Raw genomic sequence first — 57,671 nt, forward strand, 5'->3', positions numbered from 1 at the left:
GAGCTACGCTATGACAAATCAATGGTTCAATGAACTTGGTTTAGTCAATATTGAACATGTTGTGACAGGGCATGTGTTCAGCACTTACGCTGAATGGAAATGTACATGAGCCGTATACGAGGTCCGTACGTACGGTTCTGTGAGAGGGATGAGGCGGCGACGCCTCACCCTACTCGATGTGACATCTGCCGCATCATTCGTCTATATCGAAAATTAACGCTAATTATTTTTCAAAATCCGTTCATTAGATAGTCATTAGAAACTTAATTAGAAAAGGATTTGTCAGATGGCTGTTGTGATTGGTGGTACAGGTTTAGGGAATTACGATGTGTTAGGCCAGGCTGGGATTAAATTATCTGGCACAACAAAAATTAGATGAGTCAATTTGGCGTTCAGTCACGCGCTACAGCACAAGGCACTTAACCCAAGTTAATTCCCGCACAGGGCATGCTCTAGTTCAAAGCGATCTTTCGACCAGCTATGAATATACCAATGGGATGATACGTGCCTCTTCAGGAAAAGTGAAAAGCACAGAAACACGGTTTGGTTATCTGAATGGGCAGTTAACTTCGCAGACTGTGTCAGAAAATAGTAACAAGAAGTTCGAAATCTCATTTGATTATCATTACTCTGGCCAGATGGCGACACAAATCACCAGTATTCTATCTGAAGATTGTGTTGATACGCTGCGCTACACCTATGACGCTAAAGACAGCTTCCGTAAAGTACAAACAACGGCAAGTAGCACCCGCAGGGGCTTTAAAACAGGCATTACTGACTTTACATACAATGCCGCCGGTCATTTGACGGAAGTGACAAGCAGTAAAGATGACGGTAACCGTAAAGTCTTTACCGATTTTAATGGACAAATAGCACTTCAACTTGCTGGTGACAAACTCAGTGCGGAACTCTCAGTCGGTGGAAACCCGCTAGCGCAAGTCAAAGACGGCAAACTCAATGCCGACTTACTGAGTGACAGTGCAGCTACAACCGGCTCTCAACCGGGGGCGTACACGGTTCAAACAAACGACAGTCTGCAACGTATATCGCAGATGGTGTATGGCGACAGCCGTTACTGGTACCTGATTGCCGATGCCAACGGCCTGTCACCAAACGACAAGCTGACAGCAGGCAAATCGCTGGTGATCCCAAACCAGCATACCCAAACCTACAATGGCGCAGAAAGCTTTAAGCCGTACAACGAAAGTGAGGTACTGGGCAACGTCAACCCAGACCCAATTGTACCACCGCCACCGAAGAAGAGCTGTAACCCGATAGCGATGATCGTAATGGCGGTGGTAGCGGTCGTGGTGACGGTGTATACCGCAGGGGCTGCGGCTCCAATGGTTGCTGGTGTTACGGGGGGTAGTGCTGCTACAGCTGCCACTACATTTGGTGTAGGTATGGCCACTATAACAGGAGGGGGAAGTCTAGGTGTCGCGATGGGGGCCGCTGCTATTGGTGGAGCTATGGGGTCAGCTGCATCCCAACTTGTTGGTATGGGAATGGGCGTCGTTGATGAGTTCTCGTGGGATCAAGTAGCTCTTGGTGGGTTAGCCTCCGCTGCAACTGCTGGTATGGGAGCTTTTGGAAATGGAGGCATGTTTGGTGCTGTGGACGGAGCATCAAACTTGGGGCTACGACACGCTGCAAATGGTATGGCAAGTAGTGCTGTTAACTACACCACAAATTACCTTGGGAACAAAGCACTTGGAAACGATGTATCTTTCAGCTGGAAAAATCTTGCTGCATCAGCCGCTGGGTCATTAGCAAGTCTAGGTGGTTCGAGCCTGACCAATGGAATGGGAATTGTCGGTGACACTCTAAGTGGCTTTGCGGGCGCAGCAACATCATCCGTGCTTCGAGGTGAGTCATTTGGCGATAATGCAGGGCAGATGATGACAGATGCATTTGGAAATGCATTGGGGAATGTTGCACGAGGTAAAATGCGTGCAGCTGAAAAAAGCGCAGTTTATGATCAAGTAGCAAGTTGGGAGATAAATTCACGTACAGCAAGTGTAACGGGGATGGGACAGAGTCAGTTTGACCCTGAGATCTACGATCAATATTTACAATATAAGCTCAACGATCTTATCAATGCAGACTTGTCACGAACTGAGTATTTTGAGGGTGCTTCGGCTCTTTATGGTGAAGCGGTAGATATGCTGTTTGCCGGAAATATGCTTGAGTCTGAACATGTAATGTCGTTGCATCGTATAGGGTTGCATGCAAGTGTCCTAGCTGATGACGCTATCTCTCAGCTTTCAATGAACAGCACCCAGCATTCATATACACCATTGGGAGAGTTAATAGGATATTTAGGTGAAGATGGGAATGTATATGACCGAATGGAAGCATTAGAGAAAGGTTACGGTACCTCTGATGTGTGGGAGAGTTCTGATGATGTTGGTCGAGCTAATATAGCCCTTCTAGATACAGTGCTCGGTGTTCAGTTGGAAATGAACAATGTTAGACCACCAGAATTGGCAGATATCTATTTAGGGATGATTGCTGGACCAGGACCTATGACTCGAACAGCTAGTAATGCCTTTCGAAGCAATGTATTAGCAGCGCGCTTGAAGCTCAACAGTAATACTGATAACGTTCAACATCATAATGTCAGTAAACGGGTTTTTGTAGGTCAGGAGGTAAATCAGGCCTTTGGGCAAGGTGGAGCGGTAATCAATGGTAAGACTGTTCGTAGCGTACCTAATGATGTGAGTGCTAGATTTCAAGGGATGGGCTATTTGGATCCATTAACCAATATATTTAAACCAGCACCTGTGAATAAAACCATGCCAGTCGATCATATCTTACCTTTGAAAGAAATACTGAATCTTCCAAAAATGAATAAACGTACAACCGAACAACAAATATCAATAATTCATGATAGAATTGGAGTTGGTAATTTCCAGCCGTTACCGAAATCTTTAAATTCATCAAAAGGTTCTAAGACTGACTGGTCCTTTTATAAAGGAAATGAAATTAATTCAGATTATCAACGGAATTTAGTTGAAACTCAAGCTGAAATAAGGAAGAATATTCAGCGACATATAAATGAAATGTATAAACAAAATAGAACAGGTAGATAAGTATGGAATTGTCATATCCGTATATTTGTTTTGATAAGTCTGATATTCCAGAAGAAGCTTTTAGGCATTTGGATAGACATATAATAGAAAGTGTTGGGGGTGGATTTTCTTCAATGTTTCCTAGTTTTTCCCTAGTGTTTGAAAACGCGAGTAGAGTGATTGAAAACGAGTGGGGGAACCCTAAGTTAGTTTTAAAGAAAGGATTACGAGAATGGTTGTGCTTCATAGTTGTTCAATCTGATCGTGGTAATTTATTTTTTAGTCTTCAGCCGGAATTTATGGATAAAGAAGGGGAGCTATTTGATGAAGACTATTTGATGTTGCCAACTAGTTGGAGAGAGCTATATAGATGGTTCAATTCATTTTGTGTTACTGAAGAAAGCTACTGTGTCATGGATTGGTGGAACACCCCATTTCGCTTTGAAGCCCGATTGGACCTCAATGAATATGCTAAGGGGGTTGGTGCTTCTAAAGAACAGGTTAATAAATGTACCCAGATAATGGGTTGTAAAAAAGAAATGTTTCGTTGTTGGTTACTTACAGAGAGTGAGGATGCTCTTTTTATTAACGAAGACGCTTGTGATGGAAAGGTATATTACATTAATGGTAAAGACCTAGATAATATAGTAGAGATTCATGATCCAAAGAAAAAAATAGATGAATATTTAGCTCATTATTTATCAGGGATGAGTCCTCAAAGTTTTCATTGGTTAGACTGTATTGATTAAATTAGAACACTGAAATTCAGAAAATTAAAAAGGGGTAATTACATAGACACCCACACTTTTGTACTTTCTTGTCCTGTGTTCTAGGCTTGATTTATCAAGGATGAATCGAGAGGCCGCCAAGTATGCCAAGGGCAAGAAAGACACAAGTGAGTTTAGTGGATACGCCGTACTACCATTGTGTATCACGGTGCGTACGAAGAAGTTTTTTGTGTGGCAAGGATCCGCTTACTGGCAAATGTTTTGAGCACCGTCGTGACTGGGTAGAGCAGCGGCTGCTGTTTCTCGCGAAGGTGTTTGCGATTGATATCTGTGCCTACGCGGTGATGAGTAATCATACCCATGTGGTACTGCATGTTGATAGCGACTATGCTAGAAGTTGGTCTCAGGAAGAAGTTATCACCCGCTGGCACCGATTGTGTAAAGGTAACTATCTTTCAAATACTTGGCTAGATAAAAACCAACGAAGCCAGATGGATAAGGCTCAGCTGTTAGCGGTAGAACGAATTGCAGAAGACTGGCGAAAGCGGTTATACAATATCAGTTGGTTTATACGTTTGCTAAACGAGCCGATTGCCCGTCAAGCGAATAAAGAAGATGGTTGTACAGGTCGCTTTTGGGAAGGGCGGTTCAAATCTCAAGCATTACTTGATGAAGCAGCACTGGTGGCCTGCATGGCTTATGTAGACCTTAACCCTGTTCGTGCAGGAATGGCGAAAACACCGGAAACGTCTGCCCACACCAGCATTAAAAAACGCGCCAATGCTGCAAAATCCACTCATCAACCGAAAGCATTACTTCCTTTTGTAGGGAACCCCCGAGCTAATATGCCCAAGGGGTTGCCGTTTGTATGTACTGATTATTTATTATTGGTGGATGAGACGGGGCGTGCTATTCGTGATGGAAAAAAAGGGCACATATCAGAAAATATGCTCAATATTGTTTCTCGTCTTGGGCTAAGTGAAGAAAACTGGCTGGAATTAGCGAGTCATTTAGAGAAAAACTTCACGGGTGCGATCGGTAAAGAATATCTGCTACGAGAATACCATCAGCACATCGGCCAACAACGAACCCCTGGGTTAAGCACCTGTCGGCGGTTGTTAAACGCGGCCTGATAAGTTCCTTATTAACTAACATTCATTCAGCTAGCCTGCTGATTAAATAAACACTACCTTGAAAAATCCACGTACATTTTTCCTTGATTGCCACTAGCTATGCCGTGTGATTCTATTAATGCCTTAAAGCGATGGTGCTCAGGGTGTTCAGGATTGTGAATCGCTTCATCATTGTATTGGTCATTTAACACATATGCAGACTCTTCCCACGGTTGAACTGGGTGAATAACGAGGTAATTCGCATTAAATGCTCTTCCCATTTCAATGAAGTCTGGGATTTCTAGGTAGTTGCTCTTACGGTAAACCATCATCAAAGTGATAGAGATAATCTCGCCTCTTCGTTGTAAACTTCAAGTTCTTCATCAGTGTCGAAAAACAGCCACCGCGCACTTTTTCATAGGTTTCGGGTGAAGTGGCGTCTACCGTGATACAAGCTGATATTTGTTTAGACCTGAAGTAGGGGTGTATGCGATACAGGTGCTGTAGTAGCCCATCGACTAGCGAGTATAAAAGCAGTGTCTCAAGGTGGGGCTATTGGAGCAGTTGTTGGTCCTGTTGGACGAGCAATTGAGTATAAGCTTGACGGCAAGTCAATTGTATCGAAAGAGTTTGCAATTGATGCTAGTTTGGACGCTGCAAAAGGAGCCGTTTCAGGTTCGGCGGCAGCGTATACTGGTGCTGTTACTGCTGGAGCAGTTACAGCTGTTGCTTCGGCTAAGTTTGGAGCAAGTGTAGGCACTGCCATTGCACCTGTAATTGGAACGGCGGTTGGAGCAGCGGTTGGGTTTGTTGTCGGTTGGGGAGTTTCCTATGCGATTGAAAGTGGTATTAACAATAGCTTCTGGAATCTTCGTGACTAATTGTTAAATAGATGTCTAAGTAGGCGATGTCTACTTAGATATTAATAGTTACTAGTAGGGTTAATGAGAAAGTCAAATTACGATGCAATAAATGATGAATTTAATAACGATGTTTTATCAACAGCTTTGTTATGTATACCTCTGATAGTTATTTCTATTTGGGGTGAAAATACTAGCTTAATAAATATGTTTTTTTTATTTTTGATTATTCAAGTTGCTATATGTATATTTATGAGTCGAGGTAAGTGGAGGTTTAAATTCCAAGTTTTTTATATGGCCTATAATACATTGGTCCATGTGTTTATCTATTGTTTTATATTTAAGTATGTGAATTTGTTTTTATTGGATGTGAGAGGATGGCCTTGGTTTGTTATCTCAATATGTATTGCATTCGTTTTTTCTTTTGTTTTTGAGTTCGCTGTATTAGGGCGTAAATTTGAGAATGCAATTGAATGTGGTAGGGTTATTGAAGGGGAGATGTTGTGCAGGGTTGAGAATAAATACTTTCCTAATAAAACGCTTTGGAAACCTATTGTTTACTTAATGCTGTTGTTGTTGATAGCATCATTCTTACTTTCTCTTTTTGCAACTTTTGAATCACATGGTGGAGTGTTGGAATACCTATTCATAATATCTATATGGATTATCTTCTCTTTTCATCTTAGTGTTATTTTTTATACTAATTTAACTAACTGGATATACACGTTTGTCGCGTTTTTAAAACCTATAATAACGCATAAGGATAAGATGTAGGGACTGAATAATAGTTAATTACCAAGACACCCACATTTTGTACTTTCTTGCCCTGTGTTCTAGGCTTGATTTATCAAGGATGAATCGAGAGGCCGCCAAGTATGGCAAGGGCAAGAAAGACACAAGTGAGTTTAGTGGATACACCGTACTACCATTGTGTATCACGGTGTGTAAGAAGAAGTTTTTTGTGCGGCAAGGATCCGCTTACTGGCAAATGTTTTGAGCACCGACGAGGTTGGGTAGAGCAGCGGCTGCTGTTTCTCGCGAAGGTGTTTGCGATTGATATCTGTGCCTACGCGGTGATGAGTAACCATACCCATGTTGTACTGCATGTTGATAAAACTCAAGCCGAGGCTTGGTCAGATGAAGAAGTGATCACCCGTTGGCACCGAGTGTGTAAAGGTAATTATCTTTCAAATGCTTGGATAGATGAAACTCGGCGAAGCCAGATGGATAAGGCTCAGCTGTTGGCGGTAGAACGAATTGCAGAAGACTGGCGAAAGCGGTTATACGATATCAGTTGGTTTATGCGTTTGCTAAACGAGCCGATTGCCCGTCAAGCGAATAAAGAAGATGGTTGTACAGGTCGCTTTTGGGAAGGGCGGTTCAAATCTCAAGCATTACTTGATGAAGCAGCACTGGTGGCCTGCATGGCTTATGTAGACCTTAACCCTGTTCGTGCAGGAATGGCGAAAACACCGGAAACGTCTGCCCACACCAGCATTAAAAGGCGCGTAAAAGCCGCGAAATCGAGTTGCCAGCCGAAAACGCTACTTCCATTTGTAGGAAATCCCCGCGCCAATATGCCCAAGGGGTTGCTTTTTGTTTTTACAGACTATTTACTGCTTGTCGATGAGACGGGGCGTGCTATTCGTGATGGTAAGAAAGGATATATATCAGAAAATGCACTCAATATTGTTTCCCGTATTGGCCTGAGTGACGAAAACTGGCTGGAATTAGCCCGCCATTTAGAGCAAAACTTCTCGGGTGCGATAGGTAAAGAATATCTGCTAAGGGAATATCACCAGCACATCGGTCAACAACGGACCTCAGGGCTAAGCACCTGTCGGCGGCTGTTAAACGCGGCCTGATAAGTCATTAACGAACTTCATTCAACTAGCCAGCTGATTAAATAAACACTACTTTGAAAAATCCACGTACATTTTTCCTTGATTGCCACTAGTTATGCCGTGAGACTCTATTAATGCTCTAAAGCGATGATGCTCAGGGTGTTCAGGATTGTGAATCGCTTCATCATTGTATTGGTCATTTAACACATATGCAGACTCTTTCCATGGTTGAACCGGGTGGATGACGAGGTAATTCGCATTAAATGCTCTTCCCATTTCAATGAATTCTGGAATTTCCAGGTAGTTGCTCTTACGGTAAACCATCACCAAAGTGATAGAGATAATCTCGCCTCTTTGTTGTAAAGTTTTAATAAACTTCAAGTTCTTCATCAGTGTCGAAAAACAGCCACCGCGCACTTTTTCATAGGTTTGGGTGAAATGGCGTCTACCGTGATACAAGCTGATATTTGTTTAGACCTGAAGTAGGGGTGTATGCGATACCAATTTTTTTCATTCCACAGTAAACCGTTTGAACGCAGAGTAATGGTTTGAAGGTTTGGAAAGTCTTCGACTGGGAAGTGCTTTAGAAATTTCTGATACCAGTTGCTTGCAAATACGTCGCCGGCTCCATCCAGTTCGAGATCTTGTATACCCGGAGTGATGCTTCTTAAGTTTGCATAAAGGGTATCAAGCCTCTCGTTTTTATTGTATTCAGAGATGAGTTTGTTACGACATGAGGGGCATTTTAAGTTGCAGCTTAAATCCATGCCAAGATACAAACGAGTAGGGTAGCTTTCTAATGTGCCATCAAATTTATCTGGATCGTAGCAGTATTCGGAAAAATTACTGTTAAATAGGTAAGGATCAGATTGTATTTCGTCAATGGTGTGTATCATATGACGCTTTTCTGGGTCATGTCTATTGGCGGCAGCAGAACATAAATTCTCTTTGCAATAGCGAAAGCTCCCGTCTGTGAATGACATTCGAAATGGTTTATAAATGTCGTTATTCCAAATGTTATAGGCATCTTGCTCTATAAAGAGGGGTGAGGCAGAAACGCCTCACCCTATATTCGATGTCTCTAGCGACGAGTTTTGCGTAGGCGTCCTAACATGGCTAGCGCTGCCAAAGTTAAGCCCCCTAAGCTACCACCGCCACCACTGCCGCCAGCAGAAGGACCGGTTTCTGGTTCGGGCTTCGGATCTGGATCGGGCTCAGGCGTGGTGGGTTGATCCGCCTTACAGTCTGTCTTGGGTTTACAGAGAGTAAAGGTGCTGGCCATACCAAAGGAACTGCTGGTGTCAATGATCGTTTTACCGCCTGCCGCACTGAGGGTTATTGCTTCTGACGGTGTCGCCAGTGCCCATTCACCTGCAAACTCTAGACGGTAATCCGCCGGTGTCGCTGCGGCAGTATCGTTTAGATACAGTTCTGGTGATGAAATACTGACCTCGAGCCTTTTTTGATGTGCCTGTACCAGAGTGATGGCGGTATTATTGACAAAACGCAGTGGCCCTTGTGCGTAACTCACCCCTTTATCACCATAAGTGGTGTAACCGTAAAGGTTATCTTTGGCGGCGAACAGAACTTGTTTGTTGGCATTGCTCTGTAGTGTGCGGAAATGCTCCCCGTTATCCATGCTTGTTTTTACGGCTGTCATTTTTGCCGGAGTCGCGTTCATGACCATGACGTATTCATACGCTTGGTTGACAGGGCTATCCCCGTGCGGCAACCAAGCGGTAGAGAAGTTGCCATGCGTGACTGCCTTGGTCTTGTTATGGCGAGATTCTTGTTCGCCACGGCGGATCTGCAGGGCAGGGCCATCCACAAGGTAGTAGCCTACGCCGTTGTCATCAATGATCCACTGGCCTTTTTTAAGGGTACCAGTGTAGTTTGTTGCGGAGACAGTCTTGCCATTGATGTTGAGGCTGGCGCCTGCCCGTTGGCTGATCTGGAACAGGGTTGTCTCGGTATCCGGGCTGCTGCTGGTGATGCTGTTGCCCACAAGATAGAGTTCATCGCCGCTGGCCATCACATATTTACGGGCGCGGAAGGTGTCGTCAAATCCTGTTAGCCCCCCTTCGGCATGTTCAACGTGATTGAAGCTGAATAGACCATAGCGATTGAGCAGCGAGGTCGAGCCACTGATCCCTTCTATAGATCGTACCATCACAGTTGATTGTTTCGGGCTTTCCAGTTCATTGACTGGCAGATGCAGGGTTGTAGTGCCTGGATTGCGGTTCCAGTCCCAACCTGCTTGGGTATGGCCCCAGTTTGCGAGTTTGCCATAAGGCATGACGTGAACACTGCCATGGCTCTGGTAGCGGCCATAACGGTTATCACTCGTGTAAATTTCCGATGACCAGACATCTTTGTTGTAGCCTTTGATCACCGCCATGCGATCGCTACTGCGGTGAATATTGAAAGCGCCGCCGTTGAAACTCCAGTTTCCTTCCGGCAAGTCAGCGGGTTTAATTCGCTGGCCGAAAATGGCCGTGCTCTCTGCCGCTGATTTACCTTTAACTTGCAGATACACGGAAGCAAGCTCGGTATCTAGCGAGGGGTAGCTGAGGGCAATTTCACGCATTCCCTCTGCGTAGGCTTGTACACCAAGAGTGGTAAATGGATGACGTCCAGCTAAGCCAAGAGGCACAACGGGATTGGAGTGGATCCAACCGGTCAGCATCGCTTTTTTGACCACGTCCAGCGCCTCGGTAGAGACGGAGAAGGGGGATTGCTTGAGGTGGAAAATGACGTTGGCAAGACCACTCATACCCGGGAAGCTGTAGCCCGGGTAATGGCCTTTATGGCGCCATGAAGTACCATCTGGGCGGAAACCGTCGTGATCGCTTGGTGGTACTTGGGTGATGGCCTCAGAGAGAAAAGCACCATAGCGGTTAAGCAGGGCGATGCGCTCTTTGTCGTCAGGGGTTAGCAGCAGCATCGCAAGATGCGGTCGCGCCAGGGTATTAAAGTAGTCCATGTTGGCACTCTCAGGGATCAGTGCCATGTTAAAGCTTTCATTAAACTCACGGGAAAACCATAGCAGGGCATCATAGATCTCCTGACGGATCTCCGCTTTGCTGAGCTCATCGGCCATGATCAGGGCTGATAAGTACCATTCGCGGCTGCTGTAACCCCAGTGGTGGGTGGTTACCAACGCTGATCCGTCGGTATATCCTTGATTAAGCAGGTGGCGGCTCATGAGCAGGTACATGTCTGCGAGTTCATCACGAGTTGCTGCGTTATCGGTGTGGAACCAGCTGCTGGCGATATCGAGCATCAGTCGACTATAGCCAGTGACTTTATTGCCGTCACTGTCGCTGTCACCGAGAAGGGCGTATTGGTCAAAATCGGCTTTATCCGCGGTATCCAGATATGCCGGTTGGTAGATAACCTGCTGTTTGTCAGTGATCACGTGACGCAGAATCGGCTCACTCCCTGCATGGCGGAGAGTGAAAGTGTCAAGACGGCGGCGCAGTTCGCTAAGCATCTGATTGCTAGTCGCAACGTCTTCGGTCAGTGCTTGTCGGATATCGGCTGCAGCCTGTAATTCCTCAGCAGAGGGGTGCGGCAGCGGTGAGGGTAGTTCGACCTGCACTCTGCTTGGCTTGCTGTAGCGGGTAGTTACCTGATCATCTGACCACTGATAGCGATTGTCATCAACCGAGACCATGATGCGGTCGATAATCACCTTGCCGCTGGTCATGCCTTTGGGGGCTTGGAAGCGCAGCTGCTGGAAGTCTGTCGTGGCAGCATGGCTACCAGTGCCATTAAGGTTGAAGTCATGGTTGAGGGAGACGCCGACGGCACGCCAGCCAGTGAAGTTAAGATTCACCGGAAATTCATCGGTAAAGTCGCCAGTGGTACCGAGTTTGACCCGCAGATCTGCATTCACCGCCGTATCGTTATAGATCCAGAATGACAGCACCTGTGTGTAGCCGCTGTAAACGCCTTTTGCGGCATTGGCGGCTTGGTCACTCAGGCGCGGGAAATGACGACGGAGCGTGATGGATGCATCGGCTTTGCTCCATGTCCAGTTTAGCGCCTGCTCACCCATAATAGCTTGTTCTGTGTTGAGGGTGAGGCCTTGGCCACTGATGCCTGCTGGTAGGTTCGTTCCCTCAAAGCTTTCGATATGGGCTGTAAGGTCTGGGTTAGCCAATGCCATTGGTGTCCCGAGTATCGCCGCTACGCATAATGCGACAGTTTTGACCGTGCAAGGTTTAGCCGCAGATGGGTGGTATTTGGCTCGGGTGAGAAGAGATGACAAAAAAGGGGATGAGGATAAGTGTTCTTGGTGGTTCATTATTATTCTTCCTACGAGAAAGGGATGGCCGAAGCCATCCCTGTAAGCAGTGCTGATTATTGGATTGATGCTGCTCTGACGCAGGTCACGTAGCGACCGTTGCCAACAGAGTTATTACCAGATGAGCCATTGTCATAAAATTTCACGGAGTTTGCCTGTCCAGTATTCGCCGTTGGTTTGGAGGCTGCCCAGAATGGTGTCACGGTATATACCGCTTTATCAGCGTTATAGCTACCGTTGGTCACCCAGCCGTAGAGCGGTGAGCCATTGCCGCTAAAGCTACCAACCAGACCTTTACCTGCTGCTTTGCTATTGTTGTTGAAGATATTGGTGAACCGGATCAATAGATCATTGTTATCTAATGGCGGTTGATTTCCATCTGCAGCATAGCCGTTTTGGGTATAGGCGCTATCTGTACTTGTACGGCTTGCCGGCAGGAACCATGTGCTGCTGTCATTAATGTCCGTTTTATAAAGGTTCAAACAGACGTCTAAGCCTGGTTTTGTACCATCATCGTGCTCTAGCTTGAAGCTGGCCCATTTGATCCCCATTGCAGTTTGACTGTAATGCGCTTTTGGCAGATGTGGACCAAAGTCACTGTTGCTTGCTGCCATGGTTTCCGCTTCAGTCAGCGGGCGATGGTAGACGGCATTGTTGAACGTGACTTCACGTACTGGTTCAATCGCACGTTTATCGGCAGCTTTTGCATCATAAATCAGACCACCTGTAATGGCAGGAATAGCGGATGCCTGTAAGCATTGCTCTGGCATATCAGTGGCAGACACACAGACTTCAATATCTTTACCAATGTAGTGAGCGGCATTGGTGGTGTCTGTTGTTACAATATTTGCTCTTAGTGCCTGATCCCAATCAGCATCGTCAATGATTTGATTGTTGTTACCTGTTGTGCTTTGAAACTCATCAGTGATGTGGTTAAGAACCTCTTGGCCAATGGTATATTCAGCGGCAGTACTTTGTACTGTTTTATTAAGATCGCCAGAAGGTCCGTCAGTATTGGAGATATCTACATTCCACGAATAGATTGGATTCTGGTAGCCAAAGACTTCTGCTTTCAGTGTTTGGCGGAACTCTAATTTACCGCTGAGACGAAGGCCATATGTCGTAAGGGCATCACTACAGACTTCTGTGCCTGCTTGGCTGTCTGTGGCTTTTGGCGTTACACAGTAGGTCAGTGCTTGGCCCAGATGTTGTTCCGCGACAGTCAGTTCACAAGCTTGACCAACAGTACAGTTAACACCATCAATCGCGACATTGTTGGCTTTCCAGACCGCGCGCGAGTCATCTACCGAGCCAGATGTTTGATAGACATAACTGCCACTTAGAATATCATCGACTTCTGGTAGCTTATCATTACCACTAATGTTTACTTCTTTTAGCGTGATAGTCGGTACACTGCCAGCCGGGTCGGTGACATCAGTAATCGGTGCAGAACAGACTTCTGTACCTGATGTCGGTAAGCCTGTTTGAGAAATTGGGGTAACGCAAAATGAAACTTCTGCTCCTTTGTCTGCCGCATTAAGGGTATAGGTTTTCGCGGTTTCAGAAGGTAGCGCTTGACCATCGCGTTTCCAGGCAAACGTTGACTGCCCCTCTAGATCCTTGTCGGTATCGTCAAAGGTATAGCTACCCGTTACCACAGAACCCACAGTGTGATCACCCGCCGTGCTCACTGCCGTGGCTGTGGGTGCGTTACCTGATTTAGGCGCTACAGCTGCCGTTTGCTCAGAACAGGCTTGATCGCCCGTCGCCGGGAAATTAGGTAGTGCATCTGGGTTTGCTGATACTGGTGTTACGCAGAACTGAATGCGTACGCCTTCTTCAGTTGCAGTCAGGGTAAAGCCCGCTTGGTTGGCACCCTCAATATCTTTGCCATTTTGTTTCCAAACAAAATGGCTGCCTTCTTCACTGTCACCGTCGTTATCGCCGTAGAGATAGCTGCCAGTGAGTGTCTCACCCACCGTTGGTGCCATGTTATCGATGGCAACATCAGTGGCTTGCGGCTTTTCACCACTGCCGGTTTCTACCATCACAGATGCTGAGCAGTTCTCTTCACCAACAATGCTGACATTACCTTCAGCAACTGGTGTAACACAGAAATAGACATTCTGGGCAAGTTCATTGTCTGTCAGTGTGAAGGCTTGCTCATTACCTAAGATTTTATCGTTTGAGGCATCGTCATCATTATCAGACTGGCGCCACTGGTATTGGCTTTCACCTTCTTTACGAGGGCTATAGTTAGGGTCTGTAAAGGTATATTTCCCGGATAAGGAAGAACCAACCAGCGCATCACCCACCAAGGTTATGTTTGATGCGATCGGCGCGTTGTAAGGCTGACCATTATTGCCTTGAGCTGGGTTTTCACTGTCTGAATTACAGCCAGATAAGATTGAAGCTACAACCAGTGCGCAATATCTGATTTTCATTATGCTATCCATGTGTGTTCACGTCGAAAATTATAGAAAAGAAAGTCTTTCGCTTTATTTGCTTTCGTTTTCTTTGCGTTTTAACCCAGTTTAAGGGGTAAATTACGCACAATGAAACCTTTCATTTCCTTTTGTTTTCAAATTGTGATTTAGATAGAATTTTGTCATTTAAGCAACTAGATGCATTTATTGGATTGTTTTAAGCCTTATCTATGCATTTTTTGAGAGTGAATAATGATTGATTTTATGTTGTAACGGTAAAAAGTATTTCGACTCTTCGATTTGAAAGATATTTTGTATTTTTGTTATAGAGTATCGAATATCTTTGTTTTCTTTCGTTTGTTTTCGTAATCTTGCGGCGCATCACAGTTGTTAATAAGGAATGATTGTATTATCGCCACCTTAAAATAAGGCATTTATATGCTATGGACAGCAGGCCGAACAAATAACTATAGATGGCTGCTGTATCGATAATTGAGTGAAGGGCATTGGCATCGTTATGAAAATGGGATTCATACCAACATCGCGAGTTTTACTGTGTGCAGGACTTGTTGCTGCTAGTTTTCCAATGGTTGCAAACGCAGCCAAGGTAAATGCAACGTTAAGCCATGAGTCAGGCGACTATGGCAGTGATTATGATTACGCAGGTCCAAGACTAGATTTGAACATCAACCCTGATGGGTCTAACTGGTATTTTGATTTGGGCTACCGTAATCGTACGCATGATAGTAAGCAGGTTTATTCGCGTGCGGAAATTCAGGCATCTTACCGTTTCCGTTTTGATGGTGGTTGGGTTCAGCCAAGCTTTAAAGTGCGTCAGGATTTGACCAACTATGACAGCGGCTCTCGTTTAACCAATGACATTTACAGTACCGAAACGAAGTACTATTTCGACTTAAGTGATAAATGGAGCCTATGGGGCGACGCTCAGTTTGGTATTGAGCGTCAGGAAGACAAAAACGTCACCAGCATGACTCGTAATAGTGATTACCTGACTTGGGAAATTGAACCGGGTATTCGCTATAACTTGACGCCTAAACAGCGTTTAAGCCTGTCTTACTATAACACCGGTAAGCGCAGTGATAAGGGTGAAACCTGGGATCTGACCGATAATACCAAGAACCAGCAAGCTCGCCTTTATTATTTCTGGGATACCCCTATTGGTCTGGTGATTTCACCGTATGTTCGTTATGCATTAGGTTACGGTGAAGCGTCTGCTTGGTATGACAGTGCGTATTACGATGAAACTAAGACACAAAGCCAAGTATCGCGCTATGCCCTTCAAGTGTCCTATCCACTAAACAGTTTCATCCGCTTGCAAGCGGAGTATTACCTTGAAGATATTAAGTACAAAGACGGCTATACATTGGGTAAAGAAGACTCTCAAGTCAAATACCTAAAACTCGGTGCCAGAGTGAGCTTTTAATTGTCATTTAAACCAAATAAAACAATTTCTTGAGAGTGTTTGATATGCAAATTATCCCTGTGTCTCAGCGAACAACGTTATCGCTGATTATTGCGTCATGCTTTATGTCTCCAGTTGTGGTTAATGCGGCAGAATGCCCGGCCAATACCGTGTGTGAAACGGTGATTAAAACGGATGGTGATACCAGCTATAGCGGTGGTGACATTGTTGTTGCTAACGGTAATGGTCTTGAATATCAAGGTGGAGGTAAAGCGTTTTCGAGCCTGTATTTGAAAAATAATATCCAGGTATCGGGTCAAGGTGCACATGCGATTTATCTTGATTCGAAAGCCCTGTTTACTGGCAACCTGAATATTGAAGGTGGCAATATTGTCAGTAAAAATGATACCGCGATCAAAATTGACGGGAATTTTCAACAAGGTAATCCAGTAAACCCGAATCTGGGTATTTATATCAAAAATGGCGGACTAATCAGTGGCGCTGAACATGCCATTGATTTTAGCGGCAGTACTAATTCAATGCGTATTGACGTACATGGTACGATCGATGGCAACATTATCGGTAATAATGCGACGGGCAATAAAATCAACTTTGCCTACGGTTCAGGTAAAGAAGCCACGTTTGATGGGCAGAAAATTACCGGGGTGGACAGAATTGAAAACCACGGTAACCTGACCATCATCGGCCAAAATCAGACTATCGTTTGGGAATCTGATTTTACCAATAAAAACAATGCATCAATGGATTTCAAAGTCGGTGAAAACAGCGATTTGAATAATCCGGTTTTGTTAGTGACAGGAAAAACCACATTTAATGATAACAGCACTGTTAAATTTTCCTACACTGGCAGCAATGTGAATGATCTACTCGGCAAAGACGTGATCTTGCTGGAATCAGAAGGTGGCATTACGGGTGGCGATAAAGTGACCGTCGGTGCTGGTGAAGGCTTTGATGTGGCCGGCACCTTTGACTCTTCGCCTTTACTGGCTGTCGATGAATCATGGCTTGAGCAGACGCCACCGGAAGTGAATGGCGGTGTCAGTGGTGACCAACTGATTGCGCGCTATGCCATTAACTATACCGGCGGCGATGAGTTTGTTGGATTAGTGTCTGAAGGCGGCGCGAAATCGGGTGATATCGTTGTTGCTGATTATATTGTGAACTACGCGCTTAAGCAGCATAGCCAAACAGGATCCGACGCATCCGGTGAACTTGTTGCCTTGTTGGCATCGTCTGGCGCAGATGCTGCGACCACCGCCAAGCTTGCTGATGAGTTAACCCCTGATGCAGAAGGTAGCGAAGTGCGTGCAGCGCTAATGGTTGTCGACAAAATGCGTAGTCAGGTTGATGACCGTACTAACGTATTACGTAATGAAAGCCATTTAGGCCAAGCCAGCACAGGTTGGAATGCATGGTCTAATTTGATTTTTGGTTATGGTAACCAGAGTAACGGTGATACACACGGCTATGATTTGAATACTTACGGTATCAATGTGGGTATTGATCGGGTGTTTGATAGTGAAAAACTGTTTGGCCTTTCATTTGCTTACGTGAACTCAACGTCTGATATCGATAACACAAGTAATAGCAATGATATCGATAGCTTGCAGGGCATGGTCTACGCGGGCTGGTTTAATGAGCGTTACTTTGTTGATGGTAATGTCAACATTGGTACGAATACCATTAACAGCAAACGTACTATCGGCGCGTCGACTGGCTATGAAGGAAATACCTCAGCCAACGCGGAATACGGCGCTAACCAACTGGGCTATCAACTGATGGCCGGCATGAAGTTTGACCTGGATATGGTGAAAGTTGAACCTCGTGTGGCATATAACTATCAGTGGCTGCGTGTTGATGACTATAGCGAAACAGGCTCTCCTGCAAGTCTTAAGTATGACCGTACTGCGTATTCTGTGAAGCATTTTGGTGCTGGCTTTACCGCTTACAACACTTACGACATTGCGTATGGCCAATTTACGCCGTTGTTCTCACTAATGGCGTATTTCGACATGAATGACGATGAACGTATTCGTGAAAGTGCGGCATTAACAATGGATACCTCAACGGATCGTTTTGTGATTTACGGCGATGCGGTTGGTGGGGATCTGATCGAAGCAAAATTCAATGCAAACCTCAATATGGGCAATGGGCTGAGTGCCGCGACAGGCCTGACTTATTATCAACGTGACGATTACAACGAAGCCTTCATGGCGCTTTCTGTCACTAAACGTTTTTAAGATTTGATTTGTGGGTGGCAACACCCACATTTGCTGATTATTGATAAAGGCTACGCAATGAATTCACTCCATAAATTAGGGCGGCTATCGCTGGTTATCTCGACCGTCCTTGGGCTAACAGCCTGTTCAGGTATGTCTCGTACTCAATCGGTGGAAATGCCTGCTGCTATACCCGTGATGCAGTCACAAATTATCGCGATGACTGAAGAAACGGTTCCCGATTATATTGAAGCCAGTGACGGCTCATCATTGTCGTTTACTAAAGCACGGTATGTGTTAGGACAACAGTCTCTGAAATGGGACTGGACGCCAAATAGTACCATGATCATTCGTCAGCCTATTCAGCAAGTGACTGATATGGAAGGCAGAAAGGCGTGGGGTCGTGCTGCGACACAAGTGTTGTCATTCTGGATCTACAATGAAACGCCAGTTGATGACTATATGGTTGTTGATTTAGGTCGCGGTTTGAAAGGCTCATCCAGTGCTGATGCCGGCTTTAATGTGTATATGAACTTCACCGGATGGCGAGCTATTGGTGTGTCGTTGCAAAATGATATTGAAGGTCGCGAAGTAGAAGGTTTAGGGATCACAGACAATGCATCTGGCGAAGGTCAGGGGATGAATAGCATGCCTGGTGGTCCACGCGGTGATATGGACAGTATCCGTTTTACTGCACCGTCAAGTGTTGAAAAAGGTACCTTCTATATCGACCGAGTCATGATTTCAGTCGATGATGCCCGTTACCAATGGTCTGATGATCAGGTTAAGACACGTTATGACATCCCTGAAATTGATTTTGGTTTGTCTAAGCAGCTACCTGTAGCAACTGACGTTGAAATCAGTGCCGCTGACAACATTCGCGACTCATTGGTTGATGTGTTTGTTGAAGCCCAGCGCCTGAAAGGGGTACAGACATTCAATAATCTAGACACCTTACGTGATCAATTCCAGTCACTGCGTATTGCACGCGATGAGAATGGTGTGTTGTCTGGTCGTCATATTATTACCGGCAAGCAAAAAATTCTGTATCAACCAGAATTTATGAAGGCTGAAGATAAGGCATTGTTTGCAGACTATGTCACCTTATCTGAATACTCTAATATTTTGTTTAATATCGGCCGTTTCTGGAATGCCACGGACGATCAAGCCGTGAAGCAAGAACTGGCAGATATGTATGTGTTAATGACACAGCATATTCTTGATCAGGGTTTTGTTGATGGCAGCTCATTAGTAACTACTCACCACTGGGGCTACAGCTCTCGCTGGTGGTATATCTCCGCGATGTTGATGTCAGATGTACTGACAGAGGCCGAGTTGCGTCAGCCTGTATTTGATGCTCTGTTGTGGTATTCGCGTGAATTTAAAGCCAACTTTGATATGGTTGCAGGACCACAAAGCTCGGATTTGGATTACTTCAACACGCTTTCTCGCCAGCATTTAGCGCTGCTGATGCTTGAGCCGAATATTGACCGTCGTATTGCTCTGCTGAAGAAGTTTGGCAGCTATATCAATATCGCGTTATCGCAAACACCTCCGGGTGGCTACGATGGGTTGCGTCCAGACGGTACGGCTTGGCGTCATGAAGGTAACTACCCGGGCTACTCATTCCCAGCCTTCAACAATGCAGCCCAGCTGGTATACATGCTAGATGGCACACCATTTAGCGTCAGTAGTGAAGGTCGATCAGCGCTGAAAAAGGCCATGCTATCCGCTTGGGTTTATAGTAATCCAGAAGTGGGATTGGGCTTGTCTGGCCGTCATCCATTTAATCCACCCGCTGTGACACATCTTGATGAGTCATACCGCTGGATGGCATTGACGGGTAATCCGGAAACCGGTGACAAGGTCGATAAGGAACTGGCGGCGGCTTATCTGCAGATCACAGGTAAATCAGTAGCCGATTCTGTCACGCTATTTGGTGAAGCGATTACACCCGCTGCGTTGCCCCAAGGTTACTGGGCATTTAATGGCGGTGCGTTTGGTATTCACCGTTTCCATGACAACATGGTTACCATGAAGGCGTACAACAGTAACGTTTGGTCATCGGAAATTTATTACCGTGATAACCGTTATGGCCGCTACCAGAGTCACGGTGCGGTGCAGGTTGTTCCATTTGGTAAGCAATCCAAGATCGGCTTTAATCAAGACGGCTGGGACTGGAACCGTAATCCGGGGACTACAACCATCCATTTGCCGTTAGAACAGCTTGATAGCCCTAACTCTCATACTCTGATGTTACGTGGTGATCAGCCATTCAGTGGTGCGTCATCGTTGGATGATCAGTTTGGTATGTTTGCATTTAAGTTCCACGCGCCATCAATGCCAAAATTTGACAGCAGCTTTACTGCGCGAAAATCCACTTTCTCGGTGGCTGATCGTATCGTGATGTTGGGCAGTGATATCAGCAGTTCGATGGATGAAAATCAGACCGAAACAACCTTGTTCCAGCATGGTATTACGCCTAAGGCCGCTTCCTTGTGGATCAATGGAGAGCAGATCACGCAGCAGCCATATCAGGCTCAGTTGGGTGAGGGGGATTGGCTCATCGATGGTCACGGAAATGGTTATCTGATCACCAGTGATGTTTCGGTTGAAGTCCGTCGTCAGCATCAAACCTCGGCAAATGATAAATCACGTAAGTCAACGGAAGGTAATTTCTCAGTCGCTTGGATTGATCACGGTACTGCACCGAAAGAGGCGGGTTATGAGTACTTGCTGATGTTGGATGCGACACCTGAGAAAATGGCATTGCTAGCGGCATCTTATCAGGCGGATGGCGAAAAACCTTACCAGATAGTCAAAGATGACAGCAGCGTTCACGTTATTCACGACAATAAGACTGGCGTGACGGGTTATGCCGCATTTGACAGTGTTAGCCTTGATAACGGCGTGGTGAGCAAATTAGCGCAGCCATCCATCGTGATGACACGTGAATTGGCGGATGGTCAGCTGCAGATCTCGGGTGTGACGCCAGATCTCAATATGACGCGCTATACCGAAGCGAAGCCGACAACGATCTCTGTGACTCTGCAAGGGGCATGGAAGGCTTCAGTGCCTAATGAGAAAGTGACGGTGACGGCAGGTGCCAATACCACTGAACTGATCTTTGAGATTTATTTCGGTATGCCTCAGGAAGTGACGTTACAAAAAACGCAATAAATGTATAGAAATATACATAGCCGGATAAAGTGAATTTATCCGGCTTTTTTTGTTAGTTAAGGGATGAATGATGAAACTGAATCAGTTTAGTTTTGGCAAACGGTTAGGGGCAGGTTTTGCCGTAATTATTTTTTTAATGGTTGTCGTGTTTGCGGAAGGGTTACGTGCTAGGAATGTTATCGATAATGGGATTCAGCAATTAAATGCAGCCAATATCGGTGTGCGAGAAGTCTTTGGTTTGCAGGTGTTAGAAAATAATTATTTAAATACGCGAGACCCCATTTATGCAGAACGATTTAAAAAATGGCATAAGGTTAATTTAGATAACTTTAAGCAATCCAGCGGTCTATTTAACTCGAACGAAAATCGTCCTTTAGTTAAGCAATTTGAGCTGTCGAGTGTCGCTTATGGTGAGGATTTCGATGTATTTAATCAGCAAATTGCTACCGTTCAGCAATTAAATAAGCAATTGCTGGATGTCGAAACCCGCTGGGCTCAACGTTATGCTGATGATGCGAGTCTACTGCTGTTATCAAAATTGCAGCAGTTGCGGAGTCAGAGTGAATTATCGTTGGACCCTGAGCATCTAGAACAGTGGTTACGCGTACTGACGACATGGAATACGCTTAATTCTGACGATCTGATAAAAGACTATCGTTCGTATTTCGATCAGATGTCAATTCAGATTCAGGCATCAGTACAAAGCCGTGCATCCATGCTAGCCGCCGCAACGGAAGTGCGTGACAGTGCAAAGTTTATCCTGGCGAATGTTGAAAAGCAGATGGCGAAGGATAAGCAGATTAGCTTCTATATCAGTATTGCCGTGTGTTGTGCTGCGTTAGCGATCTGTTTCTTGATTGGCTTAGTTCTGACACGCTCGGTAACACTGCCGATCAGAAAAATCATCGCGGCGGTTGAGCAATTGGCGAAAGGTGATCTCGACCAGCAACTGGTCACCGATGGCAATGATGAGCTGGCAAGCTTATCAATGGCTATCAATCAGATGACGATTTCCTTGCGCCACATGGTCGAGGATATCAATCAAACCGCGGGAATATTAAACACAGAAACACTCGATATGTCGCGAATTGCTGATGAAAATCATGCCGGTGCGAATAAGCAGGCAGCAGAATCCGAGTTGATTGCAGCAGCAATGAGCCAGATGACAGCGACCATGTCTGAGATTCAGAACAGCGTCAAAGAAGTTGCGTCCAGTTCAGAAAGCAGCTTAGATTTGATTGGTAATTGTACCCAAGTGACCCAAGTTGCCATTAATGATATGCAGCAACTTGAAACAACGGTTTCTGGTGCGGTTTCGGTGGTGAAACAATTAGCTGAAGGGGCCGGGAATATCGGTTCTGTGCTGGATGTGATTAACCAAATTTCCGAACAGACAAATCTATTGGCCTTGAATGCGGCCATTGAAGCAGCGCGAGCCGGCGAGCAAGGGCGTGGATTTGCCGTTGTCGCGGATGAAGTGCGTTTATTAGCTCAGAGAACCCAGTCTTCAACGCATGAAATCAAAACAATGATTGAATCACTCAACCACCACGCCAGCCAAGCGGTGACTGTGATGGCTGAAAGTCAGCAGTCGGCGATGTCTACTTGTCAGCAAGTCAATGAGATTGGTCATCATCTTCAGCAAGTGTCGGATCATGTCAATAATGTTGTCGCTCAGTCACTGAATTTATCGCAGGCCCTGGCCGAGCAGCATACTACAACCCAGTCATTGGATGTGAGCATGACGGTCATTGTTGAGGTTTCTCGCCATTCTGCTGATACAGCCAGCCAGTTGGCCCAAACAGCAAATCAGCTTACCCAGTGTAAGGATGAGATCACCCAGCATATGGCGCGTTTTCACTTGTCGTCCTCATTGCTTTGATTGACTAAGTCGGTGTGTCGGCACTGTGTTTACTCACGGTGCCGGCAGCCTGGATTTGCAACGTCAGCGTTCTAGTTTTCGTTTATTGCCCATTGGTTGTCTTTTGCTTTCTTTTTGTGCCGTAGTGTGATCTTGACCGTTTCGTGCAACGTGGTTTTGTCGTATATTCCTTTCGTTTACTTTCTTTTTGTTATTGTGCATGTATTTATGCCGGAGTTGAATTATGGCTACGTCTCGTTCGCATCAAGCCCGCTTCCATATGATGGCGAAGCCAGCCAGCTATCGCTGTAATCTAAAATGTGATTACTGCTTTTATCTGGAAAAAGAGCAGATGATGCAGCCGTCATCATCGACGGCGAAAACTGCAGAAGTTAAAGCCGCAAGTAGCCAAGATCAAATGTCTGATGCCATGCTCAAGCGCTATGTGCGTGACTATATCCGTTCTCAGCCTAGTGACGATATTGATTTTGCTTGGCAGGGCGGCGAACCCACTCTTGCGGGGCTGGATTTCTACCGCAATGCCGTTAAGTACCAGAAGCAGTATGCAAATGGTAAAACGATCACCAACAGCTTCCAGACAAACGCCGTAGCGATTAACCGCCAATGGGCGCAGTTTTTTGCGGAGAATAACTTCCTTATTGGGGTGTCGGTCGATGGTGCTGCAGAGGTGCATGATAAATACCGTATTTCGGTCAATGGCAAACCAACATTTGAGCGTGTGAAGCATGCGATTGCTTTATTGAAGGAATACAAGGTTGAGTTTAATACGCTGACCGTTATTAATGATCAGAACTGGAATAAGGCAAAAGAAACCTATCAAGCATTGAAAAATCTGGGCTCAGAGCACCTGCAGTTTATTCCTATTGTTGAAGTTGAAGCGCAATGCCAGCAAAGTACAACCGGGCATTATTCGCCAACCGCAGATGCATCATTAACCCCGTTTTCTGTCCCTGCCCATGGTTACGGTCAGTTCATGACCGAGATTTTCAATGAATGGGTGAAAAACGACATTGGCCGTATTTATGTCCGGATGTTTGACAGCATTTTAGCCACGTGGATGGGTTACCCGGCGTCGGTATGTGTACAGGCTAAAAACTGTGGTCAGGCGATGGTTATTGAAGCAAACGGGGATGTGTATTCCTGCGATCATTATGTCTATCCCGCGAATAAACTGGGCAATATTACTCAGACCGATATTGTCAAGCTGGCAACCAGCAAACAGCAGCAACGTTTTGGCAATGCTAAGTCTTCCCGCCTGACTGATCAATGTCAGCAGTGTGACGTGTATGGATTATGTCACGGTGGTTGCCCTAAACACCGAATTATTCCCGTGGCAGGTGAGAAGCATCGTCAGAATTATCTGTGCGCGTCCTATAAGCAAATTTTCAAGCACACCGCCCCAGCGATGCACCACATGGTGCAGGAAATACGTCGCGGCGGTATTGCAGCCAACGTTATGCCGGCAATGGCGACAATTTACACACAACAATAAAGTAATATTTAAACCAAGGAGTGAACAATGAAACTGTCCTCGAATAAGAAGACGGTATTGGCAGGGTTAGTGGCCGCAGCATGCGCTGTCGCACCTGTCGTGTCGATGGCAAGTGAGCAGGTAAAACCTAATGTCCTGTTGATTGTCATGGATGATCTGGGTACCGCACAGCTTGATTTTGCACTCGAGAATATCGACAAAAAAGCCTTGGCTGAACGCCCGTCTCCTGAGCGTTATGAGGGTGACTTTAACAAGCTTTACGATGCCGCCAAGCGCTCAATGCCTAACATTACCCAGCTCGCCAATGAAGGCGTGCGGATGACCAACGCTTATGTCGCGACTCCAGTTTGTGGTCCATCTCGTGCTGGCATGCTGACAGGTCGTTTCCCGCACAGCTTTGGTATTTACAGTAATGATGACGCACATTTTGGTGTGCCACTTGATGTCAAACTGTTACCTGCATTGATGAATGAAAATGGTTATGCGACCGCTAACATCGGTAAGTACCACAATGCCAAGGTAAGCAAGGCATTCATCGACGAAAGCATCCAGACCCGTGACTATCACGATAATCAAATTTCAGCACCTGAGCCGGGTTATGGGCCAGAAGAGCGTGGCTTTGATTACGCGTATAGCTATTTTGCATCAGGGGCGGCGCTGTATAACTCGCCAGCCATTTTCCGTAATGGTGAGAATGTGCCTGCACCGGGCTTTATTACCCATAACCTGACAAATGAAGCGCTGCAGTTCATTGATCAAGCTAATAAGCAAGATAAGCCATTTTTCATTAACTTAGCTTACAGTGTTCCGCATATTCCACTTGAGCAGCCAGCTCCGGCGAAGTACATGGATCGCTTTGATACGGGCAATGTTGAAGTCGACAAATACTATGCGCATGTCAATGCTTCAGATGAAGGGATCGGTCAAATCATTGCTAAATTGAAAGCAATGGGTGAGTACGAAAATACCCTGATTTTCTTCCTATCCGACAACGGTGCGGTGCAGGAATCACCGATGCCGATGAATGGTATGGATCGTGCGTTTAAAGGTCAGCGCTACCGCGGTGGTGTACATGTCCCGTTTATTGCGCACTGGAAAGGTGTACTGCCTGAGAATACTCAAAATGATACGCTGATTTCAGCAATGGATATTTTACCGACTGCGTTGGCGGCCGCGGGTATCACTATCCCTGCTGAGATGAAGGTCGATGGCAAAGATATTTTGCCGGTTATGCAAGGCGAGAAGCAGCAACCTCACCAGTATTTGTACTGGGCGGGCCCGCGTGCACTGCATTATGACTCAAGCAATGCTGATTTCTGGAACCACTACTGGAAGTGGATCAACTTCGAAGAGCAACAATTCATTCCAAGTAAGCACATTGAGAAGTTGTCTAAAGGGGAGTGGGCAATTAAAGATCAGCAATGGTCATTGCACTACTATGATGACGGCAAGCAAGAGTTTGAACTATACAATTATGCTCAAGATCCGGCCCAGTCAATTAACTTAGCGGCTAAATACCCGGAAAAAGTTAAAGAAATGAAAGCAGCGTTCTATGACTGGATCAAAACGAAGCCAGCGCCTATCGGTTGGGGGCAGGATCGCTACCAAATTCTAACTAAATCTGCACAATAAAAACATTTTGTAATTATTTGGGGCCTCGTTGAGGCCCTTTTCTATGGACAACACATCATGCAAAAAGAAATTACAGCAACGGAACGCCCGTTTATTGCTTATGAGCACCCAACGGGTGAGATGTACCTGAAACTGATGAAGGAAAACCTGATCCGGCTGCGCCATCGCAAAGCCCCTTACACCCGTCATGATGCGCACATTCAGGCGCAATTTGCGAATGGTGGCGATCTAGAGAAAGAATGTGAAAGCTTAGTGCGTTATGTCGCTGAAGCGTTTGAACACTATGCTGTTTGGGATTACAGCCATGCGTATTACCCAGGACGCCCAAGCCAACAAAGTGCCCGAACCGATGCGATGGAAGGCTGTAGCCGAGTGATCCCGACGCTGGCTGCTTGGCTTCATCAGCAGCAGGGAAAACGAACGGTCCTTGATGGCTTGAATGGCAAACCGATGGATATTGCCCAATGGTTGCGAAAGGCATTTTTGGCTGGGACGGATCCTGCTCATCCTGGCTATTGGGGCGTGTTACACGATTATGATCAGCGGATTTGTGAAAGTGCGGATTTAGCATTAGCGCTATGGTTAAGCCGTGACACCGTATGGGCCACTTTCAATGGCAGTCAGCAGCAGCAGATCATCGACTGGTTTAATCAGGTCAACCATTGCCAGACTGTGGATAATAACTGGCATTTGTTTCCATTAACGGTTCAGCTGGTGGTAAAAGCACTGACAGGTGAGGATCATGTTGAACATGCGCGTTATGCACGCACTAAAGAGTTCTATGTCGGTGATGGCTGGTTCCGCGATGGCGCAAAAGGAAATTATGATTATTACAATGCATGGGGCTTCTTTTATTCGCTGTACTGGTTAGATCAGATTGATCCTGATTTTGATCCTGAATTTATTCATACCAGCTTACAGGTATTTTCCGATTGCTTCCGTTACTTCTTTACGCCAGTAGGGTTACCGTTATTTGGCCGCAGTGCGTGTTATCGTCTGGCGGCATCAGCCCCTTTATTGGCGACAGCAGATCTTAATCATTCGAAAGGGGTGACTGACGGCTTGTCACTGGGAGAAGTCAAGCGTGCCTTCCGAACCAGTTTGGAGTACTTCATCACACATGGTGCGTTGAAGCACGGCGCTCCGACTCAGGGTGTGTTCGATGACGATCCGCGATTGATTGATAATTATAGCGGCCCAGCGAGTAGTTTCTGGTCATTACGCGCGCTCAATATTGCGTTGTTCTGCGGTGAGCGTATGGGTTTATGGCAAGCTGAAGAAAACTTGCTGGAAATTGAAAAAGGTGACTTTTCATTTACGGTACCGGCAATAGAAGCCAGTGTGATCGGGACTTTCAAAACGAAAGAGGTTGTCGTTATCTTTCAATCTGAGTATACCCAGGAGCAATCACCACTAACTCGCCGCCTTGAAAGGCAATCATTAGCGAAAAAAGTACAAGAAATGATAACAGGACGCGCAGAAAGACCCAAAAACAACTTATTGCGTAAGGGAATAACCTGTTATAGCTCGAAGATGTCGCATTTCTTTTAGTTTTAAATGCTTTCGATTCGAAAGTGTTTATGTGATCCAGATCTGTTATTTTTCTTTTGTTTTCGAATATCATAAACGAAAGCTAACGAAGGGTTGAGGTTTTTTAATATGTTTCTGGTTTCTTCACGTGAAATGCTCCACAAAGCACAGTTAGGTGGCTATGCGGTTCCGGCTTTCAATATCCATAATTTGGAGACGGTTCAAGTCATCGTTGATACTGCTGCGGAAATGCAGTCGCCTGTTATTCTTGCTGGTACGCCTGGTACCTTCTCTTATGCTGGTACAGATTATCTAGTCGGGATCTGTAAGGAAGCTGCGAAGCGTTACAAGATGCCAATCGCTCTTCATCTTGATCACCATGAGTCATTTGGTGATATCCGCAATAAGATTGAAGCAGGGATCAAATCAGCCATGATCGATGGTTCTCATCTAACGTTTGAGAACAATATTGAATTGGTTAAGCAGGTGGTTGAGTTCTGTCACCGTTGGGACTGTTCTGTTGAAGCTGAACTAGGTCGTCTTGGTGGTCAGGAAGATGATCTGATTGTTGATGCGAAAGATGCATTGTATACCGATCCTGATGCGGCTTTGGAATTTGTAACGAAAACGGGCATTGATTCACTGGCGATTGCCATTGGTACGGCTCACGGCATGTACAAAGAAGAACCGAAGCTAGACTTTGACCGTCTGGGTATCATTCGCAGCAAAACTGATGTGCCTTTGGTACTGCATGGTGCATCGGGTGTACCTGATGAAGATGTACGTCGCTGTATTGAACTGGGTATCACCAAGGTGAACGTTGCGACTGAGCTAAAAATCGCATTCTCAGATGCGGTTAAGCAATACTTTATTGAAAATCCGAAAGCCAATGATCCACGTCATTATATTATTCCTGGCAAAGAAGCTATGAAGAAAGTTGTGATGGAAAAAATTACAGTATGTGGTAGCGCAGGTAAGCTGTAATCGGAAAAGAAATTGCAAGCACACCCTCTGTGTTATTGCGCCTGGCTACAGCCGTGATGTTCCCCCCACTACAAGCACGGTGTAGCCATTTTCTGTATGCGTAATTGATAACAAATGAAATGGATAGCAAAGCGATGGTTTCGCCCTTGAAGTGTAAGCAAAAGAAAATCGCCATTATTGGTGAGTGCATGATTGAGTTAAGTGGTAAACCCTTCTCGACTCAAGAACAGCATTTTGGTGGTGATACATTAAATACTGCACTCTATTTATCCCGTTTAATGCCGGGACTGGCTCCTTATTATGTGACCGGGTTAGGGCTGGATGTTTATAGTCAGAATATGCTCGCTGCTTGGCAGAAAGAAGGTATTGATACATCGTTAACGGTGCAATTTGCTAATAAATTACCGGGTATGTATGCCATTGAAATTGATCCGCAAGGTGAGCGTAGTTTTCATTATTGGCGAAATGAATCGGCGGCAAAGGAATGGTGTCAGCACCCTGAGTTTGTGAATATTGTCGAAGCGTTAAAATCGTTTGATCTTATTTATCTTTCTGGTATTTCCCTGGCAATTTTGCCGGATCAGGATAAGCGTTCCTTGCTCGTGATTTTAGAGCAGCTAAAAAAGGAGCACGGGGTACGTATTGCGGTAGATTCCAATTATCGTCCGCGCTTATGGCGTAACGCCTCTGATGCCTGTGAATGGTTAGGTAAGCTGTATCAATTATGTGATATCGCACTGGTAACCGCTGAAGATGAAGATCTTTTGTTGGGAATGAAAGATTCGCCAGCAAGCATTATAGCAAAGCGGTTGCATTCGATGGGGGTCATGCAAGTTGTTGTGAAACTGGGCAGTGACGGGGCAATGTGGTCCGACTATGGTCAAAATGGCATTGCTCGTGGGAATAAGGTTGATAACGTGGTCGATACGACGGCGGCAGGTGATGCATTCAATGCCGGTTTCCTTGCGGCTTGGTCAAAGGACATGGTTATGAGCGATTGTTGCCACTGGGGCAATAAACTTGCTGCTCAGGTTATTCAGCACAAAGGCGCGATCATTCCTCAGGGCCAGACGCGTTATATTACAGAATTAATGAACATTTGATATTCGCTATATTGATGAACCGCGGAAGGTTGGTCATGGAATATTAAATATGGCGATTCATATTCATGAAGCGCAATAAAGAATAAGTGCCTAGGAGGCCAAATGAATGAAAAGCATGTAGCTGTCCTGCTAGCAGACGGTTTTGAAGAAGGCGAAGCGGTTGTCTTTATCGATATTATGCGTCGTCTAGATATTAAAGTTGACGTGTTGTCTTGCATGGAAACGACCGCACTAAATACGTATTTTGAAACCCGTATTACTGCGGATGATACGCTAAAAAATCGTTATGATCATACCTATGATGCGGTGATGATGCCGGGTGGCCCGAAAGGGACGGATAATCTGTCAGCGAATCCAATGGTAGTTGATTTTCTTAAGCGTCATATTGATCAAAACAAATTTATCTGTGCTTTGTGTTCTTCTGGTGCCAAAGTATTAGCTGCACATAACCTGCTGCAAGGCCGTGAATATACCACGGGCGATAAACTGGCTGAAAAATTTGATGATGGTAAATACGTGCAGCAGAAAGTGGTTGTGACCGATAATTTTATTACCGGTCGAGGACTTGGGGTGAGCTTTGAGTTCTCATTCACAGTCGCCAAAATGTTGTTGGCTGATAATCAAGAGAAAGTCGACTGGCAAGCGAATCATATTTATTTTGATCACTGGCCATTAGTGTAAGTTTATATCCATTCCTTTTCTGAGTGTTATTCTGAGCTTTATTGTAAGCAATGTTGTCTAGTTGTCGGGTATTAATTCCCTAAGTACCCTTTTGCCCCAATGCTGAACCCAGCCTTGGGGCTTTTTTTCGTCGGTACCCAAGGAAAACATTTGGCCAATAATTTATTAATATTGGTATAAAAAAGTTACTGATGTTTATTTTAAATAAAAAAAGCAGCGAGTGATTCGCTGCTTTTTATTGTTTAATTATTTCGGCTTATTTAGCCAACAATATTCGCGACATTTTTAACAAGCTCTGCTAGCTCATCCCAGCGCTCTTCGTCAACGAGGTTACCTGGGACCATCCAGGTGCCGCCACAGGCAAATACAGAGTTAAGCGCAAGGTAATCGTTCACATTGGCTGGACTTACACCGCCTGTTGGCATGAAGCTAACAGGGTAAACGGCAGACAGTGCTTTTAGCATATCCACGCCGCCTGAAGGTTCTGCTGGGAAAAACTTCAGCGTATTCAGGCCCATTTCCATTGCTTGTTCGACAAGGCTTGGGTTGTTGACGCCAGGAACAATTGGCATATCACGCTGTTGGCAATATTTAACTGTTGTTGGGTTAAAGCCAGGGCTAACAACGAAATCCACGCCGGCATCAATGGCTTCATCCACTTGTTTTGTAGTAAGTACCGTTCCTGCACCAATTAGCATGTCAGGGAAGGCTTCACGCATATTGCGAATAGCTTGCGCAGCAGCTTCTGTACGGAATGTGACTTCCGCGCACGGCAGGCCATTTTCAGATAGTACTTGTGCTAGTTTTGCTGCTTTGTTGGCATCTTTAATAGCAATCACAGGGATTACTTTCATTGCACTCATGCGTGATTTTAACGTGTTCATTGTGTCAGTCCTCGATAAATAAACGTATTCAGTTAGCAGCCAGTCTGGCATTTAATTTGGCATTGAAGCGAGGGGAATAATGGCCCCCTGATGCTGGATAACCGTACTTGCCAGTGTGTGTGCATTGTAGGCCGCTTGTTCAGGGCTACCACCGGTCAGACGTTTCGCCAGATAGCCGGCACTGAAGGAATCACCTGCGGCTGTGGTATCAACAACATGGCTAACAAGTGTTGCAGGTACGGTTAATTGTTCTTGGGCGGTAATGATGAGGCAGGCATCAGCACCGCGTTTGATCACTATCTCACTAACCCCTAAGGTTTGTGTGCGAGCAATACAGGTTTCAACGGTGTGATCGCCATACAGCATGAGCTCATCATCAAACGTGAGCAGTGCAATATCGGTGAGCGAGAGAATGCGCTGATAGCTGGTGCGGGTTTCTTCTTGATTGCTCCACAGGCGTGGGCGGTAGTTGTTATCAAAAACAATCTGGCATCCTGATGCTTTGGCGATCTCAAGCGCCGCAAACAGCTTTTCACGCGCATGGTGCGGCAAAATAGCAAGGCTGATACCACTGAGGTAAATCATATCAAACTGGCTCAGGGTCTGAGCAAAACTGTCCAGCTCTAGCTCATCCAGCCAATAGCGAGCTGCCGAATCATTGCGCCAGTAATGGAAGGTTCTCTCTCCGCTATCATCGGTTTCAATCAGGTACAAGCCCGGGTTTTTGTCTTTAGAGAGAAAAACAAACTGGGTATTAATGTGTTCTTGTTGCCAAGCCGCCAGCATGTCTTGGCTAAAGCTATCAACACCTAAGCCTGTGATATATGCGGTTTCGATCTCATGGCTGTGCGTTAATCGAGAAAGGTAGAGTGCTGTATTGAGTGTGTCGCCACCAAAGCTTTGTTTGATGTGTGCTCCTTGGCGTTGCAATTCAACCATACACTCGCCAATGACCGCGATACGTTTTGAAGCCATAAAAAAACCCTCATAAAAGTCTATGAGGGCATTTTCATAAATAGGAACAACTAAGTCAACAAAAATGAAATAGCGTTTCTATTTGTGTGGGTAATGATGAAATCCTAATCGTTCAGAAACTGTGCGACTGGCATTTTGAAGTAAGTCAACATAGTAAGATTTACGTTTTTCATCAAAGCGTATTGTGGGCAGAGAGATTGATAGCCCTGCGATCACATTACCAAAACGGTCAAAAACAGGGGCTGCTAAACAGCGTAAGCCGGGTTCTTGCTCTTCGTTATCTTCAGCGTAAGCGTTTATTTTAACGTCTTTCAGCTCACTCAGTAATTGCTCAATATTTTCTAGCGTTTTATCAGTGTGTTTGATGAATTCAACGTCATTAAGCGCTTCACGGACAAAGTCTTCATCACGGTAAGCCAGCAGAACTTTACCGATAGCCGTGCTGTAGAGTGGGTTACGGCGGCCAATCCGAGATTGCATACGCAGGTTATAGCCGGAATCTATTTTATGAATATAGATAATGGCATTTTCATCCAACGCCCCTAAATGCAAGGCTTCATTGGTTTGTTGCGATATTTTCTGCATCTCTTTATCACAGAGATCAATCAGGTCAACATGTTCCAGTGATGCCGCTCCTAGCTCAAACAGTTTTAATGTGAGCGCGTACTTATCAGCCTCGCCTTCTTGTGAAACATATCCCAGCGTCTTCATGGTTTGGAGAAAGCGGTAAACCGTACTTTTGGACATCATTAGTCGCTGAGATAACTCAGTAATGCCAATTTCTTTTTGTTCACCTAGCGCTTGGAGTATGCCAAACACTTTCATTACGGAAGAGACGGCTTCGGGCTGTTTTGAGGACTCCATCAGGATGTACCTTCTGTTTGTTTACATAATGGGGATCAGTATACGGTCTTACTTTTTCTGTGCCTATTTTTCTGAAAGGCTTTTTCAAAAAATTTGAATCAGCTCGTAAGCGAAAGTGCTTTGTGAGATTAATCAAAATTAATAATTTAAAATGAAACGGCTTTTCAAAAAACTTGATATGTTTTTTTGAGATGGTATAGTCAGTCGCATTAACGGGGTAGACAACACTATTTGGGTTTATGCGGTTTAGCTTAAGCCTGACATTGAGGAAATATCATGATTCTTAATTCATTTAATCTTGAAGGCAAAGTAGCCATCGTAACAGGCTGTGATACTGGTTTGGGTCAGGGCATGGCACTGGGTTTGGCACAGGCTGGCTGTGATATTGTTGGGGTTAACATTGTTGAGCCAACTGAAACTATCGAGAAAATTGCAGCAACGGGTCGTCAGTTTTTAGATATTCGCGCTAACCTGATGAAAACAGATGATATCAACAGCATTGTTGATCAAGCCGTATCGCGTTTTGGTAAGATCGATATTCTTGTAAACAATGCAGGTATTATTCGCCGTAACGATGCGATCGATTTTTCTGAGCAGGATTGGGATGACGTGATGAATCTCAATATTAAATCTGTATTCTTTATGTCTCAGGCTGTGGCTAAGCAATTCATGTCTCAAGGCAATGGCGGTAAGATCATTAACATCGCATCAATGCTTTCCTATCAAGGCGGGATCCGCGTGCCTTCTTACACTGCATCGAAAAGTGGCGTAATGGGTGTTACCCGTCTGATGGCTAACGAGTGGGCGAAGCATAATATTAATGTTAATGCGATTGCACCGGGTTACATGGCGACAAACAACACCGCGCAACTACGTGCTGATGAGGAGCGTAACGCTGCTATTCTTGAGCGTATTCCTGCAGACCGTTGGGGTGATCCTGCTGACTTGGCTGGTCCTTGTGTGTTCTTGGCTTCTGATGCCGCTGCGTATATCAATGGTTACACCATTGCAGTTGACGGCGGCTGGCTAGCTCGCTAATTGTTGAAATAAAAAAGCGGCTGTACGTAGTGTACAGCCGCTTTTTTGCGTTTATGGTTATGGTGTTGTTGGAATGATATCGCTGGGTGGGTAACCGAAGGGGATGATAGAGAAAATGATGGATATTTCTTTCGCTCAAGGGTTAGGGTTGGTGAGTTTCGTACTGGGAATTTCAACCTTCTACCAGAAAAACGATAGAAGATTGAAGCTGATGATGGTGGTGTTTAACCTGAATCATATGGTGCATTATTTACTGTTAGGTGCAGTGACATCTGCCGTTAGTGCCATGTTATCGGCTTGTCGTTCTGGCTTATCGATCAAATATAAATCTAAGCGATTAGCGTACTGTTTTATTGCCTGCAATATTGTTATTGGGTTGAATATAGCTGAACAGCTGGTAGACCTATTACCGATCATTGGAACGTCGATTGGTACTTATGCGATGTTCTGCCTGAATGGTATCAAAATGCGGTTGGCTTTTTTAGTTGGGGCAACAGTCTGGTTAATTAATAATATCGTGGTGGGATCATGGGGCGGGATATTACTTGAATCGACATTGCTAACCGTCAATATCATTACTATATACCGTTTGTCTCGTTCGCCGCTGGTTATTCAAACTCCTCATTAGATTAGCGTTATCCATTATTAATGTTAAAAGTACAGTGTTAAAAAAAGCTGCCATTGGCAGCTTTTTTATCAATGTGTGGTTCTATTAGGCTTCTAATACTGATGCGACAAATGCTTTGATTTCATCATCTTGGCAGTTATCAAAGAAGCACTGTTGGAAACGCTCGCCGCTGACGGCTGTTTTGATTAGCTCTGGGTCAATGGCTTTTAGCGTATCAAGATAGTTTTCTTTCACTACTGCAGCTTTTACTGCGTTTAGAATACCCGCGTTACGTTGTTGAGGTTCTGCACGCTCAAGCGGGTAGCCCTGGCCGCGTTCGCCAGTCGTAAATGCTTTTTCGAAAATATAACGAACATTCAGCTCTGCACCCCAACCATAACCTTTTGCAAACGCAAGAGATAGCGCATTGCCATTGTTGATTTGGTTGAATAGGAATGCATCAGATGGATCTAAACAGTAACCACAAACCACACCAGGATGAATGTTCAGAGACATCATTGCACCTTGGCCGGTACCACAACCTGTCACGACAAAATCAACCGCTTTTGAATTGATAAGAATGCTAGCCATGATGCCTAGGTGAATATAAGTCAGATGATGATCATTTTCATCATTCATGCCCACATTGTAGACAGGGTAGTTTAGCTCAGAAACGACAGAATTTAGCTCATTAAGAATGACAGCATTCTTGTTGGCCTGACTATTTTCCATCATAAGTGCGATTTTCATAGAAACTTCTCTCCTTCGTTAATGACGCCAGTATAGTGAAGAGATTTCAAAATGAAAAGGCTTTTCAAAAAAATAAAAATGTCGATTCTTTAATGATGCAAAAGCGTGTTGATTAGAGGTTTGGTAACAATTAATTATCAATCGTCGTGCTTTGTATGTGCTTCATGCTGCCGGAATACAATAGATGACAACAATATTATTGTGGATTCCATAGAATGCCCGATTTGAAAAAATTGAATGTAATAATCAAGATGCACGGTATAGGGCACAGATATGAAGTTTCGCTTAAATAGTCTCGGATTCACCTTTGTGGTGGCATTGTATTTCACCGTTTTTCAAAATCTTGCACTTTGGCAACATCTCATTGAGCTTTTTGGTCATCAACACACCTTAAACTGGGGCTTTATACGCACGATCCCTGTGTTTATATTGATGCTGATGAATGTTGTCTTTACCCTTTTTGTTTGGCCTAGATTCTACAAGTTCATTATTCCTTTTTTTGTATTTGCTTCAACCGGGGTAACGTTCGGCATGTACCAATATGGCGTAGTGTTTGACTACGGCATGATGGTCAATATGGTTGAAACCGATACCCATGAAGCGACCAGCTATTTATCGATGGCATTGGTGCTTTGGTTCTTTTTTCTGGCTGTCGTTCCATTATTGCTGATGACCAGAATAGAGGTTGTGTTTAATCCCTCAAAACGTCGATTACTGGCCGGGAAAGGCGTCAGCATTCTGGTATCGCTATTGGTGGTTGTGGGTATCGCCTCATTATATTACAAAGATTATGCCTCCCTGCTGCGTAACAATAGTGAAATTAAGTCGATGATTAACCCGACTAACTATGTCAGTGCGGGTTACCGAGTGATGAAGAACCGATTGTATGAGGCGAATTTACCTTTTACTCGTATCGGTACGGATGCGATTGATACCAATGCTGCACCGCTTGCTGCCGGTAAGAGCAAGCCGAATGTGCTGGTGCTGGTGGTCGGTGAAACAGCACGGGCGCAAGATTATGCTCTAGATGGTTATCCGCGCAATACTAACCCTTACCTTTCAGCCGAAAAGGTACTGAGTTTCCAGAATGTCTCTTCGTGTGGCACGGCAACCGCCGTATCAGTGCCTTGCATGTTTTCGAACATGACCCGCGATAACTACAGTGCCTCGAAGGCGCGTCGTCAAGAAGGGCTGCTTGATGTACTTACCCATGCGGGTATTAATGTGGTGTGGCTAGACAATAACAGCGGCAGTAAAGGGGCTTCTGATCGTGTCACGACAATAAGCACACAGGGCGGTAAGGATAAAACCTTGTGTCCTGATGGCATGTGCTACGATGAAGTCTTGATTGGCGAATTAAAGCAGCAATTGGCGCAAGCTAAGGGAGATACGGTGATTGTTCTTCATCTTATGGGAAGCCACGGTCCAACCTATTACCAGCGCTATCCTAAAGCCTTTGAAGTCTTCAAGCCTGTATGCGCGACCAGTGAAATCCAGAACTGCTCATCAGAATCGTTAGTGAATACTTACGATAACACCTTACTTTATACTGATTATGTATTGAGTCAGGTTGTTGATGTGTTAAAACAGCAGAATGATGATAATACATCAATGCTGTATATGTCAGATCACGGTGAATCATTGGGAGAGAATGGGATTTATCTGCATGGTATGCCTTATGCCATAGCTCCTGTGCAACAAACACACATTCCGATGATCAGCTGGTTTTCGCCTGCGTTCGAGCAACATCAACAGCTGAACATGGATTGTATGGCGCAACTGGCACAAAATGGCGAATTGTCACATGATAATTTGTTCCATTCGGTGCTGGGGATGATGGATGTCAGCACGGTTGAATATAATCAACAACTTGATATGCTTGCCCAGTGTCGTCAACCATCTACGGAATTGAATACACAGCAGACTACGTTAGTACGTTAATTGGCGACGTTTTGAATCTAATACCTGCTTGGATAAGCAAGCGGGTATCACATGCAAAGAGAGTGACATGAAACCCGGAGCAACAGGTATACAACGCATCATCGATGCAACGCGTTATTCGATCAAAGGCTTGAAAGCAGCATGGATCAATGAGGCGGCATTTCGTCAGGAAACGGTATTGTTGGTGATTGCGACAATCATAACGTTTTTTTTACCCGTGACGAAGTATGAACAACTGGCGATGGTCGGCAGTATCATTTTGGTGATGATCGTTGAGTTATTGAATTCAGCGGTTGAGGCGGTTGTTGATCGTATTGGTTCGGAACACCATGAATTATCTGGTCGAGCGAAAGATATTGGTTCGGCAGCGGTGATGGTAACAATGATCCTAACCGGCTTGACCTGGGCGGTTATCTTGCTGGGTTAATCTGCGGTACGATGGAATTGTAAGCCACGACAGTGTTATTCATTGTCGTGGCTTTTTTTTATTAGCTTCGAGAAATCGTCCAGTGTGCGTCACAGTCTTTACAGACGACCTCAGCATCGCTAATGCTTTTTGTGACGACATGAGTATTGTCTGATTGGCATTCAGGGCACTGCGTCCGTGTTGGCGGGCAGTTGATATCAACACAATGATTTTCGTTATCTTTGGTTTTAACCATTGCTTGCTTGCAATCTGGGCACAACATTCTAACACTCCTTATAAAGCCACTGACCCCTTGTCAGCGGTGCTCTTACTATTTCCTCTACTACTGGCAAGAATTCTGCCCAAACATCAGGGAAATAAATCACAGGCTTTGTAATATCATTGTTATTAATCCATGACTATATCAATGGCGAGATTGTTATCTATTTGTTGATGTGGATCATGAATACTCAAAGACAGTTAATAATCCTGCAGAATATAGAGTAAGCCGCTTGTATTGCTTATCAGTCTCCGTTGGTGATACTTTTTGGAGACATTAGCGTGACCTGTCTTTGGCGAGATCGGGCTCACCACTGCGCCGTAAAATAGTGGCTCTGGCATGGTCTCGCAGTGCTATTGCCGCGTCCCAACCAGTACCTACAGGGGGGATGGCAGGATCAATATAGACACTGATCTCACCACGTCGAGGGAACAGAGAACGGTTACGCAGGATAGATCGAGTGCCATGCAGGGTGATAGGGATCACCGGAAGGTTATTTTGGCTGGCAATCTGGAATGCGCCAAGATGGAAGTCGTGTATGCCTGCCATGCGGTATAACGTTCCTTCCGGAAATAGGGTTAGTGGCTGTTTACTTATTGCATGGGCTACCAGCTGCTGGCTATCATCAAGGCTTTTTTCAGTATCGAAACGTTCAACAAAATGACTACCAATTTTGGAGAGAAAAATACGGCTAAACCATTGCTGCTTTAATTCTGCTTTGGCTACAAATTGGTGGTCTATACCCGTGGCGGCAGCCAATACCAGACCATCTAAATAGCTAGCATGGTTAGCAACAATAATGCAGGATTCCCCATTTTGAGGGAGGTTATGTTTGCCTTCAATGGTAAAACGGATCCCCGTCAACCATATTAACGCCTTTGCGCCAGCCCGGGTGACCGCCCAGCAAGCGTGTTTACTGGGTAGCAGTGCGACTAAGCACCAGACTGGGATGGTCAGTGTGATCATTGCCAGCCACATATAGCTGGCCCACAAGAAATCGATAGCGAGTCGCAGCAAGCGGTTAGCTGTTGGTTTTAGACCTGCAAGAGTCAGTCTCAGGGTTTGTATCCAGACCGCTCGCTGTGGTGTGTTAAGGCGATGCTCTTCATATAAGGTTCGGCAGGCAGATCGGCGAATTTTACCGCTGGATGTTTTGGGTACAGTATGGGGCGGACAGATCACCACATCGTCGGCAGGCACGCCAAGCAGATTCACCGACAAGGTTTGGATTTGGCTTTTGAGTTGTTGCTGTTCCGTCTCAAGGGTGATTTTTGATTCGGCGAGTACGATGAATTGTTCAGTGCCTGATAGAGGATTGTCACACGCAAAGGCTGCAACACAGCCTTTGCGGATCCCGCTGATCTGGCTAATTGCCGATTCCAGCTCTTGGGGATAGATATTCCTTCCAGCTTTGATAATGATGTCTTTAATGCGTCCGGTCAGAAAAAGTTCACCATCTATGGTCAGGCCGCGATCGCCGGTTTTGAGCCAGTCATCGTGGAATAGCGCCGTGGTTTTTTCTGGTTCGTGATAGTAACCTTGGGTGGCGGAAGGGCCTTTGAATTCGAGTTCGCCTTCTTGCCGTTCTGGCAATTCTTGGCCTAATCCATCAACAATCCGGATTTGGTGATCGGTCAAAGCATGCCCGAGCCCGATCAGTGGCATAACCACGTTATTATCATCAGTATTCCCAGTTGCTTCAGTGCTGATGGCTCGTCCACTACGCATCATGGTGTGGCGGTCGACATATTCGATACGAGGCGGTCGAATCTGGGTAGGAAACGTCAGTCCAACCGAGGACTCCGCCAAACCGTACACGGGCGACATCGTTTCGGGACGAAAGCCATAAGGCCCAAAGCGCTCGGTAAATTTGGCAATGGTAAGCGGGCTGATAGGTTCGGCACCATTCCATGATAGCCGCCAGCTGCTAAGATCGAGTCCTTCCAGTTCACTGTCTTTAATTTTGTTGACGCAAAGATCATAGGCAAAATTAGGGGCGGGGGAGAGTGTCCCTTTATGGTGGTGAATGGCCCACAACCAGCGTTGAGGTTTAGACAGAAATACCAGCGGTGACATGATTACTAAAGGCATCGAATGGTACAGACTGCCCAGCCAGGCACCGATCAACCCCATATCGTGGTAAACCGGAAGCCAGCTAACAAAAACGTCATCAGCACTGGCGTTGACGGCTTTGCCCATCGCTCGGATGTTCGCAAGCAGGTTGGCATGGGTTAATGTCACCCCTTTGGGAATTCCGGTACTGCCAGAGGTATATTGCAAAAAAGCGATGTCATCGGCTTGTGCCTGACCTACGTCGAATGCGGTTGTGGTCGACTGTAGCTCGGGTACGGTTGTGATACCTTGAATGGTGTCGACCTGAAGCCGTAATAACCGTGATAATGGCTTGGCTTCGTTAACCGTGACCATCAGTTTAGCCCCCGCATTTTGCAGGATTTTGGCATGGCGCATGAGGTGATCTTCAATCTGGGAAGGGCGTGCTGGCGGATAGATAGGTACCGGAATAGCTCGCGCATAGAGAATGCCAAAAAAGCAGTAAAAGTAGTCATTACTGGTAGGCAGCATGATTGCCACAGTATCGCCCGGCTCAATACCCGTGCGGATCAAGCCCTGTGCGACGGCGTTGGCACGCTCGCGTAAGGTGCGGTAGCTGATTGTTTCGATGTCCGTCGCGTTTTGATACACATAGAGGTGAGGCCTGTCCGGGTGCTGAGTGGCATGCCAGTCAAGCAGGGCTTGCAGGGTGGTCACATGATCGGGATGGTGACTGACACGCTCGAGTTGTATTTTTCCTATCGAGTGTTTAACACTTTGCGGTGCTTGCTGAGCCTGAAAAATTTCATTGAGTAGATCGCGCGGGGTTTCACTTTGGCCCAGCGCATGATCCGCGAGGGTAATACCAAATTGTTGCTCGGTACGCTGAAATAATTCCGCCCTTGTCAGGCTGTCAAATCCTAAATCTTGCTCAAGTTGCGTATCGAGTTCGATAGGGGAGTTAAATGGTTCTCCATGATTAAGCTCTTGATAGAGGGTGTCAATTAATGCGAGTAAACGGTGGGCTGCCGCTTCGGGATCTGAAGTCGCGCTGGTGTGGGATGCGTCATGGCTGTCTGGCATTGTCTTTGACCTATTATTATTCTCCGTTTGTGCCCTAAAGTGTAGCTAACGTCATTAAAACAGGGGATAAGCCCTACCAGACTCTAACTGGAAGGGCTGTGTTGAGGGAGAATAGCACCAGTAGCTATGCTTATTTTGTATTCACCTCTTCGCCTATAAACCCACCAGTCTGATGATCCCACAATTGCGCGTAAATGCCGTTCTGTGCCAATAATTGCTGGTGTGAGCCTTGCTCCACAATCTGGCCTTTATCCAGCACGATAAGGCGATCCATCGCGGCGATGGTTGATAGGCGGTGGGCAATAGCGATGACGGTTTTGCCTTGCATCAATTGGTATAAGCTTTCCTGAATGGCGGCTTCGACTTCAGAATCCAATGCTGAAGTGGCTTCATCTAGGATCAGGATAGGCGCGTCTTTCAGCAGCACTCGCGAGATAGCCACACGCTGGCGTTGACCACCAGAGAGTTTCACCCCGCGTTCACCGACTTGGGCATCATAGCCGGTGTTACCGTGAGGGTCGTTCAAGGTTTCGATAAATTCGTGGGCATGGGCTTGCTTGGTCGCGGTCAGCATCTCCTCTTCGGTTGCGTCTGGGCGACCATAAAGGATGTTTTCACGGATCGAACGGTGCAGCAGCGAGGTATCCTGTGTCACCATGCCGATTTGCCCGCGTAGCGAGTCTTGTGTGATATCTGAAATGGTTTGCCCATCAATTTTAATTGCGCCTGACTCCACATCATGGAATCGCATCAATAAGTTCACCAGTGTTGATTTGCCCGCACCTGAACGGCCAACCAGCCCCACTTTTTCACCGGGTTTGATGTTGAGGTTAAGCTGGTCAATTACCCCTTTACTTTCACCGTAGTGGAAGCTGACATTATCAAACTCAATCCCCCCCTGATTAACGGTGAGATCCGGCGCATTGGGTTTATCTTCAATCGCGATAGGCTTGGACAGGGTTTTCATGCCGTCGACGACAGTACCGATATTTTCAAACAGGCTGCCGACTTCCCACATAATCCATTTTGACATGCCATTGATCCGCAATGCTAGACTGACTGCAATGGTAATGGCACCAATGCTAATGGCTGAATCGGTCCACAGCCAGATAGACATCCCGGCAATAATGAAGACCAGTAGGTAGTTGATGGCTTCAACCGAAATATTGAAGCCTGTTACCAAACGCATTTGGCGATATACCGTCTGGATGAAGCTGTCCATTCCTTGCTCGGCATATTCGGTTTCACGGTTGGTGTGGGAAAACAGCTTTACCGTAGAGATATTGGTATAGCTGTCTACAATGCGGCCTGTCATCATCGAACGCGCATCAGCCTGTTCAGTGGCAACATGTTTGAGTTTTGGTACGTAATAAAACTGGATAGCGATGTAGGCTGCTAGCCATAACAGCATAGGCAACATCAGACGTGGATCGGCCTGACCGATGATCACCACCATGGAGGTAAAATAGACCGTGATATACACCAGTACATCCAGCAGTTTCATGACTGCTTCACGTACCGACAGGGCTGTTTGCATCACTTTAGTGGCGATCCGTCCGGCAAATTCATCTTGATAGAACGAGACACTTTGGCGCAGCAAATAACGGTGTGCCAGCCAGCGAATAGACATCGGATAGTTGCCGAGCAGGGTCTGATGGATGATCAGAGAGTGTAGGGTGATCAAAATGGGGACGACAACGACGATCAGTAAGCCAATGGCAATAATTTTACTGCCCTCATCCGCCCAGAACGTTTCAGGGTTATGGGCTGAAAGCCAGTCAACGAGTTGACCCATAAAGCCAAACAGGGAGACTTCGACAATCGCAATCAATCCACTCAGGATAGACATGGCAATAAGAGGCCGTCCAAATCCGCGGGTATAGTATCGACAGAAGGCGAATAAACCGTTTGGCGGCTGTTCGGGTTCATGAGGCGGAAAGGCCTGGGTCAGCTTTTCAAAACGTTTGTACATAAGTTGAAGGTTCCCGTTCTGCTTGGGTATAGAAAACGCTGCGTTAGTTTACCCCTAGTCGAGACGGAAGTAAGGTGCATTATGGTTTCTTTTGGCCTATACCTCAGTAGCAAAGCATGATTAACTGCATAAGGTATATGGATCAAAATCAAAGGAATCAGAATGAACAATGCGCAGCCGCTGGTCGTTAATTTTCACCCTCTTGTCGAACAGGGCTTTACCTTAGCGGAATGCCCGCGTTGGGACTGGCGGAATACGTCGTGGTGCTGGGTCGATATCGCACAGGGTGAGCTGTGGCGACTGGATAGTGAGCAGCAACTAACGGTACGTCGTTGGGATGACATGCTCGGTTGTTTTGCTATGTATCAGCAGGCTGGTTATGTATTGGCGACGAAAACCGGTGTTTACTTGTTAGATAGCTGGGATGCAGAGCGACAATTAATCTCGCCACTGCACAAAACACACCCGCGGATGCGTTTTAATGATGGGCGTGCTGCACCGGGTGGGCGGTTTATTGCCGGTACCCGTAATGGTGCGAAAGAAGGCGATCAAGGACAGTTTTTTCAACTGAGCCAAGGTGGGCAATTACAGCCGATGCCAATGTATGCGTGGACCTGTAATGGGCTGGCATTCTCACCGTGTGGCAACTATTTGTATTGGGCTGATACCGGATCCAGTGTGATTTACCGTGCAGATTATGATCCTGCTACTGGTCAGTATGGTGAAAGCCAGCCGTTTTGCGATCTTACCGATTATCACGGCAGACCTGATGGTGCCTGTGTTGACAGTGAAGGTGGTTATTGGGTTGCGATGTACAGTGGCCAATCGGTCGTTCGTATTGATCCGAACGGTAATGTTAGCCACATTATTCCGGTGCCATTAGAGAATCCTACCATGGTGGCACTGGGGGGGATCGCGGGTAATCAGCTGGTGGTCACGAGTGCAGAAGGGGAGAGCGAACCGGGTTCAGTATTGACCGCGGTTGTTGATTGGCAAGGAATGAATGAGCCGTTGGTGACTGTGTTGTAATCAGCCACCAATATGGCGCCATAGGATAAATAGGATAAATGGCTATTCTGCAACGAGGCAGTTGCGGCCGTCAGCTTTGGCTTTATAGAGACAAATATCAGCGCGTTTGAGGAGTTCGTGGATGCTGGAATGGGCATTCACGATACCGATACTGACGGTGAATTTGATGATATTGCTGAGAATACTCAGTTCAGTATTGGCAATATCTTTGATCATCGCATCCAGACGCTGAATGAATATTTGAGATGAATTACCATACAAGATACAGAATTCTTCACCACCATAGCGTGCCACTAAAGCATCAGGGAAATAGTTCTGTAGAGTATTCGCGAGTTCAATGAGTACCATGTCACCAATATGATGACCGTAGCTATCATTGAGTTGCTTAAAGTTATCGATATCAAGTAAGGCAAGGCAACGAGGCCCGCTCTGCTGCTTGGCCATTGCATGCTCAAAGAAATAGCGCCGGTTCCAGACTTGGGTGAGGTAATCTTTGTTGGCCAGTTGGTAGAGGTTCCGTTCTGAATCAAGAATATTCAGAGTGCTATGCAGACGGCAGTATAATTCTTCTTGATTGAAGGGTTTCTTTAAAAAATCATTGGCGCCCGCCTTGAGAAAACGCGCGGTGAGTGCGTTTTCATCACTGGCCGATAGGCCGATAATTGCTAGCTGTCCGGGCTGGAAGCGTTTTCTCAATTCCTTGGTTAAGCTAACACCATCACGTTCTGGCATGGCATAGTCAGTGATCACCAGTGAAATATCGGTTTTTTTCGTTATGATTTCAAGTGCTTGTTCGCCATTGTTGGCTTCAACAACGGTCAGATACTGGCGTTCCAACAGGCTACGCACATATTTTCGGGCTGTTATGGAATCATCAACAACCAGTGCTTTGTGACCCTTATTACGCTCCAGGCGTTTTAGAATAGGGATCATGTTAGCAATGCAGGTTGGACTGTCTTTAGGTATGTAATCGATAACGGTTTTGGCTAGCACCCGTTCACGGGTCATTTCATCCATCAATGCGGTGAGTACAATAACTTTGATATCAACGGAGAGGCAGACATCAATAATTTCACCATCCTGACCGTCGGGGAGGCAGTAATCGAGCACTGCGCAGAGAAAGTCAGTACTGGTATCCAGAATCTTCTCTGCTTCGGCAATAGTGTGGGCGAGTATCGGGGTGTAACCAGCGCGCCTTAATTCGCTTTCAATAACACGTCGAAAGGGGCGGCTATCTTCTACGACCAGTATTTTATGTTCCATTACCACGATACCTGTTGGAGGCTATTATTATATACCCAAGCTACCTCAAGATGCAGGATTCAGAGCGAGCTCAGCACGCTCAATTCAAGGAAAATACGCGCGGGAATAGTTATTCCTTTTCAAGCGTATTTGACACTGAAGTGGGCGTGCTGACTCACTCCCAAAGGGCGAGTTGTCATGGCTTCTATTCTGTGTTGCAGATTTTTAACGTAGAACCACTATGTCTACAAATCTCCGCCTTGATTAGAAGCCAAGACATTCTCGCTGAAACGGACATCTTGAGGTAGCTTGGGTATACCTATCAATATTTGGCGTATTATGGTCTATTTCACATTTGGATACAATTGACACATTGACCATGCAAAACAAAAAATATTTTAGATTTAGGTTGCAATATTAATGGCTTGTATGTCTAAGTTGTCTCTAGATACAGGATGCAGAGTGATCCTCTCACATTAAATTCAAGGCTAATTCTCCTGAGCATGGTAAGTGCTTTTCAAGCCTGTAGTGTTGAATGGAGTATTAGTATTATTGATGGGGACAATGAAAGCTAACGGTTTGAATCATAATGATGTTGTCATTACACTCTCTCATAGGATGGGAGTAGCCTATGACTGATCACGATCCAATACTAATTATTAATGAGTTGTTTTCCGGGTTTGAATCACTACCGTTATTGCGGCTTACGACAGACCTTATGCCGGGTGAACACTTGGTGATTTCCGGGCCTTCAGGGTGTGGTAAATCCAGCTTATTACAGGTTCTTGCTGGGCTACGTCCTGCTCAGCATGGACACTTTTACTGGCAGGACCAACCCATTTCAGAGCATAACCTGAGCTGGTGGCGTCAGCAGTTTTGTTATTTACCGCAACAGCCAGTCATGGGGGCAGAGACGATTGCTGCGATGCTATTACTGCCCTGGCAACTTAACGCCTCGCCATTACCTCAGCCAGATAACGCCAGATGTGTCGCGGTATTAGTGGCGTTAGGTTTACAGCATCCGCTTGATAAAGCGGTCAATATGCTATCTGGTGGAGAAAAACAACGTCTGGCAATCGCACGAGCACTGTTGATGGAGCGGCCATTATGGTTGTTGGATGAACCCACCTCGGCATTGGATCCCGCCAGTCGAGATAGGGTGATGGCATTATTGGCGCTGCAGCAACAGACAATGATCTCGGTCTCTCATGATCCGGTGTGGGTTGCGGCTGCGCATTGTCAGTATGTGATGGGAGAGGTGCATGGATAGTGCATTAACGATCAGTCACTGGGCGTTAGCTGGATTTTATTCCTTATTGCTGCTTCCGCTCATACTGTTTCAGCGCTGGCAGCTTGGCTTGGGTCAAACCATGATTGCTGCTGTATTACGGATGACCTTGCAGCTAGCGGTTGTTGGTTTGTATTTGCAGACCTTGTTTGCCTTTCAGAACCCATGGCTGAATTCAGTGTGGTTATCACTAATGGTTATCGTGGCGGGTTTCACCATTTGTCGTCGGGCGGGCGTGTCGATTAAGCGTGTGATACCGGCAGTCTTAGTCGGGCATATTGTAGCGTTACTGGCGGTATTACCGCCGTTACTGGCTGGTGTTATCCACGTTGAACCGTGGTGGCAGGCGCAGTATTTGATCCCGGTAGCGGGTATGTTGCTAGGGAATTGCCTGGCGGCCAATGTGCTGGCGCTAGAGCGTTGGTACAGTAGCCTAAAAGAGCGGCAGGATGAATATCAGTTTTATCTCGCGCTCGGGGCTCCTAAACCTGAATTGCCGTTTATCCGCACTGCGGTGAGGGCGGCGCTGGCCCCGCAACTGGCGTCTATGACGACATTGGGTATTGTGAGTTTACCGGGTATGATGACGGGGCAGATTTTGGGTGGGACGGCGCCGTTGCTGGCAGTGAAATATCAGTTGGTGATCATGGTCGCTATTTTTATTTCAGCTACGCTATCTGTGACAACGTCGCTTTATGTCGCGAGTCGCTATGCGTTTAATCGCTATGGTCAGCTTGTACTGTAGCGGGAAGAAGCCAAGATCAATAATGGGCAGGGCAAATAGGATCGGGAGTGGTGTGTTCTTGATTATGCAATCGTTACGATTGCCAGATAAAAAAACAGCTGGCAATGCCAGCTGTTTTTGAAAGCACAGAATTAATCTGCAATTTCTGCGTTGTGGTAAACGTTTTGCACGTCATCACAATCGTTAAGTGCGTCAAGGAACTTCTCGAACATGGCCACATCATCGCCAGCAAGCTCTGTCATGGTTTGTGGTACGAAAGAAATTTCTTCAACATCTAGGGTAACGTCAGGCATTGCTGCTGATAGCGAGTTTTTCACCTTGAAAAATTCAGTATGAGGAGCAAAAACAGTGATAACACCATCTTCACACTCAACGTCAGTCACATCAATGTCATCCATCATCAGGATTTCTAGTACAGCATCTTCGTCATCACCAGCAAACTGGAATACAGCTTGGTGCTCAAACATGTGTGCTGATGTACCTGGAGAGCCAATTTTAGCACCATTTTTCACGAAGCACTGACGTACGTCCATGAAAGTACGGTTGTTGTTGTCAGTTAGACAGTCAACGATCACCATACAGTTACCAGGGCCGAAACCTTCATAGCGAGCAGTTGCGAAATCTTCACCGCCGCCACCTTTAGCCTTGTCGATCGCTTTGTCGATAACGTGGCTAGGCACCTGATCTTTTTTCGCTTTTTCGATCATGCGCTTCAGCGAAAGGTTAGTGTCAGGGTCAATACCACCGTTTTTCGCAATAACGTAAATTTCTTTACCGTATTTTGAGTAAACTTTGATTTTTGCGCCCTGTGTTTTAGCCATCGAGGCTTTACGGACTTCGAAACTGCGTCCCATAGGAATCACTCTCTTTTTGATATTTGGGATTTCTGTTGGAGGCGGATTTTACCAGTAAGCTATGCGTTATGGCTAGGGGTAAAATGCGTCTTCTCGGGGTGTGATAGGTGTGATAGATCAATTTCTGATGTGAATTTTGTAGCTAGCCTTGCAGTCGTTGAGCGTTGCGATTATATATTCATCATATAAATGGATGATTTCCGAGTTTTCTTGGCGTCATGGTTAGGTTTAGAGAAAAGTAAAAATGAAGATTGTTGCAGTTACAGCCTGTCCAACAGGTATCGCTCACACGTATATGGCGGCGGTTGAGTTAAAAAAAGCCGCTCAGCAGCTTGGTATACAAATTTTGGTCGAAACACAGGGAGCAATGGGTATTGAACATCCACTCAGTGTGCAGGACATTGGCCGTGCAGATGTCGTACTTATCGCTTCAGACATTGAAATTGAGCACCGTGCACGTTTTACTGGTAGTAAGATTCACTGTGTAACTATCGAAGATGTGCTGACTGATCCGGTTAGCGTCTTGAACCGCTGTAAAACATTATGATCGAAAGGCGTATCACCTTTACATTGGGGCGAGATGGTTTGCCTGCTTGGGGCCTAAACCGGCTGAAGCAGCTGGCAGGGTATTTTCGCTCCGTGGTGGTGATGAGCAATATTTCGCGTTTGAAAATGGCCAATGTCGAGCAACCTATGCGGGTTATGAGTTTAGGCTCATTACCCGGCGATCTCTGCCAAATTTTGATTGAAGGTGTCGATGCCGAGCTTGCCTGCATGGTGCTGACCGATTGTGCCGCGGAGCACGGTGATATAGAGAGTGGCGGGTATCGACGTAAGCATGCCATATCACGGCATATGCCAAGTGCCATGCTGCCTTTTGCCTGTCAGATACATTCATTGCAACTGGATACCCGTGAAACCATTGGTGATAAAGACTGGGTGCTGGAGCAAATTTGCCAGCAAGTCGCGGGATCCGTATCAACAGCTGCTTCCTGTCAGACATTGCTACAATCTATGCAACATCGTGAAGCTGTTTCTTCAACAGCAATGGGGAACGGCATTGCTTTGCCCCATATTATGAGTGCCGAGGTGAATACACCTCAGATTGTGATTGCCTCATTACTACATCCTATCGAGTGGGGCACTAAGCGTGGGCGCGTTTCGCGAGTTATTGGGTTGACGCTCCCTCTACCACCACAGCGCCCGCATTTGATTGCGTTCTCGTCATTTTCGCAAGCATTGCTAGAGCCAGACTACTGTCAAGTACTGACAGACAATTATCAGTTAGATGTGCTTGAAAGCATCGTGCTTCATACCTTAGCTGCACCTTTTCGACATACCGGGCCATAAAGGGTCTGGCTGGAAAGTAAGGCCCACAGTTCGTCGTTAATGGCGTTACTGCTGGGCTCGATACTCTGATGGTGTCATCCCGGTTTTGGTTTTAAATACCCGGTAGAAATAATTTACATCCACAAAGCCACAGCGCGTCGCAACTTCGTTGAGTCTGAATGTGTATTTTTTAAGCATAAATTTAGCGCGTTCGATACGCACCCAAGTAATGTAATCAGCCATCCGCATATGGCCTTGCTGGCGAAATAGTCTCGACAGGTGGTTTGGGGTGATATTGAAGCGCCGAGCAATTGAATCTCGCGTGATGGGGCGGTGGAAGTTCTCCTGAATATAAATACAGATCCCCTGGTAAAGATCCTCACTGCGTTTTTTCTTGGTGCTGTCCGGCATCGTAAGCATCTGCTGACAATAGCTCAAGAGCGCCTGCAGTAAATGTTCATCCATCGGCTTTTGGATGGGCTCTTTGGCCAGTGCGTTCAGAGCCGCCAGAATATGATCAATGGCGTGGCCTGTCCGGGTTTGAATACTGTGCTTTTGTACATCAAAAAAACCGACTTGCCCCTTTCCTTTACTGACAAGGCTAAACCCCAGCTGCCGACGGCCAAACAATAAGCTCAGTACCGAGCATTCGGTATCCCAGTTGGGTTTGTTCCAGCTGTTAGGGGGAATGTATAGCGCATCGCCTGCCATGATAGTCACTTCTGTAATGCCGTGATCCGGGTCTTCCAGTTCATTGATGTATTCACCACTGATCACCATTTCTAGGCGAGGGAAGTTCACTTGGTAACTAAACGCTGGTGGCGTGACATGATCGCTGGCAAACCAGATACGATTAAAGTGTTCACGTTCAGACAGTATGTTTTCCAGAAGGTGATGAAACACTTGGTCCATAGATGCAATTCCCAAACAGAGAGAACAATAAAAGAGAGGCCTCATTATCAATGGCTGGCCGATGAACTGCCATGATTGTGCTTGGTGGCACGCAAATAGCGTGAACCAGATCACTTAAATGCAGCTAAGTCGTCGCAATATTAGTGTTACTTCAATCTAGTTATGTGTTTTTCGATTGATATATTTTGCTGTATATCCATAAGGTGTCATGCAACTATACTATTGATATATAGTGTTTTTTGTTGGTTTTTGTTCGAGTTTCTTAACGGGTAAACTTGTGAGAATTAGATCACAGAAATCCGGTGATGTTACAAATTTCCAGTAAATGCCACTCTGATACACTACAAGATGGCCCCTTATTCACTGACAATATAGTCACTGGCAGACAACATGCCGAATCAGAACAATAAAGGGGAACACTCATGATCACCAATTTGATTAATGAGAATTTGATTTGCTTGAACTTAAAAGCAACCACAAAAGAAGAGGTGTTTGTTGAGATGATCGACTGCCTGCATGCGCAGGGTCGGATCAGCGATAAGCAACAGTTTTTGATGGATATCCATGCCCGTGAAGAGCTTGGTAACACGGGTTTTGAAGACGGTGTTGCGCTGCCTCATGCCAAGAGTGGTGCGGTTATTGAGCCAGCAGTGGCCATCGGTGTGAGCCGTACCGGTATCGAATATGGTGCCGAAGATGGTCTGCCTTCTAAACTCTTTTTCATGATTGCTTCGCCAGATGGCGGCGCAAACCACCATATTGAAGTATTAGCAGAACTGTCTTCTAAGTTAATTGAAGATGGATTTATTGACGCATTCCTCAGCGCTAAAACAGAACAAGACGCGCTTGGCCTGTTATTGGCGAAAACAGAAGTAGCAGACACTCCCGTTGCGGATAAAGGTCTGCTGATTGGTGTGACGGGTTGTCCTGCGGGTGTCGCCCACACTTACCTTGCTGCCGAAGCACTAGAAAAAGGTGCCGCAGAGCTGGGTTATACCATCAAAGTGGAAACGAATGGTTCTATCGGGGTGAAGAACAGCCCGACAGCCGAAGAAATTGCGAACGCTGAAGCAATTATCGTGAGCTGTGACAAGCAGGTCGACATGACACGTTTTGCCGGTAAAAGATTAATTAAAACGGGTGTAAAAGCGCCAATTAAAGATGCCAAGGGCTTGATCAACCAAGCTCTCCAAGCCCCTGCATATCAAGCGACGGGGGATGGCGCGTCAGAGAATACAGAGAGCAAGGTGTCACAGGCGCGTTCTGATCTTTATCGCTATCTGATGAACGGCGTATCACACATGATCCCGTTTGTGGTAACCGGCGGTTTGTTGATTGCTTTAGCATTGGCCGTGGGTGGTCAGCCAACAGAAGCGGGGATGGCGATTCCTCCTGGCAGTATGTGGAATAAAGTGCTGGATGTCGGTGTGGTTGCCTTTACCCTGATGATCCCAATTCTGGCGGGTTATATTGCCTATGCGATTGCGGACCGTCCTGCTCTGGCTCCGGGTCTGATCGGTGGCTGGATTGCCAACAATGGCTCATTCTACGGTGCTGACGCTGGTACGGGTTTCATCGGTGCTATCGTTGCGGGTCTGCTTGTGGGTTACTTTGTGAAATGGATTGTGAGTATTAACTACCATAAATTCATTCAGCCGCTTGTACCGATTATGATCGCCCCGATCGCCGGTAGCTTGTTTATCTCTAGCTTGTTCATCTTCGTGATTGGCGCACCTATCGCTAGCTTGATGGACAGTTTGAATGCCATGCTAACCAGCATGAGCTCAGGTAACGTGATCCTATTAGGTATTGTGTTGGGTGGTATGGCTGGTTTTGATATGGGTGGTCCATTCAACAAGGTAGCCTTCCTATTCTCTGTCGGTATGATTGCGAGTGGTCAGACACAGTTCATGGGAGCGATGGCTTGTGCTATTCCTGTTGCACCACTGGGTATGTCATTGGCGACAGTGATTGGCCGTAAGTTCAATATCTTTGAAGAGTCTGAAATTGAAGCGGGTAAGGCATCCGGTGCGATGGGCTTGGTGGGTATCTCTGAAGGTGCGATTCCGTTTGCAGCGCAAGACCCAATGTCAGTGATCCCTGCTAACGTACTTGGTTCAATGGTGGCAGCAGTGATGGCCTTCTCATTCGGCATTACTAACAGCGTGGCACACGGTGGCCCGGTTGTTGCTCTGCTGGGTGCGATGAACAAACCTCTGCTGGCGCTGGCTTGTATGGCTGCAGGTGCTGTTGTTACCGCACTGGTTGCCGTTTCACTGAAGAAAATGCGTCAAGCAAAAGCACAACAACAAGCCGTAGCATAATCCCCCTTATGTGAATGGCAAGCGGTATGGTAGCAATATAGTACTGTGCCAGTGTTAACTCCCTCTATATATAGAGGGAGTTTTTTTAAGCTGTACCTTGAGTAAGATAAAAAATAGCATCAACTGGGCATCAGAATTTGGTAGCATGCTTGGCTTCAATAATAGTGTACCTCTCATTGACGTCATTTAACGCAACAGTGTGTTTGGCATTAATGAAATTTGCATTGGACATAAGGAAAGTTATGACAACGTCTCCTCGCTTTTATCGTATGCATAATGTCATTCAGGATTACGCATGGGGTAGTACGACTTCAATGGCCGAGTTGTTCGGCATTGAAAACCCAGAAGCCAAGCCTCAAGCCGAGATTTGGATGGGCGCACACCAGAATGGTTGTTCTCAGATTGATGTAAACGGCCAGCCAACCTTGCTGTCATCGTTTATTGCCGCTGATATGCCAACCATCATTGGTGCTGATACGGCTAAGCAATACGGAGAATTACCGTACCTGTTTAAAGTACTGGCAGCAGATAAAGCCTTGTCGATTCAGGTGCACCCAAGTAAAGCACAAGCTGAAGCGGGATTTGCCAAAGAAGAAGCACAAGGTATCCCACGTACTGCGGGTAATCGCAATTATAAAGATCCAAACCACAAGCCAGAATTGGTTTACGCGCTGACGCCTTATCAAGCAATGAATGGTTTCCGTGAGTTTGTCGATATCGTCGCGTATTTCCGCGCTTTAGGCATTGATGGGCTGACTATGCTGGTGGACGCATTAGCAGACAACCAAAATGAAGCAGGCTTGGCCGCTTTCTTTGAAGCGATGCTATCGTTGGAAGGGGAAGCGAAAGAGAGCAGTGTCAGTCAATTATTGGCTTATGCTGCTGCGAACACCAGTGATCCTCTGTTTGCATTAATTCTTGAGCTGGCAGAGCAATATCCTGGTGATATTGGTTTGTTTGGCCCACTGATGCTTAATACATTGACACTACAACCGGGTGAAGCCATGTTCCTGGATGCATGTACACCACACGCTTATATCAAAGGTACTGGGCTTGAGATCATGGCTAACTCAGACAATGTTCTGCGAGCTGGCCTGACGCCAAAATACATGGATGTGCCAGAGTTGGTGGCCTGTACCCGCTGTGTACCAATGCCGCTGGATACCCTGCTGTTGGCTCCGCAGGTAGACAACGGTGTTGAATATTACCCCGTCCCTGTTCCTGACTTTAAATTCAGCGTATATCAGCAGCCACAAGCGTTAGTTTTATGTACTGACAGTGCTGAAATCCTTTTAGCTGTTGATGCACCGCTGATGGTTGCCCATGCTGATGGTGAAAGCTTAATGGTTGCGAAAGGGGAGTCGGTATTTATACCGGCAAACACGGGTGAGTATAACGTAACATCCAGCGGTAAATTTGCCCGCGCATACAACTAGTTGTTGTTAGTGTAACCGTATTGTGTGTTCTCTGCGCAGTTGCGCAAAATGGATGAAAAATCCCTTTACACAATGTCAGTGAGCTCGTATTATTCATCGCACTCAGGAGAGATGGCTGAGTGGTTTAAAGCACCGGTCTTGAAAACCGGCGTGGGTTTATAGCCCACCTAGGGTTCAAATCCCTATCTCTCCGCCAAACATAAAAAAGCCGACTTAATTGTCGGCTTTTTTACATCTGTTACTTGGGAAAGAATGAGATAGGGTGCAGAATCCTAGGTAAGGGTTCACCTGAGCGAAGCGAAAGCACATTGCCCGTGCCGAAGGTGCGAAAAGGCAATCGCCCAAAGGGCGCGAGCTTGCGAGCAGTAAATCCCTATCTCTCCGCCAAACATAAAAAAGCCGACTTAATTGTCGGCTTTTTTACATCTGTTACTTGGGAAAGAATGAGATAGGGTGCAGAATCCTAGGCAAGGGTTCACCTGAGCGAAGCGAAAGCACATTGCCCGTGCCGAAGGTGCGAAAAGGCAATAGCCCAAAGGGCGCGAGCTTGCGAGCAGTAAATCCCGTCATTCCTTGCTTTGGCTCCGCCACACATAAAAAACCGACTTAATTGTCGTTTTTTTACATCCTAATATTCCCTTCGCTCAGCGCACTTCACTGCAATGGTTATATTACCGTGATCGTACTTTATCGATAATTATACAATGCATGGCTAGTGTGGCCTTCAACGAATTTGATCGTCAGACATTACCAAGTATCATAGGTTTATTGAAAAAATTAGAGGAATATTCTGCCTTGATTGATGTCATTGTGTATGCGGTTTTAATTGGTTTTTATTTTTGTTCAGATGGTAGTGAAACGTCTCAACAGGAAGCTTTGTTAGCAATCGGTGTTTATGGCATTTACCTGATAATATATCTGATAGTAGGTCCCTTTCCCGCTGCAACATCAAAGTATATGGGACAACTTTACGGTTTCTTACCAATGTTATCGTTTGGCGCCATTCTGTATCCCCATTTCAATACGAATTGTCCAGAGGTTGTAACGAGGGCTATTGGCTGGGTGGGGTTGACCACTGCATTTGTAATCATTAGTTATTTTAAACTGTTTGTGTGGTAGCCATTACCACGGTTATAACCGATAAGGTTATGTGCTGCAGCTCGTACCAAGCCAATGTTTTAGAGCCAGAGCCGGTTTTGTGGCTCAATACCTTGCCTGTAGGATCTTAGCCATGGATACTGACATTTAGTTTATTGGTATGACGAAAATGCAGTGCCATAGAGCGATTGTGACAGGGTGACCTAACCTTTATTAACGGTTAAATCCAGTGACGGAGTAATCATTATGAAAATAGAATGGAAATATCCTGAGCCAAAAAAAGGCCTGGCTGGATCTCTGGATAAGTTTATTGGCCCTGGCGCAACAAAAGCCGAATTAGCGATTCAAATTATTATTCCTATAGTCGCACTCATTGTTTCTGTGGCTTATGCGCTGACTCTTCCCGTTGATTGGGGTACTGCTCAATACATAATTTGTGCTCTTCTTGCGGCTGATATGGCTGGCGGTATTCTCACGAATGCCACATCAACCGCTAAACGTTGGTATCACCGTAATGGTCAGGGTTTTCTCGATCATTACAAGTTCGTAGTCACTCATTTGTGCCACTTGGTCTTGGTTTCGTGGCTATTCTTGTCGTTTGACATCCCGTGGATTTTATATTCTGGGGGATTCTTGCTTATTGCCTCTGCATGTATCTTACTATCGCCGATTTATCTTCAGCGGCCTATATCACTTGCATTTTATGGCCTTGCGCTAATTATGTCGCTCTATTTGCTGCCAAGTCCTGTTGGTTTAGAGTGGTTTTTACCATTGTTTTATTTAAAGCTTTTAGTAAGCCATCTTCCATATGAAGAGCCATATCGGCCCTCAGAGGAAAGCTGTTAGTTTGGTGATGGTGTCAGGCTTACTTGTTTTGTCAGTAGTGCCGGTGGTTGTTGAAATCGCCAGCTAAGTAGCCGATAACGAGCAGGACAGGTGTTTCACCAATACAACAATGGTTCGCGCTAGTAATTCTTTTTCATATCTGACATATGATAATGTTTTTTATTTGTCGTAGAGGTAACACGTGAGTAATGATCATTTTCAAGGTAAGTTCGAAGTAGAACTAAAGTATCGTCTTCACTCAAAATCAGAATTTTTGGAAACGTTGAGCATGATACCTCATGATGTCATGCTTCAAGACAATACAGAATGCGACTGGTATTTTGATTTTTCTGATAAAACGTTACAGGCTCAGAACAAGAGCCTTTGTATTCGTACGATGGAGCCTTCAGGTATCAAGCTGTGGATTGTCAAAGGGCCGGAGTCCGATAGATGTGAGGCGACAAATATCACTGATGCTTCTCATGCTCGAAGTATGTTAGAAACGATGGGCTACGACATTGTGTTGAAAGCCAAGAAAATCCGTAGTATCTACTTTGTGGGGGAGTTCCATATCACCGTTGACTCTTTAGTCGGCATTGGTGATTTTGCCGAATTTGCAATTATGACAGACAATGAATCGATGTTATCAACATATAAAGTTGAACTTGAAGCACTGGCGAACCAATTTGGGTTAACTGAAGCAGCATTGCAGACGAAGTCGTACAAGCAAATGTTCGAAGAACGCTGATTTATTAGCGTTGCTAGTCAAAGCATGTCACAAATGTTAGCGATAAAGTCTTCGCCATGATTGACTACAAAGCATTAAATGATAAGCCGCGATGATGAGATTGTTGTCGAATGGGGTGAAACCGACGGTTAAAAAAAGTAACTGGTTATAAGCTTCTGTTCAGTCTGATTGTGATAGTGAACAACGCAGTTAATAGAATATTAATTTAATAACAAAACAAACAATCAAGCTAACATTTATATATATTTATCTCAGGGAATCATCTTTGAATAAATTTATTTTATAAAAAATGCTTGGTGTTAACTTAATCTGTTTATTATTTCTGTTTGTCTTCTACTATTATGTTTATAAAATAATCGAGATAATGAGGTTCCGTGATTGAGATCATAATTAATAAATAATGTGTAAATAATATTTTGTGACTTTTACCATATTTAGAATGCGTTTCTAAATAATATTCTGTGACCAAGGTCATACTTGCAAACAATGCTT

The 57,671-nt window shown here is 45.7% G+C and carries 44 protein-coding genes and 1 tRNA gene; 31 read left to right on the forward strand and 14 right to left on the reverse strand.

Going from position 1 to position 57,671, the window contains the following annotated elements; genetic code table 11:
• The first annotated feature begins 521 nt into the window (after nucleotides 1-521).
• From L4D12_RS19245 to L4D12_RS19270, 6 genes are all read left to right on the forward strand, one after another.
• Complete coding sequence (locus L4D12_RS19245; protein WP_428449458.1) at nucleotides 522-3,092, forward strand: LysM peptidoglycan-binding domain-containing protein; 2,571 nt, start codon at nucleotides 522-524, stop codon at nucleotides 3,090-3,092.
• A gap of 2 nt (nucleotides 3,093-3,094) precedes the next feature.
• Complete coding sequence (locus L4D12_RS19250) at nucleotides 3,095-3,820, forward strand: hypothetical protein (RefSeq protein ID WP_428449459.1); 726 nt, start codon at nucleotides 3,095-3,097, stop codon at nucleotides 3,818-3,820.
• Between the two features lie 122 nt (nucleotides 3,821-3,942).
• Nucleotides 3,943-4,932: a transposase gene (locus tag L4D12_RS19255; protein WP_428449460.1), complete on the forward strand. Its 990-nt coding sequence runs from the start codon at nucleotides 3,943-3,945 to the stop codon at nucleotides 4,930-4,932.
• Nucleotides 4,933-5,447: 515 nt separating this feature from the next.
• Nucleotides 5,448-5,792, forward strand: coding sequence for a hypothetical protein (locus L4D12_RS19260; protein WP_428449461.1), 345 nt, complete (start codon nucleotides 5,448-5,450; stop codon nucleotides 5,790-5,792).
• A 63-nt stretch (nucleotides 5,793-5,855) separates the two neighbouring features.
• Nucleotides 5,856-6,545 carry a hypothetical protein gene (locus L4D12_RS19265; protein WP_428449462.1) on the forward strand — a complete coding sequence of 230 codons (690 nt, stop codon included), beginning with the start codon at nucleotides 5,856-5,858 and terminating at the stop codon, nucleotides 6,543-6,545.
• Between the two features lie 101 nt (nucleotides 6,546-6,646).
• Nucleotides 6,647-7,636 carry a transposase gene (locus L4D12_RS19270; RefSeq protein ID WP_428449463.1) on the forward strand — a complete coding sequence of 330 codons (990 nt, stop codon included), beginning with the start codon at nucleotides 6,647-6,649 and terminating at the stop codon, nucleotides 7,634-7,636.
• Between the two features lie 48 nt (nucleotides 7,637-7,684).
• Here L4D12_RS19270 and L4D12_RS19275 read toward each other — a convergent pair whose 3' ends face one another.
• The 4 genes from L4D12_RS19275 to L4D12_RS19290 all read right to left on the reverse strand — a co-directional run bounded on the left by L4D12_RS19275 (nucleotide 7,685) and on the right by L4D12_RS19290 (nucleotide 14,368).
• Nucleotides 7,685-7,996, reverse strand: coding sequence for a hypothetical protein (locus tag L4D12_RS19275; protein ID WP_428449464.1), 312 nt, complete (start codon nucleotides 7,994-7,996; stop codon nucleotides 7,685-7,687).
• 8 nt (nucleotides 7,997-8,004) lie between these two features.
• Complete coding sequence (locus L4D12_RS19280; protein ID WP_428449465.1) at nucleotides 8,005-8,598, reverse strand: hypothetical protein; 594 nt, start codon at nucleotides 8,596-8,598, stop codon at nucleotides 8,005-8,007.
• A 98-nt stretch (nucleotides 8,599-8,696) separates the two neighbouring features.
• Complete coding sequence (locus L4D12_RS19285; RefSeq protein WP_428449466.1) at nucleotides 8,697-11,924, reverse strand: chondroitinase family polysaccharide lyase; 3,228 nt, start codon at nucleotides 11,922-11,924, stop codon at nucleotides 8,697-8,699.
• A 56-nt stretch (nucleotides 11,925-11,980) separates the two neighbouring features.
• Entirely contained in the window at nucleotides 11,981-14,368 is a 2,388-nt protein-coding gene (locus L4D12_RS19290; protein ID WP_428449467.1) for a hypothetical protein, read from the reverse strand.
• Between the two features lie 499 nt (nucleotides 14,369-14,867).
• Here L4D12_RS19290 and L4D12_RS19295 point away from each other — a divergent pair, with 499 nt between their 5' ends.
• From L4D12_RS19295 to L4D12_RS19340, 10 genes are all read left to right on the forward strand, one after another.
• Nucleotides 14,868-15,794 carry an OmpG porin family protein gene (locus L4D12_RS19295; protein WP_428449468.1) on the forward strand — a complete coding sequence of 309 codons (927 nt, stop codon included), beginning with the start codon at nucleotides 14,868-14,870 and terminating at the stop codon, nucleotides 15,792-15,794.
• Between the two features lie 44 nt (nucleotides 15,795-15,838).
• A complete protein-coding gene (locus L4D12_RS19300) occupies nucleotides 15,839-18,034 on the forward strand; it encodes an autotransporter family protein (protein ID WP_428449469.1) in 2,196 nt (731 codons plus the stop codon).
• A 57-nt stretch (nucleotides 18,035-18,091) separates the two neighbouring features.
• Nucleotides 18,092-21,193 (forward strand): chondroitinase family polysaccharide lyase, encoded by a 3,102-nt coding sequence (locus L4D12_RS19305; protein ID WP_428449470.1) that lies wholly within the window; start codon nucleotides 18,092-18,094, stop codon nucleotides 21,191-21,193.
• A gap of 67 nt (nucleotides 21,194-21,260) precedes the next feature.
• Complete coding sequence (locus L4D12_RS19310; RefSeq protein WP_428449471.1) at nucleotides 21,261-23,075, forward strand: methyl-accepting chemotaxis protein; 1,815 nt, start codon at nucleotides 21,261-21,263, stop codon at nucleotides 23,073-23,075.
• A 223-nt stretch (nucleotides 23,076-23,298) separates the two neighbouring features.
• A complete protein-coding gene (locus tag L4D12_RS19315) occupies nucleotides 23,299-24,567 on the forward strand; it encodes an anaerobic sulfatase maturase (RefSeq protein WP_428449472.1) in 1,269 nt (422 codons plus the stop codon).
• 27 nt (nucleotides 24,568-24,594) lie between these two features.
• A complete protein-coding gene (locus tag L4D12_RS19320) occupies nucleotides 24,595-26,199 on the forward strand; it encodes a sulfatase family protein (protein WP_428449473.1) in 1,605 nt (534 codons plus the stop codon).
• Between the two features lie 57 nt (nucleotides 26,200-26,256).
• The gene (locus L4D12_RS19325) at nucleotides 26,257-27,750 is read left to right on the forward strand and encodes a DUF2264 domain-containing protein (protein WP_428449474.1); all 1,494 of its coding nucleotides are present in this window, start codon (nucleotides 26,257-26,259) and stop codon (nucleotides 27,748-27,750) included.
• 108 nt (nucleotides 27,751-27,858) lie between these two features.
• A complete protein-coding gene (locus L4D12_RS19330; RefSeq protein ID WP_428449475.1) occupies nucleotides 27,859-28,713 on the forward strand; it encodes a tagatose bisphosphate family class II aldolase in 855 nt (284 codons plus the stop codon).
• A gap of 146 nt (nucleotides 28,714-28,859) precedes the next feature.
• The gene (locus L4D12_RS19335) at nucleotides 28,860-29,816 is read left to right on the forward strand and encodes a sugar kinase (RefSeq protein WP_428449476.1); all 957 of its coding nucleotides are present in this window, start codon (nucleotides 28,860-28,862) and stop codon (nucleotides 29,814-29,816) included.
• 102 nt (nucleotides 29,817-29,918) lie between these two features.
• A complete protein-coding gene (locus L4D12_RS19340; protein ID WP_428449477.1) occupies nucleotides 29,919-30,497 on the forward strand; it encodes a DJ-1/PfpI family protein in 579 nt (192 codons plus the stop codon).
• Nucleotides 30,498-30,757: 260 nt separating this feature from the next.
• Here L4D12_RS19340 and L4D12_RS19345 read toward each other — a convergent pair whose 3' ends face one another.
• From L4D12_RS19345 to kdgR, 3 genes are all read right to left on the reverse strand, one after another.
• A complete protein-coding gene (locus L4D12_RS19345) occupies nucleotides 30,758-31,381 on the reverse strand; it encodes a bifunctional 4-hydroxy-2-oxoglutarate aldolase/2-dehydro-3-deoxy-phosphogluconate aldolase (RefSeq protein ID WP_428449478.1) in 624 nt (207 codons plus the stop codon).
• A 51-nt stretch (nucleotides 31,382-31,432) separates the two neighbouring features.
• A complete protein-coding gene (kdgK, locus tag L4D12_RS19350; protein WP_428449479.1) occupies nucleotides 31,433-32,356 on the reverse strand; it encodes a 2-dehydro-3-deoxygluconokinase in 924 nt (307 codons plus the stop codon).
• 78 nt (nucleotides 32,357-32,434) lie between these two features.
• On the reverse strand, nucleotides 32,435-33,220 hold the full coding sequence (kdgR, locus tag L4D12_RS19355) for a DNA-binding transcriptional regulator KdgR (protein WP_428449480.1): 786 nt from the start codon (nucleotides 33,218-33,220) through the stop codon (nucleotides 32,435-32,437).
• A 276-nt stretch (nucleotides 33,221-33,496) separates the two neighbouring features.
• Between kdgR and kduD the strand changes: the two genes are divergently transcribed.
• Nucleotides 33,497-34,258 (forward strand): 2-dehydro-3-deoxy-D-gluconate 5-dehydrogenase KduD, encoded by a 762-nt coding sequence (gene kduD, locus L4D12_RS19360; protein ID WP_428449481.1) that lies wholly within the window; start codon nucleotides 33,497-33,499, stop codon nucleotides 34,256-34,258.
• 115 nt (nucleotides 34,259-34,373) lie between these two features.
• Nucleotides 34,374-34,886: a YgjV family protein gene (locus L4D12_RS19365; RefSeq protein ID WP_428449482.1), complete on the forward strand. Its 513-nt coding sequence runs from the start codon at nucleotides 34,374-34,376 to the stop codon at nucleotides 34,884-34,886.
• Between the two features lie 84 nt (nucleotides 34,887-34,970).
• On the opposite strand, the gene L4D12_RS19370 is transcribed toward L4D12_RS19365, so the two are convergent.
• A complete protein-coding gene (locus L4D12_RS19370) occupies nucleotides 34,971-35,615 on the reverse strand; it encodes an RpiB/LacA/LacB family sugar-phosphate isomerase (protein WP_428449483.1) in 645 nt (214 codons plus the stop codon).
• 273 nt (nucleotides 35,616-35,888) lie between these two features.
• Here L4D12_RS19370 and L4D12_RS19375 point away from each other — a divergent pair, with 273 nt between their 5' ends.
• Nucleotides 35,889-37,556 carry a phosphoethanolamine transferase gene (locus tag L4D12_RS19375; protein ID WP_428449484.1) on the forward strand — a complete coding sequence of 556 codons (1,668 nt, stop codon included), beginning with the start codon at nucleotides 35,889-35,891 and terminating at the stop codon, nucleotides 37,554-37,556.
• Nucleotides 37,557-37,623: 67 nt separating this feature from the next.
• On the forward strand, nucleotides 37,624-37,983 hold the full coding sequence (locus L4D12_RS19380; protein ID WP_428449485.1) for a diacylglycerol kinase: 360 nt from the start codon (nucleotides 37,624-37,626) through the stop codon (nucleotides 37,981-37,983).
• A gap of 61 nt (nucleotides 37,984-38,044) precedes the next feature.
• Here the strand turns inward: L4D12_RS19380 and L4D12_RS19385 are convergent, their stop codons facing one another.
• The 3 genes from L4D12_RS19385 to L4D12_RS19395 form a co-directional block, all read right to left on the reverse strand.
• Nucleotides 38,045-38,245 carry a hypothetical protein gene (locus L4D12_RS19385; protein WP_428449486.1) on the reverse strand — a complete coding sequence of 67 codons (201 nt, stop codon included), beginning with the start codon at nucleotides 38,243-38,245 and terminating at the stop codon, nucleotides 38,045-38,047.
• Between the two features lie 273 nt (nucleotides 38,246-38,518).
• The gene (locus tag L4D12_RS19390; RefSeq protein WP_428449487.1) at nucleotides 38,519-41,377 is read right to left on the reverse strand and encodes an AMP-binding protein; all 2,859 of its coding nucleotides are present in this window, start codon (nucleotides 41,375-41,377) and stop codon (nucleotides 38,519-38,521) included.
• A 130-nt stretch (nucleotides 41,378-41,507) separates the two neighbouring features.
• A complete protein-coding gene (locus L4D12_RS19395) occupies nucleotides 41,508-43,349 on the reverse strand; it encodes an ABC transporter ATP-binding protein (protein ID WP_428449488.1) in 1,842 nt (613 codons plus the stop codon).
• Between the two features lie 162 nt (nucleotides 43,350-43,511).
• On the opposite strand from L4D12_RS19395, the gene L4D12_RS19400 reads away from it, so the two are divergent.
• The gene (locus tag L4D12_RS19400; RefSeq protein WP_428449489.1) at nucleotides 43,512-44,378 is read left to right on the forward strand and encodes an SMP-30/gluconolactonase/LRE family protein; all 867 of its coding nucleotides are present in this window, start codon (nucleotides 43,512-43,514) and stop codon (nucleotides 44,376-44,378) included.
• Between the two features lie 42 nt (nucleotides 44,379-44,420).
• Here the strand turns inward: L4D12_RS19400 and L4D12_RS19405 are convergent, their stop codons facing one another.
• On the reverse strand, nucleotides 44,421-45,641 hold the full coding sequence (locus L4D12_RS19405) for a response regulator (RefSeq protein WP_428449490.1): 1,221 nt from the start codon (nucleotides 45,639-45,641) through the stop codon (nucleotides 44,421-44,423).
• 610 nt (nucleotides 45,642-46,251) lie between these two features.
• On the opposite strand from L4D12_RS19405, the gene L4D12_RS19410 reads away from it, so the two are divergent.
• Together L4D12_RS19410 and L4D12_RS19415 are read left to right on the forward strand one after the other, a co-directional pair.
• A complete protein-coding gene (locus L4D12_RS19410) occupies nucleotides 46,252-46,890 on the forward strand; it encodes an ABC transporter ATP-binding protein (protein WP_428449491.1) in 639 nt (212 codons plus the stop codon).
• Nucleotides 46,883-47,653, forward strand: a complete 771-nt coding sequence (locus L4D12_RS19415) for an ABC transporter permease (RefSeq protein WP_428449492.1) — start codon at nucleotides 46,883-46,885, stop codon at nucleotides 47,651-47,653. Before L4D12_RS19410 ends, L4D12_RS19415 begins: the two co-directional genes overlap by 8 nt.
• Nucleotides 47,654-47,784: 131 nt before the next feature.
• On the opposite strand, the gene L4D12_RS19420 is transcribed toward L4D12_RS19415, so the two are convergent.
• On the reverse strand, nucleotides 47,785-48,507 hold the full coding sequence (locus L4D12_RS19420) for a YebC/PmpR family DNA-binding transcriptional regulator (RefSeq protein WP_428449493.1): 723 nt from the start codon (nucleotides 48,505-48,507) through the stop codon (nucleotides 47,785-47,787).
• A gap of 244 nt (nucleotides 48,508-48,751) precedes the next feature.
• Here L4D12_RS19420 and L4D12_RS19425 point away from each other — a divergent pair, with 244 nt between their 5' ends.
• Both L4D12_RS19425 and L4D12_RS19430 read left to right on the forward strand, forming a co-directional pair.
• Nucleotides 48,752-49,054: a PTS fructose transporter subunit IIB gene (locus L4D12_RS19425; protein WP_428449494.1), complete on the forward strand. Its 303-nt coding sequence runs from the start codon at nucleotides 48,752-48,754 to the stop codon at nucleotides 49,052-49,054.
• On the forward strand, nucleotides 49,051-49,857 hold the full coding sequence (locus L4D12_RS19430) for a PTS sugar transporter subunit IIA (RefSeq protein ID WP_428449495.1): 807 nt from the start codon (nucleotides 49,051-49,053) through the stop codon (nucleotides 49,855-49,857). The genes L4D12_RS19425 and L4D12_RS19430 overlap by 4 nt, the downstream gene beginning before the upstream one ends.
• Before the next feature lie 45 nt (nucleotides 49,858-49,902).
• Here the strand turns inward: L4D12_RS19430 and L4D12_RS19435 are convergent, their stop codons facing one another.
• Nucleotides 49,903-50,748 (reverse strand): AraC family transcriptional regulator, encoded by an 846-nt coding sequence (locus tag L4D12_RS19435; protein WP_428449496.1) that lies wholly within the window; start codon nucleotides 50,746-50,748, stop codon nucleotides 49,903-49,905.
• Between the two features lie 422 nt (nucleotides 50,749-51,170).
• Here L4D12_RS19435 and L4D12_RS19440 point away from each other — a divergent pair, with 422 nt between their 5' ends.
• The 6 genes from L4D12_RS19440 to cyaB all read left to right on the forward strand — a co-directional run bounded on the left by L4D12_RS19440 (nucleotide 51,171) and on the right by cyaB (nucleotide 57,179).
• Nucleotides 51,171-53,072, forward strand: a complete 1,902-nt coding sequence (locus tag L4D12_RS19440) for a PTS fructose transporter subunit IIABC (protein ID WP_428449497.1) — start codon at nucleotides 51,171-51,173, stop codon at nucleotides 53,070-53,072.
• A 242-nt stretch (nucleotides 53,073-53,314) separates the two neighbouring features.
• Nucleotides 53,315-54,508 carry a mannose-6-phosphate isomerase, class I gene (manA, locus tag L4D12_RS19445; protein WP_428449498.1) on the forward strand — a complete coding sequence of 398 codons (1,194 nt, stop codon included), beginning with the start codon at nucleotides 53,315-53,317 and terminating at the stop codon, nucleotides 54,506-54,508.
• Nucleotides 54,509-54,613: 105 nt separating this feature from the next.
• Nucleotides 54,614-54,704 (forward strand) — tRNA-Ser (locus L4D12_RS19450).
• Between the two features lie 512 nt (nucleotides 54,705-55,216).
• A complete protein-coding gene (locus L4D12_RS19455) occupies nucleotides 55,217-55,627 on the forward strand; it encodes a hypothetical protein (RefSeq protein ID WP_428449499.1) in 411 nt (136 codons plus the stop codon).
• 225 nt (nucleotides 55,628-55,852) lie between these two features.
• Nucleotides 55,853-56,452: a hypothetical protein gene (locus L4D12_RS19460; RefSeq protein WP_428449500.1), complete on the forward strand. Its 600-nt coding sequence runs from the start codon at nucleotides 55,853-55,855 to the stop codon at nucleotides 56,450-56,452.
• A 181-nt stretch (nucleotides 56,453-56,633) separates the two neighbouring features.
• A complete protein-coding gene (gene cyaB, locus L4D12_RS19465) occupies nucleotides 56,634-57,179 on the forward strand; it encodes a class IV adenylate cyclase (protein WP_428449501.1) in 546 nt (181 codons plus the stop codon).
• The last annotated feature ends 492 nt before the right edge of the window (nucleotides 57,180-57,671 follow it).

Source organism: Photobacterium nomapromontoriensis (genome assembly GCF_050336815.1).
Lineage (GTDB): Bacteria > Pseudomonadota > Gammaproteobacteria > Enterobacterales > Vibrionaceae > Photobacterium > Photobacterium nomapromontoriensis.

What these genes read in the sequence shown, in the direction of transcription:
- L4D12_RS19250 (WP_428449459.1), top strand. Translation starts at nt 3,095, where the DNA reads ATGGAATTGTCATATCCGTATATTTGTTTTGATAAGTCTGATATTCCA.
- L4D12_RS19255 (WP_428449460.1), top strand. Translation starts at nt 3,943, where the DNA reads ATGCCAAGGGCAAGAAAGACACAAGTGAGTTTAGTGGATACGCCGTAC.
- L4D12_RS19265 (WP_428449462.1), top strand. Translation starts at nt 5,856, where the DNA reads ATGAGAAAGTCAAATTACGATGCAATAAATGATGAATTTAATAACGAT.
- L4D12_RS19270 (WP_428449463.1), top strand. Translation starts at nt 6,647, where the DNA reads ATGGCAAGGGCAAGAAAGACACAAGTGAGTTTAGTGGATACACCGTAC.
- L4D12_RS19280 (WP_428449465.1), bottom strand. Translation starts at nt 8,598, where the DNA reads ATGTCATTCACAGACGGGAGCTTTCGCTATTGCAAAGAGAATTTATGT.
- L4D12_RS19285 (WP_428449466.1), bottom strand. Translation starts at nt 11,924, where the DNA reads ATGAACCACCAAGAACACTTATCCTCATCCCCTTTTTTGTCATCTCTT.
- L4D12_RS19290 (WP_428449467.1), bottom strand. Translation starts at nt 14,368, where the DNA reads ATGAAAATCAGATATTGCGCACTGGTTGTAGCTTCAATCTTATCTGGC.
- L4D12_RS19295 (WP_428449468.1), top strand. Translation starts at nt 14,868, where the DNA reads ATGAAAATGGGATTCATACCAACATCGCGAGTTTTACTGTGTGCAGGA.
- L4D12_RS19300 (WP_428449469.1), top strand. Translation starts at nt 15,839, where the DNA reads ATGCAAATTATCCCTGTGTCTCAGCGAACAACGTTATCGCTGATTATT.
- L4D12_RS19305 (WP_428449470.1), top strand. Translation starts at nt 18,092, where the DNA reads ATGAATTCACTCCATAAATTAGGGCGGCTATCGCTGGTTATCTCGACC.
- L4D12_RS19310 (WP_428449471.1), top strand. Translation starts at nt 21,261, where the DNA reads ATGATGAAACTGAATCAGTTTAGTTTTGGCAAACGGTTAGGGGCAGGT.
- L4D12_RS19315 (WP_428449472.1), top strand. Translation starts at nt 23,299, where the DNA reads ATGGCTACGTCTCGTTCGCATCAAGCCCGCTTCCATATGATGGCGAAG.
- L4D12_RS19320 (WP_428449473.1), top strand. Translation starts at nt 24,595, where the DNA reads ATGAAACTGTCCTCGAATAAGAAGACGGTATTGGCAGGGTTAGTGGCC.
- L4D12_RS19325 (WP_428449474.1), top strand. Translation starts at nt 26,257, where the DNA reads ATGCAAAAAGAAATTACAGCAACGGAACGCCCGTTTATTGCTTATGAG.
- L4D12_RS19330 (WP_428449475.1), top strand. Translation starts at nt 27,859, where the DNA reads ATGTTTCTGGTTTCTTCACGTGAAATGCTCCACAAAGCACAGTTAGGT.
- L4D12_RS19340 (WP_428449477.1), top strand. Translation starts at nt 29,919, where the DNA reads ATGAATGAAAAGCATGTAGCTGTCCTGCTAGCAGACGGTTTTGAAGAA.
- L4D12_RS19345 (WP_428449478.1), bottom strand. Translation starts at nt 31,381, where the DNA reads ATGAACACGTTAAAATCACGCATGAGTGCAATGAAAGTAATCCCTGTG.
- kdgK (WP_428449479.1), bottom strand. Translation starts at nt 32,356, where the DNA reads ATGGCTTCAAAACGTATCGCGGTCATTGGCGAGTGTATGGTTGAATTG.
- kdgR (WP_428449480.1), bottom strand. Translation starts at nt 33,220, where the DNA reads ATGGAGTCCTCAAAACAGCCCGAAGCCGTCTCTTCCGTAATGAAAGTG.
- kduD (WP_428449481.1), top strand. Translation starts at nt 33,497, where the DNA reads ATGATTCTTAATTCATTTAATCTTGAAGGCAAAGTAGCCATCGTAACA.
- L4D12_RS19365 (WP_428449482.1), top strand. Translation starts at nt 34,374, where the DNA reads ATGATGGATATTTCTTTCGCTCAAGGGTTAGGGTTGGTGAGTTTCGTA.
- L4D12_RS19370 (WP_428449483.1), bottom strand. Translation starts at nt 35,615, where the DNA reads ATGAAAATCGCACTTATGATGGAAAATAGTCAGGCCAACAAGAATGCT.
- L4D12_RS19375 (WP_428449484.1), top strand. Translation starts at nt 35,889, where the DNA reads ATGAAGTTTCGCTTAAATAGTCTCGGATTCACCTTTGTGGTGGCATTG.
- L4D12_RS19380 (WP_428449485.1), top strand. Translation starts at nt 37,624, where the DNA reads ATGAAACCCGGAGCAACAGGTATACAACGCATCATCGATGCAACGCGT.
- L4D12_RS19385 (WP_428449486.1), bottom strand. Translation starts at nt 38,245, where the DNA reads ATGTTGTGCCCAGATTGCAAGCAAGCAATGGTTAAAACCAAAGATAAC.
- L4D12_RS19390 (WP_428449487.1), bottom strand. Translation starts at nt 41,377, where the DNA reads ATGCCAGACAGCCATGACGCATCCCACACCAGCGCGACTTCAGATCCC.
- L4D12_RS19395 (WP_428449488.1), bottom strand. Translation starts at nt 43,349, where the DNA reads ATGTACAAACGTTTTGAAAAGCTGACCCAGGCCTTTCCGCCTCATGAA.
- L4D12_RS19400 (WP_428449489.1), top strand. Translation starts at nt 43,512, where the DNA reads ATGAACAATGCGCAGCCGCTGGTCGTTAATTTTCACCCTCTTGTCGAA.
- L4D12_RS19405 (WP_428449490.1), bottom strand. Translation starts at nt 45,641, where the DNA reads ATGGAACATAAAATACTGGTCGTAGAAGATAGCCGCCCCTTTCGACGT.
- L4D12_RS19410 (WP_428449491.1), top strand. Translation starts at nt 46,252, where the DNA reads ATGACTGATCACGATCCAATACTAATTATTAATGAGTTGTTTTCCGGG.
- L4D12_RS19415 (WP_428449492.1), top strand. Translation starts at nt 46,883, where the DNA reads ATGGATAGTGCATTAACGATCAGTCACTGGGCGTTAGCTGGATTTTAT.
- L4D12_RS19420 (WP_428449493.1), bottom strand. Translation starts at nt 48,507, where the DNA reads ATGGGACGCAGTTTCGAAGTCCGTAAAGCCTCGATGGCTAAAACACAG.
- L4D12_RS19425 (WP_428449494.1), top strand. Translation starts at nt 48,752, where the DNA reads ATGAAGATTGTTGCAGTTACAGCCTGTCCAACAGGTATCGCTCACACG.
- L4D12_RS19430 (WP_428449495.1), top strand. Translation starts at nt 49,051, where the DNA reads ATGATCGAAAGGCGTATCACCTTTACATTGGGGCGAGATGGTTTGCCT.
- L4D12_RS19435 (WP_428449496.1), bottom strand. Translation starts at nt 50,748, where the DNA reads ATGGACCAAGTGTTTCATCACCTTCTGGAAAACATACTGTCTGAACGT.
- L4D12_RS19440 (WP_428449497.1), top strand. Translation starts at nt 51,171, where the DNA reads ATGATCACCAATTTGATTAATGAGAATTTGATTTGCTTGAACTTAAAA.
- manA (WP_428449498.1), top strand. Translation starts at nt 53,315, where the DNA reads ATGACAACGTCTCCTCGCTTTTATCGTATGCATAATGTCATTCAGGAT.
- L4D12_RS19455 (WP_428449499.1), top strand. Translation starts at nt 55,217, where the DNA reads ATGGCTAGTGTGGCCTTCAACGAATTTGATCGTCAGACATTACCAAGT.
- L4D12_RS19460 (WP_428449500.1), top strand. Translation starts at nt 55,853, where the DNA reads ATGAAAATAGAATGGAAATATCCTGAGCCAAAAAAAGGCCTGGCTGGA.